Below are 51,972 nucleotides of genomic sequence, written 5' to 3'. Positions count from 1 at the left end.
TCACGGGGTCTCGACAAGCTCGACCAACGAGTTCGGTGCGTTCCTGGGGACGGCTCACGGGGTCTCGACAAGCTCGACCAACGAGTTGGGTGCGTTCCTGGGGACGGCTCACGGGGTCTCGACAAGCTCGACCAACGGGCTGGGTGCGTTCCTGAAACCAGCTCGCGGGGTCTACTCCGACAGGCTCAGCGGGGTCTCGACACGGTCGACCAGCGGGATGGGCGCCCCGGGCCGGCGACCTGCCCCCGCCGGCCGCTCGGCTAGAAGCCGAGGCGACCGAGCTGCTTCGGGTCGCGCTGCCATTCCTTGGCCACCTTCACCCGCAGCGAGAGGAACACCCGCTTGCCGACCAGGGGTTCGATCTGCTTGCGGGCGCGCATGCCCACGTCCTTGAGCCGGCTGCCCGACTTGCCGATGATGATGCCCTTCTGGCTGTCCCGCTCCACGAAGAGGTTGGCGTAGATTTCGACGAGTTCCTGGTCGTCACGCTCGATGATGTCGTCGATCGTCACGGCGATCGAGTGCGGCAGCTCGTCGGTGACACCCTCGAGCGCGGCCTCACGGATGTACTCCGAAATGCGCGATTCCAGGCTCTCGTCGGTGACGGCGTCCGCCGGGTACAGCGGCGAATCGCTGAGCGGCAGCAGGCGCAGCAGCTCGCTGCTGAGCACATCGAGCTGGATGCGGCTGGTCGCCGAGATCGGCACGATCGCCTCCCAGTCGCGCAGCTGCGAGACCGCGAGGAGCTGGTTGGCGACGCTGGTCTTGGAGGACATGTCGATCTTGGTGACGATGGCCACCTTCTTGGCGCGCGGGAAGTTGTCCAGCTGTTCGTTGATGAACTTGTCGCCGGGACCGATCGGTTCGTTGGCCGGGATGCACAGGCCGACGACGTCGACGCCGCTGAGCGTGGACTGCACAAGACTGTTCAACCGCTCGCCGAGCAGCGTGCGGGGCCGGTGGATTCCGGGGGTGTCGACCAGGATCAGCTGGCCGTTCTTCTGGTGCACGATGCCCCGGATGGCGCGACGGGTGGTCTGCGGCTTCGACGAGGTGATCGCGACCTTCTCCCCCACCAGGGCGTTCGTCAGGGTGGACTTGCCCACGTTGGGGCGTCCGACGAAGGAAACAAACCCCGCCCGGTAATCAGGTTCTTGTGTCATTGCCGTGTGCTCCTTCGGTGTCCGGCATTCCCAGGAATGCGGACTGTGCGTCTCTCAACGCCTTGTCTGGTTCAACCAGCACTGTGCTGATTCGTTTGCGTCGACCCTCGGTTCGCTCCGCGGTGAGGATCAACCCGCTGGTTCTGGCTTCGGAGCCGGCGACCGGCAACCTGCCCAGTGCCTTGGCCAACAGTCCGCCAACGGAGTCGACATCGTCATCGTCGAGATCGAGGTCGAAAAGTTCGCCGAGTTCGTCGACGGGCAGGCGGGCGCTCACCCGGAAGCGGCCGTGACCGAGGTCCTCGATCTCGACGACGTCCCGGTCGTACTCGTCGGAGATGTCCCCGACGAGTTCCTCGATCAGGTCCTCGAGGGTGACCAGGCCGGCGATGCCGCCGTACTCGTCGACGACCATGGCCAGGTGGTTGGATTCCAGTTGCATCTGGCGCAGCAGCGCGTCGGCCTTCTTGGACTCCGGTACGAACTGGGCGGTCTTGGCGAGTTCGCCCACCCGCAGCGTCTCGAGGTTGCGGGGGCGTTCGTAGACCAGCCGGGCCACGTCTCGCAGATACAGGATCCCGGTCACGTCGTCGACCTCACCGTCGACCACGGGGACCCGCGAGAAGCCCTTGCTGAGGAACAGGCCCATCGCCGCGCCGACGCTGGCGTCGGCGTCGATGGTGACCATGTCGGTGCGCGGGATCATGACCTCGCGCACGACGGTCTCACTGAATTCGAAGATGGAGTGGATCAGTTCGCGGTCGTCTTCCTCGATCACGTCGAGTTCGGTGGCCTCGTCGACCATGCTCAGCAGCTGGTCCTCGGAGGTGAACGTGGCCAGCCGGCTGCGGCCGGGGGTGACCCGGTTGCCGAGGGCGACGAGTGCGTTGGCGACCGGGCCGAGCAGCACCCTGAGGAAGTGCACGAGGACTGCCGTGAGCCTGAGCAGGCTCTGCGGATGCGCCCGCCCGACGCTGCGGGGGCTCGCCCCGACGAGGACGAAGGACACCGCCGTCATCAGCAGGGCCGACAACAGCAGGGCCAGCCAGATCGCGTCGATGGTCGTGGCGAACACCAGGGTCACCAGCACCGCGGCCGTCGTCTCCGCGATGATGCGCACGAAGTTGATGGCGTTCAGGTGCGCGCCGGTGTCGGCGGCGATCGCGCGCAGGGACCGCTTGGATCGCGCCGTCACAGCGAGCTCGGCGATATCCGCCCTGGATTGCGACATGATCGCCGCATCGACGGCGGCCATCAGCCCGCCGAACGCGACGAGCAGGATGGCGGCGGTCAGGAACCACCCGACGATCATCGGGGCCGGCGTCGTTCCTGCATGGCGAAGCCGATCAGGATGTCGCGCTGGATGCCGAACATTTCCTTCTCTTCGTCAGGCTCGGCGTGGTCGAAGCCGAGCAGGTGCAGCACGCCGTGCGCGGTGAGCAGGAGCAGTTCGTCGAGCGTGCTGTGGCCGGCGGTTTCGGCCTGGCCCTGGGCCACCTGTGGGCACAGCACGATGTCGCCGAGCAGCCCCGGCGGGGTCTGGGCGTCTTCGGTGCCGGGGCGCAGCTCGTCCATCGGGAAACTGAGCACGTCGGTGGGGCCGGGTTCGTCCATCCACTGCACGTGCAGCGCTTCCATGGCGCCCTCGTCCACGAGGACGATGGCCAGTTCGGCGTCGGCATGCACGTGCATGGTGTCCAACGCGAAGGCGGCGAGCCGCTGGATGGTGGCCTCGTCGACCGGGATGGCCGACTCATTGTTGATTTCGATGCTCAACTGGATCTCCGTTTCGGGGTGCGATCGCGCGGGTTCCCCTGATGCGGAGCGCGGGAGGCGAAGTCGCGGGCCTGTTCGCTTTCGTAGCGTTGGGCCTGCTTCTGCGCGTCGTATTCGGTGTAGGCGTCGACGATGCGGCCGACGAGGCTGTGGCGCACAACGTCGGCGCTGGTCAGGCGCACGAAGGCGATGTCGTCGATGCCGTCGAGAACCTTGGTGACCAGGCGGAGGCCGCTGGCTCCGGCGGGCAGGTCCACCTGGGTGATGTCGCCGGTGACCACCATCTGGGAGCCGAAGCCGAGGCGGGTGAGGAACATCTTCATCTGCTCCGGCGTGGTGTTCTGCGCCTCGTCGAGCACGATGAACGCCGAGTTGAGGGTGCGGCCGCGCATGTAGGCCAGCGGGGCCACCTCGATGGTGCCGGCCGCGAGGAGCTTGGGCACCAGCTCGGGGTCCATCATCTCGAACAGGGCGTCATAGAGCGGCCGCAGGTACGGGTCGATCTTGTCGGTCAGGGTGCCGGGCAAAAAGCCGAGCCGTTCGCCCGCTTCGACGGCCGGCCGGGTGAGGATGATCCGGTCGACCTCCTTGCGCTGCAGTGCCTGCACGGCCTTGGCCATGGCGAGGTAAGTCTTGCCGGTTCCGGCCGGTCCGATGCCGAACACGATCGCGTTCTCGTCGATCGCGTTGACGTAGTCGCTCTGTCCGAGGGTCTTGGGCCGCACCGTGAGGCCGCGCGAGGTGAGGATGGCCTGCCCGAGCACCGTGGACGGGCTGGAGCTCGAGTCGGCTCCGAGCATCCTGGCCGACGTGCTCACCTCGGCCTCGCCGAGGTCGGCGCCGGTGCGGAGCAGCAGCTGGAGCTCCTCGATCAGCCGGACCACAGCGTCGACGGAGACGGCAGGACCGGTCAGTGTGACCTCGTTGCCGCGCACGTGCACGACGACGTTGGGGTATTCCTTCTCGATGGTGCTGAGGAACCGGTCCTGCGGACCGAGCAGACGCACCATGGCGACGCCGTCCACCAGGAGCTTGCGCACCACGTCGAGCGTGCCGCCGTCGGGAGCTTCGGCGTCAGAGGGCAGCAAGCGTGCCCTCCTCAAGAGCGCCGCCGAGGACGTGCGCGTGCACGTGGAAGACGGTTTGGCCGGCTGAGGCTCCGGTGTTGAAGACCAGGCGGTACTCGCCGGCGCAGTGCTCGTCGGCCACCCGGCCGGCCACGGCGATCAGCTCGGCCAGGAGCACCGGGTCCCCCGCGGCCAGTTCACCCACGTTGCGGTACTGCTGCGACTTGGTGGTCACCACGACGTGCACGGGCGCCTGCGGGGCGATGTCATTGAACGCGATGATGCCATCGGTTTCCGCGACGATGGTCGCGGGAATTTCGCGCGCGGCAATGCGGCTGAAGATCGTGGGTTCTGCACCGGAGGAAGCCATGGTTCTATCTTAAGCGCTCCTACCAGCGACCGAGGGTTGCGTTCAGGATGGCGACCGCGGCGGGGCCGGCCGTCGAGGTGCGCAGCACGGTATCGCCCAGACGCACCCGGCTGGCGCCGGCCTGCTCCAGGATGTCCAGTTCGCTCGGGGCGATGCCACCCTCAGGCCCCACGACCAGCACGATGTCCCGGTCGTCGGTGGGCACCGCGATCGCGGTCAGCCTGAGCTCGGCGGTCGGCTCGAGCAACAGCATCCGGCTGGTCGCGGCGAGCAGGGCCAGCTGCTTGGTGCTGGTCAACGGAAGCACCTCCGGCAGCCACGGCCGGATGGACTGCTTGCTGGCCTCCCGCACGATGGCGGACCAGCGTGCCTGCCCCTTGGCGATCTTGACGCCCTCCCAGCGGGCCACCGACCGGGCGGCGGCCCACGGGATGACCCCGTCGACACCGAGTTCGGTGGCGGCCTGCACCGCGAGTTCGTCACGGTCACCCTTGGCCAGGGCCTGCACGAGCAGAATGCGCGGCACGGCCGGCGGCGTCCGGGTCACGCTGTCCACCCTGGCCGTGAGTTCGGCCGGCTCGGCCGACAGCACCGTGACGCCGAGCATCAGTCCGGCGCCGTTGCCCAGCAGCAGGGTCTCGCCGGGGCGCACCCGGCTCACGGTGACGGCGTGCTTGGCCTCCGCGCCGGTGACGCTCACCGTGGCCCCGACGACGGGGTCAGCGGCGGGCGTTCCGGCGGCGGAGGTGCCGAGGGTCTCTGACAGGAAGAAATGCGCCATCGAACGGGCTCCTAGCCGAGGAACCTGTCGCGGAGCTTCGCGAAGAGGCCCTGCTGGAACTGGCTGAGGGCGGGCGCCGGGACCTTGTGCCTGGCGGCGAAGGCCTCGATCAGTTCCCGCTCCTTGTGGTCGAGCTTGGTGGGGGTCAGCACCTGCACGCCGACCCGGAGGTCGCCGCGGCCGTTGCCGCGGAGCCTCGTGACACCACGGTCCTTGACCGTGAGGATCTCACCGGCCTGCACACCGGGGCGCAGTTCCACCTCGATGTCACCGTCGAGGGCCTTGACCGTGGCGGTCGCGCCGAGGATCGCGTCGGTCATCGGCACCTCGAGGGTGCAGAGCAGGTCGTCGCCGTCGCGGCTGAAGACGTCGTGGTGGCGCACCTTCATCTCCAGGTACAGGTCGCCGTTCGGGCCGCCGGCCGGGCCGGCCTCGCCGCTGCCGGGCATCTGCAGGCGCAGGCCCGTGTCGACGCCGGCGGGGATGTCGACCGGCACGGTGCGGCGGGCGCGCACGCGGCCCTGGCCCTGGCAGGTGACACACGGGGTGGCGATGATGGTGCCGTAGCCGCGGCAGGAGCCGCAGGGGCTGGAGGTCATCACGTTGCCGAGCAGCGAACGCACGGCACGCTGGATGCTGCCGGTGCCGTGGCAGATGTCGCAGGTGACCGGCGAGGTGCCGGGCTGGCAGCAGGTGCCCGAACAGGTGGCGCAGACGATCGCCGTGTCCACCTCGATGTCGCGGTGGGTGCCGAAAATGACCTCGTCCAGGTCGAGTTCGACGCGGATGAGGGCATCCTGGCCGCGCTCGCGCCGGGATCGGGGCCCACGGCTACCGCCTCCGCCACCGCCGAAGAAGGTCTCGAAGATGTCGCCGAAGTTGCCGGCGTCGAAGCCGCCGCCCTGGCTGGAGCGGCCGTCGCCGCCGCGGTCGTAGTTCTGGCGCTGCTTGGGGTCGCTGAGCACGTCGTACGCGTGGGTGACGGTCTTGAACCGTTCCGACGCCTCGGCCCCGGGGTTCACGTCGGGGTGCAGCTGGCGGGCGAGCTTGCGGTACGCCTTCTTGATTTCGTCGGTGCTGGCGTCGCGGGCGACGCCGAGTGCTTCGTAATGGTCAGCCAAAGCTGGCTCTCCTTGCGGTTGTGCGTGCGGTATTCGGGGTAGGAAATCGTGCTGGAAAGTGGTGGGCCGGCTAGTTCTCGCCGAGCAGGCGCGAGAGGTACCTGGCGACGGCGCGTACGGCCGCCATGTTGTTGGAGTAGTCCATCCGGGTCGGACCCAGGACGCCCAGTCGGGCCGCGTCACCGCGGGAGGTGTAACCGCTGGTGAGCACCGACGTCTCGCCGAGGCCGAACGGCGCGTTCTCACGCCCGATGCTCACCGAGACGCCGTGCTGGTCGGTGGCCATCTCGCCGAACAGGCGCAACAGCACCACCTGCTCCTCGATGGCCTCCAGCACCGGATAGATGCTGCCGCTGAAGTCGTCTTCGGTGCGCACCAGGTTGGCGGCGCCGGCCATGACCAGGCGGTCCTGCCGATTGGCGCCGACCTGGTCGCGCAGGGTGGAGGTGATCTGGTCGATCAGGTCCTGCACCTCCGGTGCGCCCAGACCGGTGGGGCCGGTCAGGGCGGTGGCGGCCGCACTCATGCTCAGACCGCCCACGACGGCGTTGAGCCTGGACCGAAGTTCCGCCAGCGCGGCCTCCTCGAGGGTGCGGGGCAGCTCGACGACGCGCTGTTCGACGCGCCCGGAGTCGGTGATCAGGACCGACAGCACCCGGGTCTCACTCAGCGGCACCAATTCAATGTGGCGCACGGTGGCGCGGGACAGCGAGGGGTATTGCACGAGGGCGACCTGGTGGGTGAGCTGGGACAGCAGTCGCACGCTGCGGGCGAGGACCTCGTCGAGGTCGGCCGACTGGCCGAGGAACGCCTCGATGGCCTGGCGCTGGGCGGCGGTGAGCGGACGGAGGTCGGCGAGGTGATCGACGAACAACCGATAGCCCTTGTCGGTGGGGATGCGGCCCGACGAGGTGTGCGGGGCGACGATGAGTTCTTCTTCTTCGAGAAGCGCCATGTCGTTGCGGATCGTCGCGGCCGAGACACCGAAGGCGTGCCTGTCGACGATGGATTTCGAGCCGACGGGTTCGCGGGACGCGACGTAGTCCTGGACGATCACCCGAAGCACCTCGAGACTGCGATCTGACACCATGATCATTCGCCTCCCTCGTACCCGGTGTGCCTGCTCTGCATTGGCACTCTCATTGTTTGACTGCTAATCATAACGCGGGCAGCGGGGATACCCATTGCTCCCGGACGATTTCGGGCAGTAGCGTTAAGCTCACCGAGCACCGCGCACCGTTCATCGAAGGGCATTCTCATGAGCTATCCCACCGGACAGGGACCATCATCCGGGCCGGCCGCCGGGGCGCCGCTGACCGCGGAACAGGACCGTCAGTGGGCCTCCCTGGCCCACCTGGGCGGAATCCTCTCGTTTCCGCCGGCACTGATCATCTGGCTGGTCTTCAAGGACCGCGGGACGTTCACCAACGAAGAAGGGAAGGAAGCCCTGAACTTCCAGATCACCCTTCTGATCGGCTACGTCGCCATCAACCTGGCCGCCACGATCCTCGGCCTGCTCACCTTCGGCCTCTTGTCGGTGATTTCTTCCCTGGGCTGGGTCCTGTGGCTGATCGGTTCGATCTTCTCGGTGCTCGGCTATCTCAGCGCTAAGGACGGCCGACCGTACCGCTACCCGTTCTCTCTCCGTCTGATCAGCTAGTTTGCACGGGGCCGGGAGACGCGACCGGCGGTACTCTGGTGACAGCAACACCCGTCACCACCCGGCCTGACCGCCGAGTCCACAAAGGAGATTCAATGTCAGAGGCAACGCCTCCCCCCGCCACCCCGTACCAGGCGCCGAGCCAGTTGAGCCCGGCCGACGAGAAGCTGTGGGCCACCCTGATCCACATCGGCGGCATCCTCTTCAGCTTCCTGCCCGCCCTGATCGGCTACATCGTGCTCAAGGACCGCGGTCCGTTCATCCGCGCGCACTCCGCCACCGCACTGAACTTCCAAATCACCCTCGCGATCGCCTACTTCGTCGGAGGCATCCTCACGATCATCGGCATCGGCTTCCTCATCCTGGCCGCAGCCGGGATCCTCAACATCGTCTTCTGCATCATCGCCGCCGTCGCCGCCAACAAGGGCGAGTGGTATTCCTACCCGCTGACGATCAAGTTCCTCAACTAGGCGTCCAGCCGGCCCGGCCGGGCCGGCTGATCAGTCGGTGAGAAGCCGGCGCACCACGGCGTCGGCGAGCAGCCGGCCGGTGAGGGTGAGTTCGATGTTGCCGCCGATGGCCGCCCTGGCGTCGATCAGCTGGTCGGCGATCAGGCCGGCCACCTCGCGGCGGCCGAGCGCTGAGAGAGTGGCGACCGGGATGCCCTCGCGGATCCTGGTCAGCAACAGCACCCGTTCGGTTTCGCGGGTGGCCTCGTCCAGGGTCTCCCGGCCGGCGGCCGGCGAGTGGCCGGCCAGGATCCGGTCGGCGTACGCGGCCGGATGCTTGACGTTCCACCAGCGCACGCCGCCGACGTGGCTGTGCGCGCCGGGGCCGATGCCCCACCAGTCGGCGCTGCGCCAGTACGACAGGTTGTGCCGGGACCGGTGCTCGGTGCCCCGCGACCAGTTGCTGACCTCGTACCAGCTGTAGCCGGCCGCGGCCAGGCGCGCATCCGCGAGCTCGTAGAAGTCGGCCTGCAGGTCTTCGTCGGGTTGCACAAGCTCGCCCCGGCGGATCTGCCTGGCCAGCTTGGTGCCGTCCTCGACGATGAGCGAGTAGGCGCTGATGTGGTCCGGCTGCTGGCCGATGGCCGCATCGAGGCTGGCCCGCCAGTCGTCGATGGTCTCCCCCGGTGTGCCGTAGATCAGGTCGAGGCTCACGTCCAAGCCCGCCTCGCGCGCCCAGGCCACCACGAGCGGCACCCGCTCGGGATCGTGCGTTCGCTCGAGGGTGGCCAACACGCGGGGCACCGCGGACTGCATGCCGAAGGACACCCGGGTGAAGCCGGCCTGCTTGAGCTGACGGAGATAGGCCAGGTCGACGGAGTCCGGGTTGGCCTCCGTGGTGATCTCGGCGCCCGGAACGATGCCGAAGGTGTCCCGCACGGCGTGCAGCATCCGCACCAGATGGTCTGCGGGCAGCAGCGTGGGGGTACCGCCGCCGAAGAAGACGGTGGCGGCAGGCCGGGCCGGAACACCGGACTCGGCCAGGATGCGGGCGGCGGACTCGACCTCGAGAACGGCCTGGCTGGCGTAGTCGCTCTGCTTCACGCCGCGCAGCTCCGTGGCGGTGTAGGTGTTGAAGTCGCAGTAGCCGCAGCGCACCTTGCAGAACGGCACGTGCAGGTAAACGCCGAAGTCGCGTTCTGCGGCGCCGTCCGCGGCCGACGCCGGGATCAGTCCGTCCAGAGGCGCAGGGTCACCCACGGGGTGCGGTCCGGCCATCAGCCCATTCCGACGGGGTGCAGGGCGAGCAGGTACTTGCGGGTGTAACGCTCCTGCTGGAAGCGCAGCACCGGCCAGGCCAACCGGTAGTACCAGGTGCTGGGGCGCGAGAACGAGCGGATGGTGAGCCAGACCGAGTCGTCGGGACGACGGTCGACGATGAAGCACTCCTCGCCGGTCTGCGGGTGGCCGCGCATGGTGCCGTAGGCGAAGCCGATCTTGTCGGCCTCGTCGATGACGTAGACGACGCGCACCGGTGCGGCGACGGTGAACGGGCCGGTGGGGATGGCCAGCTTGGCGGTCATGCCGTTACTGATGAACGCGGTGCCGTCCTCGGCGAAGGTGGCCTCGTTCACGGGGTGCTCCTGGTTGGGAGCCGGGGTGCCGTCCTCGGCGAAGACGATGCCGGTGTACTGCACGCCGGTTCCGGCGTCGAGGTCGGTGACGTCGATGCCGCTGCCACGCTGGACGCCCCAGGTCATCAGCGCCGTCGTGGCCACCCGGAACCGTTCCTCGCCGCTGCCCAGGCGCACCGTGCGCTCCAGCGGCCGGTGGCCCTTGGGCGGGTAGCGCATCAGGTCGGGGGCCAGGGTGCCGCCGATGGCGGCGTAGGTCACGGCGGCGTCGGTGAAGGTCGAGCGGCGCATGATCGTTACTTCTTTTCCTTCTTGGGCGGCTCGTCGCCGGACAGCGCGGCGATGAACGCCTCCTGCGGAACCTCGACCCTGCCGACCATCTTCATGCGTTTCTTGCCTTCCTTCTGCTTCTCCAGCAGCTTGCGCTTGCGGGAGATGTCGCCGCCGTAGCACTTGGCGAGCACGTCCTTGCGGATGGCGCTGATCGACTCGCGGGCGATGATGCGGGCGCCGATGGCGGCCTGGATCGGCACGTCGAACTGCTGGCGCGGGATGAGCTTGCGGAGCCGGCCGGTCATCAGCACGCCGTAGTCGTAGGCCTTGTCGCGGTGCACGATGGCGCTGAACGCGTCGACCTGCTCGCCCTGCAGCAGGATGTCGACCTTGACCAGGTCGGCCTCCTGCGAGCCGATGGGCTCGTAGTCCAGCGACGCGTAGCCGGCGGTCTTGCTCTTGAGCTGGTCGAAGAAGTCGAACACGATCTCGCCCAGCGGCATCGTGTAGCGGATCTCGACCCGGTCTTCACCGAGGTACTCCATGCCGAGCAGGGTGCCGCGGCGACCCTGGCAGAGTTCCATGATCACGCCCACGTAGTCCTTGGGCGCGAGGATCGCGGCCTTGACGATGGGTTCCTCGACGACGGCGATCTTGCCGTTGGGGAACTCGCTCGGGTTGGTGACCGTGACGGTCTTCTTGTCGTCGGTGGTGACCTCGTAGATCACGCTGGGCGCGGTGGTGATCAGGTCCAGGTTGAATTCCCGGTCGATGCGCTCGGTGATGATCTCCAGGTGCAGCAGGCCGAGGAAGCCGCAACGGAAGCCGAAGCCGAGGGCGACGGAGGTTTCCGGTTCGTAGACCAGCGACGCATCCGAGAGCTTGAGTTTGTCGAGCGCTTCGCGGAGCGCCGGGTAGTCGCTGCCGTCGATCGGGTACAGGCCGGAGAAGACCATCGGCTTGGGTTCGGTGTAGCCGGGCAACGCCAGGGTGGCGGGCTTCATGGCGGTGGTGACGGTGTCACCGACCTTGGACTGGCGCACGTCCTTCACGCCGGTGATCAGGTAGCCGACCTCGCCGACGCCCAGGCCCTTGCTGGGGGTGGGTTCCGGGCTGGTGACGCCGATCTCGAGGATGTCGTGGGTGGCGCGGGTCGACATCATCTGGATCTTCTCGCGCGGGCTGAGGTGCCCGTCGATCATGCGCACATAGGTGACGACGCCGCGATAGCTGTCGTAGACGGAGTCGAAGATCATGGCGCGAGCCGGCGCGTTCGCGTCGCCGACGGGGGCGGGGATCAGCGAGGTGGCCCGGTCGAGCAGCTCGGACACGCCGATGCCGGTCTTGCCGGAGACTCGCAGCACGTCGTCGGGGCTGCCGCCGATGAGGCTGGCGAGCTCCTTGGCGTACTTGTCGGGGTCGGCGGCCGGCAGGTCGATCTTATTGAGCACCGGGATGATGGTGAGGTCGTTCTCCAGGGCCAGGTACAGGTTGGCCAGCGTCTGCGCTTCGATGCCCTGGGCGGCGTCGACGAGCAGGATGGCGCCCTCGCAGGCGGCCAGGCTGCGGGAGACCTCGTAGGTGAAGTCGACGTGGCCGGGGGTGTCGATCATGTTCAGCGCGTAGGTCTGACCGTCCATCTCCCACGGCATCCGCACCGCCTGGCTCTTGATGGTGATGCCGCGTTCGCGTTCGATGTCCATCCGGTCCAGGTACTGGGCACGCATGGATCGGTCGTCGACGACGCCGGTGATCTGCAGCATCCGGTCGGCCAGCGTGGACTTGCCGTGGTCGATGTGCGCGATGATGCAGAAGTTACGGATGAACGCGGGGGCAGTGGCGGCCGGTTCCAGCGCCTTGAGAGCTCTCGGTGACATGATGGGCCCAATTCTCCCATGCCCCGCAGTGTCGGTGTGACCTGTCGGGCTGACCTGTCGGTCATCCATTTGACGGATGACGGGCCCAGCGGTCCTGATTAGGCTGGGCGCACCATGTCCAGCCTCGCACTTCGCACTCCCCCGCTCCGCCGGGATCCCATGCCGCCCGCCAGCATCGGCGAGGGTCTTCCGCACTCCGCGCTCACCCCGGTGTTCGCCGGTCTCCGGATCGGCCTGCACGTTCTGATCATCGGGCTGACCGGACTGGTCATCGTGCGGACCCTGCTGGGTGCGGTGCCGAACCCGGTCACCGTGGTGAGCCTGTCGCTGATCTTCCTGGCCAGTTACGTCGGCGGCAGCGAACTCGCCCGCCGCCGGCGGTGGCGTTGGGTCGTGCCTGTCTGGATGGCCGTGCTGCTGGTGGAATGGCTCGCGCTCACCCTCCTGGCGCCGGATGCCGCCTTCATCGTCTTCCCGCTGTTCTTCCTGCAGCTGCACGTGCTTCCCCTGCGGGCGGGTATTCCGCTGGTGCTGTTGAGCGTGCTGCTGACGATCTGGTCGATGAGTTTCCACGTGGGCCTGAGCCTGGGCGCCACCCTCGGCCCGCTGGTGGGCGCGGTCGTCGCGGTGGCGGTGGGCCTGGGCTACCGGGCGCTGCTGCGCGAGGCCGCCGAACGGCAGAACCTGATCGAGGATCTGCTCACCACCCGCACCGAGCTGGCGGCCACCGCACGCGACGCGGGCACCCTCGCCGAACGGGAACGCCTGGCCAGGGAGATCCACGACACCGTGGCTCAGGGGCTGTCGAGCATCCAGATGCTGTTGCACGCCGCCGAGGGCCGGGTGTCCGACCCGGCGGCCCTGGACCACCTGCGCCTGGCCAGGGACACCGCGGCGGCCAATCTGCAGGAGACCCGCCGGTTCATCCGGGAGCTCACTCCGCCGGCCCTGGACAGCCAGACCCTGCCGGGCGCCCTCGCCAGGCTCGCCGCGTCGGCAGAACGTACCGCGCCGGCCGGCGAGAAGGCCACCAGGGTCAGCCTGCACGTGACAGGTGACCCGGTGGCGCTGCCGATGTCGCTGGAGACGACCCTGCTGCGGATCGCGCAGGGCTCGCTCGCCAACGTCGCCCAGCACGCCGGCGCCAATCGTGCCGAGGTGACCCTGAGCTACATGTCCGACGAGGTGGCCCTCGACATCGTCGACGACGGCCGCGGCTTCACCCTCACGGACGCCGCAACTCAGAGCCCGGACTCGTTCGGCCTGGTCGCGATCCGGCAGCGCGTCGAAGCGCTCGGCGGCACCTTCGTCCTGGAGTCCGCGCCGGACCTGGGCACCGCGGTCGCGGTCAGGTTCCCGATCCGCGAGGCGCTGGCATGATCCGGGTGCTGCTCGCCGACGACCACCCCGTGGTGCGGGCGGGCCTCCGGGCGATGCTCGGCGCCGAGCCCGACCTGGAGGTCGAACTGGAGGCCGGCACGGCCGAGGACGCCGTGGCGCTGGCCGCCTCCGGTCGGGTCGATGTCGTGCTGATGGACCTGCAGTTCGGCGGTGCGGTGCCCTCAGCCGATATGCCGGGGACCCCCATGCAGGGCGCCGAGGCCACCCGGCGGGTTCGGTCGGTGCCCGGCGCCCCGCACGTGCTGATCCTCACCAACTACGACACGGATGCCGACATCCTCGGTGCCATCGAGGCCGGCGCCAGCGGGTACCTGCTCAAGGACGCCCCGCCCGCCGAACTCGTCGCCGCCGTGCGGGCCGCCGCGGCGGGACAGAGCGCACTCGCTCCGGCTATCGTGACCCGGCTGGCCGACCGGTCGCGCATCCCGGAGGGCCGGCTTTCCCCGCGCGAGGTCGAGGTGCTCGCCCTCGTGGCGGCCGGTCGCTCCAACCGGCAGATCGGCCAGGACCTGTTCCTCAGCGAGGCGACGGTGAAGTCGCATCTCGTGCATATCTTCGGCAAGCTCGGCGTCGGCTCGCGGACCTCCGCCGTCGCCAGCGCCCGCGCGTCCGGCACCCTTCGGGGCGCCTGATGCCCGCCGCCGCGTCTCCTGTTCCCGTCGTGCTCGTGCACGGGATCCGCACCTCGGCCAGCATGTGGCGGCATCAGTTGGAGTGGCTGGCGGCGGCGGGGCATCCGGTTCTCGCCGTGGACCTGCCGGGCCACGGTTCGCGCCTGCATGAGCCGTTCACCCTCGAGGGTGCGCTGGGCGCCATCGATGCCGGGGTCGACGCCGTCGAGGGGCCGGTGCTGCTCGTCGGTCTGTCGCTCGGCGGCTACTACGCCATCGCCTATGCGGCCAGGAACCCGGGGCGGGTGCTCGGCCTGGTCGCCGCCGGGTCGTCGTTCGAACCGGGCGGTCCCGGACTGACCGCCTACCGCCGGCTCGCGCGGATCATCCACCGGTTCCCCGACCGGGGCCTCTGGTTGCACACCTTCCTGGTTCGACGGATGCTCCCGCCGGCCGGGGTGCGGGATGTGCTCGCCGGCGGTGTGGCGCTGGACGTCATGGACGCGGGGCTCGCGGCGACGGGGCGGTTGTCGCCGCTGGCCGACCTCAGGGCGTTTCCCGGCCCGGTGTGGCTGGTCAACGGCGCGTACGATCACTTCCGCCTGCACCAGCGACGGTTCCTCGCGGCGGCGCGGCGGGGCACCCTCGTAACGATTCCTGGCGCCGGCCATCTGGTGAGCCTGCATCGCCCGCACCGGTTTGATACTGTGCTCAGGCGCATCATTGACGAGATCGAGGCCGATCTCGACCAGAACTCCCCCGATTCGGTCAGCCAGCCGGGCCGATAACTGGTATCGTTGCCTGTTGGCTTGCGTGTTGGGTCCCACCCCACACGATTTTCGCCGCACGGTGCCCTCTATCACCGGGCGGCCCATCCGAACAAGAACCTAACGAAAGCGTATAAACGTGGCAAACATCAAGTCGCAGATCAAGCGGATCCTCACGAACAAGAAGTCGCAGGAGCGCAACAAGGCGGTCAAGAGCGAGTTCAAGACCGCCATCCGGGCCACGCGCCTCGCCGTCACCGCTGGTGACAAGGACAAGGCTGTCGCCAGCCTCGCCGTTGCTTCCAAGAAGCTCGACAAGGCCGTCAGCAAGGGCGTTATCCACCAGAACCAGGCAGCGAACAAGAAGTCCGCTATCGCCAAGGCTGTCAACGCGCTCTAACCAGCCGCTGTAAGTAGCACCGCTGTAAGTAGCACAGACACACCCCCGCCCTCCTGGGCGGGGGTTTTCTGCGTCGGCGCCGGATCCGGCCGGCCCTTTCCGAGGTGCCCGGCCGACGCTATGGTGTCGTCGTGATGAGCGACCAGACCGGACCGGCGCAGCCAGGCCCCAACCAGCCGGGTGCCAACCAGCCGGGAGCCAACCAGCCGGGCTCCCAGCAGGCGGGCCCGCAGCTGCCGGGCCCCGCGTTGGCCGGCCCGTCGCAGGCCGGCCCGGGGAAACCGTCTGCCTGGCGCCATCAGGCCCGGTTCCTCGGCGGCGCGTTCGCCGTGGCAGCCGCCGTGATCGCGGTCGGACTCAGATTCGCCCCAGCGGTGACCGCCTACTCCGGACTGAGCCCCTGGGTGTTCGCGGGGCTGCTCGGCTTCATTCTCGTGCTGACCGGGGCCTGCGTGCTGTTCGCGGCATCGCTGCCCACCGCGACACACTCCACCGCCCGCTCCCAAGCAACCACCCCGACGCAGCCGACGGCACACCCAGCAGAGCATTCGGCGGCGCATCCGCCCCGGCGGGGCCTGACCATCCTCGGGTCGGTGTTCGGCGTCGTCGGACTGGCGCTGGCCGCTCTCGCGGTGGTGCTCACGGTGCTGCTGCCGACGCCCACCCAGCGGATCATGGTGCAGTTCACCGACCTGTATGGCAGGGTCCAGCTGGAGTACTGCCCGAGCCTGCCGGCGTCGTTCGCAGCGACGGCGTCGCGGGCCGACCTGGTCGGCTCCTCGACCATCCTGCCGGTGAAGGTGACCGGGGAGGTCTGTGGCGACCCCGAGTTCACCGGTGGGGTGTGGATCTATCTGAACCGCGCCTCGGTCACAGTGTCCGGCCAGCCCTGAGCCGGCCGCAGCCGCCCGGTCCCTGACGGGCCGCCCTCACTCGCCGCGTTTGGCGATGACCGTGACGAGCTTCTCGAGAGCGAAGATCGGGTCTCGACCGGCGCCCTTCACGGCCGCGTCGGTCTCTGCGAGCATCACGATGCACCGGGCCAGGCCGTCATCAGTCCAGCCGCGCAGATCGCGTTGGGCGCGCTCCACCTGCCACGGTGCGAGGCTGTAGGTGGCTGCCAACTGGGCGGAGCCGCCGCGCACGCCGAACAGCTTCGCCATGGTGCGGATCTTGCTGGCGAACGCGGCGACGATCGGAACCGGGTCGGCCCCTGACGACAACGCGTGCCGCAGGGTGACGAGCGCCTCGCCCAGACGGCCGGCGATGGCGGAATCGGCGACCTTGAACGCGTTCGTCTCGACGCGGCCGCCGTAGTAGCGGTCCACCGTGGTTTCGGTGACCTCGGCTCCGGTGTCGGCGATGAGCTGCTGGCAGGCGGCAGAGAGCTCGGCCAAGTCGTCGGAGAACGCGGCCACCAGCGACCGCAGAGCGCTCGGGGTGACCCTCTTGCCTGCCGAGCGGAATTCCGCGGTGGCGAAGTCGTGCTTGTCCGCATCCTTCTTGAGCTCGGCGCAGACCACCTCGACGGCACCGCCCACGCCGCTGCGAATGGTGTCCAGCAGCTTCTTGCCGCGCACGCCGCCGCCGTGCCGCAGCACCACATAGGTGTCGTCGGCGGGGTTCTGCAGGTAGTCGATGGCCTCGGTGAGGAAGGTGTCGCTGCACTTCTCCACGTTGCTCACGCGGATCAGCCGCGGCTCGCCGAACAGCGAGGGGCTGGCCAGGGTGAGCAACTCACCGGGCGCGTAGCTGTCGGCCTGGATGTCGCTGACCTCGAGGCTGGGATCCTCCAGCTTGAGGAAGTCCCGCAGCGACCGGATGGCGCGTTCGGCGAGGAAGGTCTCGGTGCCCGAGACGAGCACGACGGGCGCCGGGCGCACCTGATGCCAGGCGAGCTGCGGGATCTTCGCCGCGCCGGCCTTGGCGGCCGGTTTGCCGGTTCGTGCCTGTGCGGTTGTTCGTGCGGCCACGCGGCTCCCTTCGCTACTCACCCAGCCTAACCGGCGCCTGTGACCTTCTCGGTCCAGACCAGGAGTGCCCGCCGGGCCGCCGGGGCGCCGGTACCGGGCGCGACCACCACCATTCCGTCTTCATCGGTGCGCACCACCGTGGTTCCCGCCGCGCCGAGGATGTCGAGCACCGATTTGGTGGGGTGTCCGTAGCCGTTGTCCGCACCGACCGACACGACCCCGACGCTCGCCTCGAGCTCCGCATAGAGGGCGGCGCTCTGGTCGCGAGAACCGTGATGGGCGACCTTGACCACGTCAACGGCCCCGATGCGACCGGCGGCCATCAGCCCCTCCTGGGCTTGCTCGTCGAGGTCGCCGAGGAAGAGCGACCGGATGCCGCCGCCGTCGAAGAGCACGCTGACGCTGCCGGGATTGCCGGTCTGCATGAGGGGCGAGCCACGGATCGGCCACAGGATCTCCCAGGTCAGCGCGCCGAGGGTGCCGGTGTCTCCGCGGGCGGTCTCGCGCACGTCGGCCCCTTCGGCGGCCAGTCGGTCGTGCAACGCCGCATCCTGGCTGTTCTCCGGCCGGCCTACCAGTGCGGTGTCCACCCGGCCGATCACCGCGGCCAGCCCGCCGATGTGGTCCAGGTCGTAGTGGGTGAGGATCAGCAGGTCCAGACGATCGATGCCCAGGGTGTTCAGGCACACCTGCAGAGGCGCCGGGTCCGGGCCCACATCCACGAGCGCGACCTGGTCGCCGTCGCGCACGAGTACGGCGTCGCCCTGCCCGATGTCGCAGGCGGCGATCTGCCAGTCCGTCGGGAAGACCGCGGCCCGCCCCAGTCCGCCGCCGACCACGCCTCCGATCGCCCAGCCGGCGACGACGCAGACCAAGGCTCCGCTGGCCATCCGCACCAGAATCGTCACCCGGCCCGGCCCGCGGGCAGCGAGCAGGGCCAGCACGGCGAGGGTACAGGCCACGATGAGGACCATTCCGAGCGGTCCACCCGGCCAGGGCAGGCTGCTGGCGGGCAGCCCAGCGCTCGTGGTCGCGACCGCGGCGATCCAGGTGGCGGGCAGCCAGGCCAGCCACACCAACGGGGTCGCGAGAACGGGTGCCCAGGGCAGGACCAGACAGGCGACCAGGCCGGCGACCGTGGCCACCGGCGCAGCGGGCGCCGCGAGAAGGTTCGCCGGCACCCCGTAGACCGGGAGCGTCGGGCTGAGCATGACCAGCACCGGCTGACAGGCGAGCTGAGCCGCGATCGGGATCGAGAGCACCGTGGCGACGGGAGCGGGCAGCCAGCGTGTGAGCCGTCGACTGAGCGGCCCCGCCAGCGCCAGCAGACCGAGGGTGGCCAGCACCGAGAGCGCGAAGCCGTAGTTGCGGGCCAGCCAGGGATCGATGATCAGCAGACACAGGGAGGCCATGGCCAGGGCGGGGAGTCCCCGGCCCGGCCGGCCGAGCGAACCGGAGAGCAGAACGATGGTCGCCATTGTCGCGGCCCGCACCACACTCGGTTCCGGGGTGACGAGCACCACGAAGCCGGCCAGCACGACCAGCCCGCAGACCAGCCGCCATACCCGGCCGAGGCCCAGCGCGGCCGCCGCCACGAGGACGATGGCGAGCACAACGGCGCAATTGGCTCCGGATACCGCGGTCAGGTGGCTGAGCGAGCTCGTCTTCATGGCCTGGTCGAGGCCGTCATCCACCGCCGTGGTGTCGCCGATCGCCAGGCCCGGCAGCAGGCCGGCTCCGTCGCCAGGCAGTTCGGCGGACGCGGTGGCGAACCCCTGGCGAACGGCGTTGGCCCAGGCCAGCCACCAGGGCGCGGCGTGAACCGGTTCGGGTGGGGCTCGCCCGAAGACCAGGGCTGAGGCGGCGTCGCCCGGCTCCGTTGCAGTGAGAGTGCCCGTCATCCGGATCTCATCGCCGATGGCGGGGTTGGCAGCGGATGCCGGGGCGAACACGACGACGGGCACCGACAGGCCGGCCCTGGCCGGGACGGCCTCCCCCGTGCTCGCCTGACCGGGTGGGTCGCCGATGGCGGTGAGCGTTGCCCGGAACCGCAGCTGCACCCCACCCCCGATGGCCGACCGGCTACTCTGCGCCGGCGCCGACCACACCGTGAGCACCACCGAGGCCTCGCCGTGTTCGGCTGCGACAGCGCGAATGGACTCGGGCAACCGCACCGGCGCCTGCACCGCAACGGACAGCCCGGCCAAGGCGGCCGCAGCGCAGCACACGGCCACGCTGCCCAGTACCGGGCGGACACGCTCGCCCAGGACGCCCGCGCTTCGTGCTCGCCTTCCGGTCACGAATGCCCAGACGGTCAGCAGGACGGCGGCGGCACCGACCAGGCCGGCCACGCGGGCAGCCTCCGCCGGCATCGCCACCAACAGTCCGGCCGCCAACCAGCATGCCGTGGCCGGCAGCACCAGCCGCAGGTCCACACTGTCCCGGCCGCGATTCATGCCCTCCGGATACGTACCGGCCCGACTCATACAGTGATCAGGTCCTTGAGCGCGGCAAAGGTCTTGTCGCCGATCCCGGTCACATTGCGCAGGTCGTCGATGCTGGCGAACCTGCCCTCCGCCGCGCGGTAGTCGAGGATGCGCTGGGCCATGGCCGGGCCGATCCGCGGCAGCGTGTCGAGGTCCGCCGCCGTGGCTGTGTTCAGGTTGACCTTCGCCGCGGCACCCCCACTTACGACGCCCACTGCGCCGCCCGGCGCCCCTGAGCCTCCGGCCTGCGCCCCGGCAGGCGGACCGGGCACGACCTCGCCGTGCGCCGGAACGTAGAGCTGCTCGCCGTCGGCGACGAGTCTGGCCAGATTCAGGCCGGCCTCGTCTGCGGTGGGGAGCAGACCGCCCGCGGCGGCGACCACATCAACGACCCTGGCGCCCTCGTGCACCTCGAACAGACCGGGATGCGCGACGGCACCCAGAACGTGCACAAACACGCCGGGCGCTTCCGCCTCGCCGGTCGGCACGGCGGTGCCGCGCGGGCCGGCCGCCGCTCCTGCGGTCGAGCCGGTGGACGACGGATCCGCTGTCGTGCTCCCAGGCGCGTCGTCCACCAGCGGGCCCGCGCCCGGATTCGCCGGCACCGCAACACTGTGGCCGACCTGCCCGATGGCGGTCACGGTCACGCTTATGCCCAGCGCCGCCAGCAACAGGACGATCGCCGCGCCCACGCCGATGCGCATCCGGGTGCGGCCGGGGTCGGCCGACCGGGCCCCAGGCGCCGCTGAGCGCGCGCGGGACGACGGCGTCAAGCTGGCGAACGGGTCAACATCCATGCGGACAGGCTAGGCAGCGCCGCCCCGCGCGCCGGCTCCCTGCGGGAACCTGTGTCGGGGCGACGTCCGGCCTACCTGTGGAGGGACCGGGTAGGACACAATTCCGTGGCGCTGCGCGGAATCGTGCAGCCCAAGGCTCCTAAACTCAGCCCTGATCGCGCTCGGTCAGAGCGACGAGGGCGAGATGTCTGTCGGCGGCCCAAAAGATCAGGCGTCCCTTGTGGTCCTTGTTGCGGGTCAGGATTCCCGCCTCGCCGAGCTGCACCAGCGCGCGATGCGCGGCTGCTGCGGATACTTTGTGCTGCGTCGCCACAGCTTCCGTGCTCAGCACCGGATCGGTAGCCAGGGAGTCAAGGATGCGCAGCACCACAGCATCGCTTCGCGGATTGGTCGGCGAGAGGTCGTGCTGCTTCCGGTATTTGATCAGTTCCCCGCGTACCGCCCGGTCAAGGTCGGCGATGTCGTCAGAGAGCCGCACTGCGTTGGTGGCGGCCAGCTCCGCCGCGTGGGCGAAGCCGATCACCCAGTCGTCCAGGCGGGAGGGCGCTGCCCGATAGGCCGTCAGCCCCTCGATGTACGCGTCTTTGTCGCCCGCGAACACCGTGCTGATGGGGATCAGCGTATTACGGAGCGCGTCAGCCCTGCGCAGCACGGTGTGAATCAACGCCCGGCCGGTCCGGCCGTTGCCGTCGATGAAGGGGTGAATCGTCTCGAACTGAGCATGAGCGATCGCCGCCCGGACGACGGGGTTGCCCTCTGTTGCCGTGATGAACCGGGCCAGGTCGTCGACCAGGCGCGGCACCTCTGTCTCGGGCGGTGGCACGAAGTCTGCGCGGATGGGGCTCCAGCCGGGCCCGCCCACCCAGTTCTGCTCGGTGCGAAGGCCGAGTTCGAGCCTGGGCTCGATGATGTGCTGCAAGCGCTCGATGTCTGCAGTGGTGACCGGTCGACCCCGGTCGGCGAGATCGGCGATCGCCTCATCTGTGGCGCGGACGTTCGCAACGACGTCCAGGGCGACCCGCTGTCCCTGCTGAAGCAGCTCAGCGATGGCCAGCTTCTTCGGGGTGATGCGGTTGCCCTCGATCCAGGAGGACGAGATGCTCTCGGACCGGATCAGCAAGTGGTTGAGGTATCCCCCGCGCTGGCCAATTCGTTCGTCGGCGCGGGCAAGCACGGACAGCGCGTCCTCCGCTGCCTGCTGTGCTGCCCGGCCGAGCTGTGGCACGTGCTCGCCCAGCTCGCCGGGCACGTAGGCCCGATAGCGGCCGGGCGTCCGGTCCTTTCGGACCAGGTGCGCCGTGTCTTCGGGGTTCCATAGCCGGTCGACGTAGTGAGCCATGTCGCTCTCCTAACGTCGATGACTGAGCGGCTATATGTACTTTATCAGTCATAAAGGTGATGCGTCGTGGTTAGATTTCTCGTTAAAGCGCTCCGCCCCGCCTCCTAGGGAGGCGGGGCGGGCGGCTTACGCCGCGGGCTTGGTGACGATGCTCACCATCCGGGGCGCCCGCACGATCACCTTGACGATCTCGCGGTCGCCGATCGAACGGATCGCGGCGGCCGACGCACGGGCGAGGGCCTCCAGGTCGTCGCTGCTGATCTTCGGGGAGACCTCGAGGCGGTCACGCACCTTGCCGTCGACCTGCACCACCGCGGTCACCGACTCGGCGACCAGGAGGCTGCGGTCGGGTTTGCGCCAGAGGGCGAGCGCGACGCACGGCTCGTAGCCGAGCCGCGACCACATGTCTTCCGCCGTGTACGGGGAGAACAGGTTCAGCGCCATCGCGGTGACCTCGGCGGCTTCGCGCACGGCGGCGTCGGCCGGACCGGCGCCGGTGTCGATCACCTTGCGGGTCGCGTTGACGAGCTCCATCATGCGCGCCACGACGACGTTGAACTTGAACGCCTCGATCAGCGACGGGGCGTCGGCGAGGAATCGGTGGGTGACGCGGCGCAGCGCCACGTCCCCGGTCTTCCATTCCACATCCGGGGAGCTGGTCACGTCGCGGGCGACGCGCCAGGCGCGCGCTAGGAACTTCGCCGAACCGACCGGGGACACATCGGCCCAGTCGATGTCGTCTTCGGGCGGGCCGGCGAACGCCATGGTCAGGCGCACGGCGTCGACGCCGTACTTGTCGACCTCCTCGGTGAAGTAGACCAGGTTGCCCTTGCTCTTGGACATCTTGGCGCCGTCGAGGATGACCATGCCCTGGTTCAGCAGGGCCGTGAACGGTTCGGTGAAGGTGACGTAGCCCAGGTCGAAGAGCACCTTGGTGATGAAGCGGGCGTAGAGCAGGTGCAGGATGGCGTGCTCGACGCCTCCGACGTACTGATCGACGGGGGCCCACTTGTCGGCTTCCTTCGGGTCGAAGGCCTTGGTGTCGTCGGTGGGGTTGAGGAAGCGCAGGAAGTACCAGGAGCTGTCCACGAAGGTGTCCATGGTGTCGGCGTCGCGCTTGGCCGGGGTGCCGTCGATGGGGTTGACGACGTTTACCCAGTCGGTGGCGCCGCCGAGCGGCGAGGTGCCCTTGGGCTTGAGGTCGAGGCCGTCGGTGGGCGGCAGCAGCACCGGCAGCTGGTCCTCCGGTACCGGGATCTCGGTGCCGTCGGCGCCGTGGATGATCGGAATGGGGGTGCCCCAGTAGCGCTGGCGGGAGATCAGCCAGTCGCGCAGCCGGTAGTTCTTGGCCGCGCGCCCGGTGCCGTCAGCGGCGAGCGTGTCGATCATCCGTTTGATGGCGTTGGCCTTGGTGAGGCCGTTGAGGGCGCCGGAGTTGACCAGGCGGCCTTCGCCGGTGAGCGCGACGCCGGTCTGGGCGGGGTCGAGGGCGTCGGAGTCCAGGGACGGCAGCTCCTCTGAGCCGTCCAGCATCCCCGGCGTGATCACCGGGATGACGCCGGTGACCAATGCAGTGGTGTCCACGACGACGCGCACCGGCAGGTCGAAGCGCAGGGCGAAGTCGAGGTCGCGCTGGTCGTGCGCCGGAACCGACATCACGGCCCCGTGGCCGTAGTCGGCCAGCACGTAGTCCGCGGCCCAGATGGGCAGGCGCTCGCCGTTGGCCGGGTTGATCGCGTACCGTTCGAGGAAAACGCCGGTCTTCTCCCGGTCGGTGGCCTGGCGTTCGATCTCGGTGCTGTTCTGCACCTGGACCAGGTACGCGGCGAAGCGCTCGCGCACCTCGGGCGAGGCGTCGGCGACGAGGTCGGCGGCCAGGTCGGCGTCGGGGGCGACGACCATGAAGGTGGCGCCGAAGAGAGTGTCCGGGCGGGTCGTGAAGACGCTGACCGGCTCCGCGCGGCCTTCGATGACAAAGTCCACGTCGGCGCCGATGGAGCGGCCGATCCAGTTGCGCTGCATGTTCAGCACCTTGGCCGGCCAGGTGCCCTCGAGCTGGTTGAGGTCGTCGAGCAAGCGGTCGGCGTAGTCGGTGATCTTGAAGTACCACTGGGTGAGCTTCTTCTTCACCACCACGGCGCCGCTGCGTTCGCTGGTGCCGTCGGCCAGCACCTGCTCATTGGCGAGAACGGTCTGGTCGATCGGGTCCCAGTTGACCCAGCTGTCCTTGCGGTAGGCCAGGCCCTTCTTGTACAGCTGCAGGAACAGCCACTGGTTCCACTTGTAATATTCGGGGTCGCTGGTGTGCAGCTCGCGGGACCAGTCGAAGGATGCCGCGTAGAGCTTCATGCTCTTCTTCTGCTGCGCGATGTTGTCGTAGGTCCAGCCGCGCGGGTCGATGCCCCGCTTGATGGCGGCGTTCTCGGCGGGCAGGCCGAAGGAGTCCCAGCCGATCGGGTGCAGCACGTTGAAGCCTTGCTGGCGCCAGTAGCGTGCCACGATGTCGCCGAGCGCGTATACCTCGGCGTGGCCCATGTGCAGGTCGCCGGACGGGTACGGGAACATGTCCAGCACGTACTTGCGCGGCCGGGTGTCGTCGGGGTCGCTGGTGCGGAACGGCTCCAGCTCGTCCCAGATCGGCGCCCACTTCGCCTGGATGGCGGCGAAGTCGTAACCGTCTTCGTCCTCGGGGCCGTTGGACATGGTGTCGTGCTCGTGTGCCACGTGACTCTCATTCATTGTGGTGAGGTGGCGTTCTGCGCAGCGAGAATGTACCCCGTTGGCGACGCCCAAGCTCCTAGGTTACTAAACCCTGACCATCTGCCGGGTCCGGCGCCGCGGCGGACTCCAGGATCGCGCTGATCAGGGCCCTGGCCTTGATCCGGGTCTCCTCGATTTCCTCGTCGGCCACCGAGAGCGCGGTGATCCCGCCGCCGGTCCCGATCGAGGCGCCCGCCGGTCCCAGCACGATGCTGCGGATGACCATGGCCAGGTCGACGGCGCCGTCACGGCCGAGGTAGCCGAACGCTCCGGCGTAGACGCCGCGGTCGCCGCCCTCGAGCCCGCGGAGGATGTGCATGGCGCTGGCCTTGGGCGCCCCGGTCATCGACCCGGCCGGGAAAGCCGCCTCGATGGCGTCGACACTGGTCAGGCCCGGCGCGAGACGCGCCTCGACGGTGCTGACCAGCTGGTGCACATGCGGGTAGCTCTCGACCTGCAGCAACGACGTCACCGCGACCGAGCCCAGGGCGGCGACCCGACCCAGGTCGTTGCGCATCAGGTCGACGATCATCAGGTTCTCGGCGCGCTCCTTGTCGCTGGCGAGCAGTTCCGCAGCGAGCATCCGGTCGGTTGCCGGGTCGGCTGACCTGGGCCTGGTGCCCTTGATGGGACGCGTGCGCAACCGCCCGCTCGGAGTCACGGAGAGGAATTCCTCCGGCGAGGCGCTCAGCAGCGCATGCGCGCCGAACCTGAGCAGGCCGCCGTGGTGGCTCGGGCTGCCCGCGCGCAGCCGCCGGTACACGGTGAGGGGGTCGAAGCGGCCGGCCACGGTGACCTCGTTGGTGAGGCAGAGCTGGTAGGCGTCGCCGGCCGCAATGCGCTCCTGGCAGGCGTCGATCAGCCGGGCGTACTGCGTCGCGTTGTGCCGCCAGCGCACCTCGAGCGGCCCGGCGGATGTCTGCGGAAGGGCGGGCCGGGCGGCTGCGGCCGGCCCGCCGCGCCGCCGGGCACCGAGCCGTCTGGCGGTGTCACCCAGCCAGTCCTCGACGTCGTGCCCCGACTCCCCCGCCGCCGCGCTGGCCAGCAGGGTGACGGTGCGGGCGGCATGGTCGAAGGCGATGACGCGGTCGACGAAGAGCAGGGCCGCATCCGGCGCCGAGCTGTCCGGCGCGGTGTCGGCCTCGTCCGCCGGACGTACCAGTCCGTATCCGAACCAGCCCACCCAGCCGAGACGGAAGCCGGCCTCGGCCCGGGCGTCGGTTCCGGGAACGGACCCGGACTCCCCCGCGGTCCCGGCTTCCGAGCGCAGGAAGTCGAAGATGCTGCCGGCCGAGGTGACGGGTGCCGTGGCGGGGTCCAGCGGTCGTGAGCAGGTCACGGTGCCGGCGCGGGCCGATGCGGTGACGAACCGCGAGCCGTGGTGCGCGGCGGCGAGGTAGCTCACCCCGGTGCTCGCGCCGGCACCGGCATCCAGCCACACAGCGTACGGTGCCTGAGCGTGCAGCAGGTCGAAGGCGTCGGCGGGGTCGAGCCAGTGCGGCAGCGGAACCGAGCGCAGCACCTCTGAGCGCACGGGGAGGCCGCGGTCGGGGTGGCTGGGGGTGGTCGGCACCGCTCCAGCCTAGGGCGCAGCCGGCCCCGGCTTGCGGGATGCGCGGGTCAGCCGATCTGCCACGGGAAGATGCCGTGGGTGACAACGGCCACGAGGAGTCCCCACAGGGCGCCGATCGGGACGGCGAGAACGATCCGCACGGTGCGGGGCTTCAGCCAGGGGATGAGCGCGAAGGGAATGGCCATCACCACGGCGGCGAAGATGCAGGCCCGGATCGCAAGTCCGGCATCGCTCGTGTCGAGCCCGTAGCCGCCACCGCTGCAGCCGCTGATCCCGCACCACGATAGTCCGGCCACTGCCGATGCCGGCAGGCAGATGAGAATGGCCACGGGGACGGCCCACAGCAGGTGCAATGCCTGGCGCGGTTGAAGCCCGTTGGTCACGTACCGGGACCCGCCGGAATTCGCGAATTTGGCCACTGTTCAGTGTCCTGCCGCACGGCCGGTCGCCACCAGGGCCCAGAACGCGGGCCAGCAGCGCCGACGCGGCGCACAACACGAGGTCGCGGACACGCTTTAGGCTGGCCAGGTGAACGACGTACTCAACTGGATCCTGGACGCCGTGAGCGCCGTCGACCCCGTCGTGCGCACCCTGCTCGCGGGGGTGGGGATGCTCCTGGAGACGTCGGTGCTGATCGGGCTGGTGGTCCCTGGCGACACGATCGTGATCGTGGCCAGCACCGCGGTGGAGGGCACCGTCGAGTACATCGCCCTGGTGCTGGCGGTCATCCTGGGTGCGTTGGCCGGCGAGAGCATAGGTTTTTACCTGGGCCGCCGGTTCGGACCCTGGATCCGGCGCAGCTGGCTGGGCCGGCGGATCGGTGAGAAGAACTGGGCCTCCGCGGAGCGTTATCTCGCCCGGCGGGGCGGGATCGCCGTGTTCCTGTCGCGATTCCTGCCGATATTGCACTCGGTGATCCCGCTCACCGTGGGCATGAGCACCATGCGGTATCGCACCTTCCTCACCTGGACGGTGCCCGCCTGCGTGCTCTGGACTCTGGCCTACGTGAGCGTCGGCGCCGCCGCGGCCGAGGGCTATCGCAGTGTTTCAGACCAGCTGCACTTCGCGGGCTATCTCTTCGTCGGGGCGATTGCGGCGTTCGGCGTGGCCGTGGTCATCGTCAAGCGCTGGCTGAAGCGTCGCGAGGCCCGGTTCATGGAGCGAGAGCTTCCCCCGGAGTAGGGTCCCGCCTCAGTCCGGACCCGGCCGAGAGTGTGTAGGTGCTGGTGATCAGCCCGGCCGGAACCGGGGTGTGCGAGATGAGCAGCACGGCACGGCCGGCGTCCGCCGATGCCGACAGGATGTCGCGCACGAGCGCGTCGCCGAGTCCGGTGTCCACGTTGGCCGTCGGCTCATCGACGATGAGGACCGGGAAGTCGGCGAGCAGCGCCCTGGCCAGGGCTATCCGCTGGGCCTGGCCGCCGGAGACGAGTGCTCCGCGTTCGCCCACCCGGGCATCCAACCCGCCGCGCTGGTGGACCCAGTCGGCCAGGCCGACGCGGGCGAGCACGTCGAGCAGGTCATCGTCCGTGGCGGTGTCCCGCGCGAAGAGCAGGTTCTGCCGTACCGTGTCGTCGAAGAGCCAGGGCCGTTGCTCGCACAGGCCCACGACCCGCCGAACGTCGGACGGGGCCAGTTCCTTGGCTTCGACCCCGTTCACCCGGTACGACCCGGTGTAGTCCAGGAAGCGCACCAGAGTCTGCGCGAGGGTGGTCTTGCCGGCGCCGCTGGCCCCCGCCAGGTGCACGCGGTCACCGGCGTCCAGTCGCAGGGTGACCCCGGCCAGCGCGGGACGGTCTGCTCCCGGCCAGCTGGCGCCCAAGCCCGTGAGTTCGATGCGCGCCGTGCCTGCCTGCGGCACGGCATGGGGAACGGCCTGCGGCACGGCGGCGGTCGCCGCGGGGTTCTCCCGCAGCACGGCATCCGCCGGGATCTCGGCCGGAACCTGCTCAGGCACGGCCGTCGCGACCCGTTCGGCGCTGGAACGGACCTGGCGCCAGGCGCTGATGGCCGGCGGGATCATGGCGAAGACCTCGAACACGGCCATCGGTATCAGCACGACCACGGCGAGGGCGGGACCGGAGAAGCCGCCGGAGCCCAGGGCCGGGATCGCCGAGATGAGCGCGAGCACGGTCGCGGCGCCGGCGCACAGGGAGATCACGGCGGCCTGCACTCCGGCTCCCGTGGAGCTGCGGAGCGAAGCCCTGCGCAGTCTGCCCTCCACGACCGCGAGCTCGTTCAGTCGGGTTTGGAGCGCACCGAAGGCCGTGAGCACGTCGAGGTTCTCCACGACCTCGAGGACCTCGTCGGCGAGGGCGCCTCGAAGCGGTGCCAGGGCGCGCTCGGAGCGGGCCGACAGCGCCGCCGTCGCGAGGGTGCCGACGACGCCGGCCACGACCAGGCAGAGCGCCAGGGTGAGCCCGGCCGACGGCAGCAGCCACCAGACCCCGATCACACTGAACAGGGCTACCAGGCCGGAGGTCGCCAGGGGCTGAACGACGCGCAGCGGCAGGTCCTGCAGGTCGTCCACATCCCGCACCAGGCGGGTGAGCAGGTCGCCCCTGCGGGTACCGGAGAGCCCGGCGGGGGCCAGGGGCAGCAGCCGGGCGAAGATGCCCAGCCGGAGGGCCCCGAGTTGGCGGAACGCCGCATCGTGGCTGAGGAGTCGCTCCAGGTAGCGGAACGCCGCGCGCGACAGGGCGAAGGCGCGCACACCGACGACGGCCAGGCCGAGGAACAGGATCGGCGGCATTTCGGCGGCGCGGGTGATCAGCCATGCCGAGCACGCGAGGAGCGCCACGGCGCTGGCGGCGCTGGCCACACCGGCCGCGAGGCCGGGCAGGCTGCGGCGCGCCGGTGGTTGGGCGAGCCGGAGCACCGACCGGGTGGCCGTCGACACACCGAGGGTGAAGGGCGAACGACGATCAGACATGGGCGACCTCGTTCAGGTGGACGACGTAGTCAGCGGCGGCAACGAAGGCCGGTCGATGACTGACGACGATGACGACGCGGCCCTGGCCGGCCAGAGTATGAAGGCCCTCGATGAGGGACTCCTCCGCCTGGACGTCGAGGGCGGAACTCGGCTCGTCGAGCACCAGGACCGGACAGTCCAGGGCCACGCAGCGGTACATTGCCCGCGCAGCGGCGACCCGCTGGGATTGTCCGCCGGACAGTCCGGCCCCGTTGACGCCCAGGCGAAGCGCGGGGTCCAGGTCGCCGGCACCGGCCCAGCGGAGTGCCGTGGCGACCAGGGCTTCGTCGGTCACGCTGGCGCCGAGGGCGATGTTGCTCGAGATGCTGCCGGAAAACAGGCCGGGGCGTTGCCCGGACCAGGCGAGCCAGTCCCGACGGTCGTCGGGGTTCACGGTCGCGGTACCGAGACGGATCTGGCCGTCGTAGACGACGAAGCCCTGGAGGGCCCCGATCAGGGTGGACTTTCCCACTCCGCTGGGACCGCGCAGCACGCTAAGCTGCCCGGCCGTGAAATCGGCACTGAGGCGGTCGATGATGGCGGTGTCGCCGCGGCGGACGGTGACGTCGGTGAACCTGAGCGTGTTGCCGGTGCGGGGCCGGATGGCGGCGGCCGCGGTGTCCTCCCCCGCTCGACCGGCCGGCAGCTCCGGGTGTTCAGCATCGTCGTCGAGGATGGCGAACACCTCCTCGGCCGCGGCGAGACCGTCGGCCGCAGCGTGGAACTGGGCACCGACCTGACGCACCGGCAGGAACGCCTCCGGGGCCAGCAGGAGCACGAACAGGCCGACACCTAGCAGCAGCGACCCGTCCACGAGCCGAAGCCCGATCGACACGGCGATCAGGGCCACAGAGAGGCTCCCGGCGAGTTCCAGCGCGAACCCGCTGAGGAACGACACCCGCAGCACCTTCATGGTGCGACCCCGGTACTCGTCGGTGAGGCTGGTCAGTCGCGCCGTTTGGCGGCGGTCCCGACCGAAGATCTTCAGGGTGGCCAGGCCGCCGACCACGTCGAGGAAACCGGCCGAGAGCCGTTGCAGGGCATCCCACTGCTGCCGTTGCACAACCTGGGTGGCCTGGCCGATCAGGATCATGAACACGGGGATCAGCGGCAGCACGATGATCACCGTGATTCCGCTGGCCGGGTCCTGCCAGAGCATCACCAGCACCAGGATCGGTGTGGCGATGGCCGTCAGCAGCAGCTGGGGCAGGTACCTCGCGAAGTAGTTGTCGAGGGCGTCCAGTCCGCTCGTGACCGTTGTTGCCACCCGGGCGGACTGCTGGCCGGCCAGCCAGTCCGGTCCCCGCTCGGCCAGCCGGCCCAGAACCGCCGTGCGCAGCTGGCTCTTCACCGCCGCGGCCCCGCGGTTCGCGGCGACCTCGAGCAGCCAGACCAGTGCGGCCCGAACGATGACCACCGCGGCCAGCGCGGCCACGGTGCCGCTGAGCGACTCCAGCGAGGCGCCGTCGACGGCCAGGGTGATGCTCTGGCTCAGGAACCAGGCGAAGGCGACGACGGTGAGGGTCTGGGCCAGGCCCAGAACCGCGCCGACGAGGAGGAACCACCGCGCGGCGGAGGCGTGGGTGAGAAGCCGTGGATCGAGAGGACGCATTCGTTTTAGTGTACGGCGGCTTAGTGGACGGCGGCCTCGATGTGGGACCGGCCGATTCGCTTGCGGAACACCCAGTAGGTCCAGCCCTGGTAGCCCAGGATCACGGGGGCGGCGATCAGCGCTGTCCAGCTCATCACCTGCAGGGTGTACGGGGTGGATGAGGCGTTCTCGATGGTGAGGCTGTTGGCCACGTCATTGCTGGCCGGCATCACGTCGGGGAACAGCGATGCGAACAGGGTCAGCACGGCGAAACCGATGGTCACGGCCATCAGGCCGAACGCGGTGCGCTCGTTGCCGCGCAGGTTGGCCAGGTAGGCGGTGATCAGGGCAACGGCCGCGACGGCGGCGAGGATGCCGGAGGCGAGGGTGCCGTAGGCGAGCGTGGTCCAGACCAGGAAGGAGGCGGCGACGACGATGGTGACCAGCCCCGACTTGATCGCCAGGGAGCGGGCCCGCACCCGGATGTCGCCCTCGGTCTTGGTGGAGACGAAGATCACACCGTGCGTGAAGAAGAGCAGCAGCGTGGTGAGCCCGGCCAGTAGCGCGTAAGGGTTCAGCAGGTCGAAGAAGGAGCCGATGTAGTTGAAGTCGGCATCCAGCGGCACGCCGCGCACGACGTTGCCGAAGGCCACGCCCCAGAGCAGGGCCGGCACCGCGGAGCCCACCACGATCATGGTGTCGAAGGACTTCTTCCATTTCAGCTCCGGCCGCTGGTGCCGGTACTCGAACGACACACCGCGGGCGATCAACGCCAGCAGGATCAGAAGCAGCGCCAGATAGAACCCGCTGAACATCGTGGCGTACCACTCGGGGAACGCGGCGAACAAGGAGGCGCCGGCCACGATGACCCAGGTCTCGTTGAGGTCCCAGACCGGGCCGATGGTGTTGATCAGGACACGGCGGTCGGTGTCGTCTTTGCCGAGGAAGGGCAGGGACATGCCGACGCCGAAGTCGAATCCGTCCAGGACGAAGTAGCCGATGAACATCGCGGCGATGATCCAGAACCACAGGATATTGAGTTCCATCGTGAGCTCCTAGTAGACCGTGGTCGTGTGCTTGATTTCGCCGGACACCGGGTCGGGCACCGGAGCGTCGTCCGGTCCCTTCTGGACGGCCTTGAGGATGAGGCGGAATTCCACGACCGCGAGGGCGCCGTACAGCAGGGTGAAGGCGATGAGGGAGATGAGGATCTCGAGCCCGCTGACGTTCGGCGAGACGCCGTCGGCGGTCTTGAGCAGCCCGAAAACCAGCCAGGGTTGCCGGCCCATCTCGGTGAAGACCCAGCCGACGCTCATCGCCAGCAGCGACATCGGGAACGACCAGATCGCGATCTTCCACATCCAGGTCTGGGGGCTCTTGCCCTTGCGGGTGAACCAGAGGCCGGCGACGGCGACCAGGATGTGCGCGATGCCGAGTCCGATCATCCAGCGGAACGACCAGTAGGTGACCCAGATGATCGGCGCGTAGTCGCCGGGCCCGTACAGCTGCACATACTGCTCCTGGAGGTTGTTGATGCCCTCCACGGTGCCGTCGAAGGTGTGCGTGGACAGGAACGACAGCAGGTACGGGATGCGAATCGAGAACAGTTCGCTGACGCCGTCCGGGGTGCCGAGGGTGAAGATCGAGAACGACGCGTTGGCGCCGGTGGCCGTGTGGTACATCGCCTCGGCGGCGGCCATCTTCATCGGCTGAGCCTGCACCATGGCCAGGCTCAGCTGGTCGCCCATCAGGGTGGTGAGCGCTCCGGCGATGACCATCATCCACAGGCCGAACTTCAGCGCGGGCCGCATGGTCTCCAGGTGCTGGTTGCGCGAGAGGTGCCAGGCGGCCACCGAGATGATCAGCCCGGCGGACACCATGAAGCAGGCGAAGATCGTGTGCGGGAACGCCGCGATGGCGATCGGGTTGGTGAGCAACTCGCCGATGCTGGTCAGCTCGGCCCGGCCCTTCACCTCGTTGATCTGGTAGGCGACGGGGTTCTGCATGAACGCGTTGGCGGCGATGATGAAGTACGCCGACGCGATGCTGCCCACCGTGGTCAACCAGATGGTGGCCAGGTGCAGGCCCTTGGGGAGCTTGTCCCAACCGAAGATCCACAGGCCGATGAAGGTCGCCTCGAGGAAGAACGCGGTGATGCCCTCGAAGGCCAGCGGCGCGCCGAAGACGTCGCCGACGAACCGGGAGTAGTCAGACCAGTTCATGCCGAACTGGAACTCCTGCACGATGCCGGTCACGACGCCCATGGCGAAGTTGATCAGGAAGATCTTGCCGAAGAAATGGGTGAGTTGGAGATACTTGGCCTTATCGGTGCGGTACCAGGCGGTCTGGAAGATGGCCACCGTTGTGACCAGGCCGATGGTCAGGGGCACGAACAGGAAGTGGTAGACCGTCGTCAGGCCGAACTGCCAGCGAGACAGGAGTAACGGATCGAGCCACTCGTTCATATGCCCTCCAGGACCGGTTTTTCTACGTGTCGTAGAAGACTACTATTCTACGTTCGGTAGAAAGCCAATTCGGCCGGGATAAACTCTTCTCCATGGGAAGTTTGGGCGTGCTGGAGAGACTGTTGATGGATATCCTCTGGTCAGCCAACCGTCCGCTGACCGCGAACGAGTTGCGTGACGCCCTGCTCGATCCCGCCGGCACCGGGGCGAAGCCCCTCGCCACGACGACGGTGCTCACTGTGCTGTCGCGCCTGGAGGGTAAGGGGTTCGTCACTCGCGACCGCGACAGCCGGCCGCACGGGTACACCGCCGTGAGCTCCCGGGCGCAGCACACCGCCGAGCTCATGCACGAGGTTCTCGGCACGACGACTGACCGCACGGCGACGCTGGCCCGGTTCATCGGCAACGTCAGCCCCCAGGAGGCGCAGACCCTGCGCGCCCTGCTCGAGAGCATCGGCCCGTCCCCGGAATGATGACGGCGCATCCCCGCGGCCCGAGCACAGTTCGCCGAGAACAGTAGCGCCCTGTGCTCACTACCGCGTTGGCCTTGATGGTGTTGGCCGTACTCCTGGCCTGGCCCGTTCCGATCCTGCTCGCCGGGGCGAAGTGGCCGCCCCGCGCGCCCGGCCTGGCTCTGGCCCTGTGGCAGTCGATCGCCTTGGCCGGCGGAGTCTCGATGATCGGCTCGTTGCTGGTCTTCGGCCTGATCCCGTTCGGGGCCACCCCGGTGTCCGCCCTCGGCGCCCTCGCCGGTCACGTCGTGGCGGGCACCCTGCCCGCCGGCGCCACCTTGGCGGGTGTGATGGCGCTCTGCCTGGCGCTGATCCTGGCGACCCATCTTCTGTTGAACCTCAGTGCCACCTTCATCCGGGCCGAGCGTCAGCGCCGCCGCCACCACACCCTGATCGGCCTGCTCAGCGACCCGTTGCCCTTCGATACCGAGGGCACCAGGGTCATCGACCATGCCGCGCCGATCGCGTACTGCCTGCCGGGAGGCACCCGGTCGGCCACGGTGTTGTCCAGGGGTCTGCTGCACCTGCTGGATGCCGACCAGCTGCGTGGCGTCGTGGCACACGAGCGCGCCCACCTGCGCCAGCAGCACCACGTGGTGTTGCTGGCGTTCAAGTCCTGGCACAGCGCCCTGCCCTGGTTCCCCATCGCCAACCGCGCCGAGAACGCGGTGGCCCTCCTGGTGGAGATGATGGCCGACGACCAGGCCAGGCTGGCCGTCGACGACAGAACGCTGGCCCGGGCGATCGCGCTGGTGGGCACCGCCCACCTGGCGGAGGTATCCGGCACCCAGTCGCCGCTCGCGGCTGCGGGCGGCTTTGATGACGCTTCCTCGTCGGACCTGGTTGGGCCACGGGTGAGCCGTCTGCTGGGCGACGTCCCCGGGTTGAGCCCGGCAGCGCGCACCCTGGTGCTCTCCGCCACCGTCGTCCTTGTCGTGCTGCCCCTGGCACTGCTGCTCACGACCTGACGCTCCGGGGTTCGTGCCCCGGAACGCCCGTGAGGCTATGCCGCCGGAACCGGTTCAGGCCTGGCGGCCTCGAGCGGGCCCACCGCCGTGCGGGATTCGCGGAATGCCGTGCGGTAGGTGAGCACCGCGGCCACGGTCACGGCGGCGGCGAGCACGGCCGTGAGCAGCAGCCATCCCACCGGTGGTTGCCAGCCCGGTGACAGGAACATGGCCTCGATGCCGCCGTTGACCGTGACCATGTACCGCCGCAGTGTGGAGACGAACGAGAACACCTGCCCGATCGACAGAAGGACAAGCAGGGTGATCACGAAGCGTTTGACACCCGCAGTGGGCCGTGGCCCCAGATCGGAATCGTCGATCGCCAGGCCGCAGGCGACGAGCAGGCACATCATCATCGCCAGCATGTAGCGACCCTGCCAGATGCTGCCGATCGAACTGATCAGAATGGCCTGCGTAATCGCCGGTACCAGCACCATGACCAGGGCCAGGCCGAGAACGGCGAACTTCCCCCGCCGCGATCCCCAGGCCACAGCGGCGACCAGAACGGTCACGATGCCGAAGCTGAACGCGATGATGCTGAAGCTGGGTGACGGTGTGTCGGTCCAGCCGAAGAACCCGATGAGACCATCGCTGAAGTCGAGCGTACGCAGCACCATCGTGAAGAATTCGATGGTCGGGCTACTGCCGGTATTGGCCGTGGGGTGCTCGGCGAAGGTGGCCAGGCCGAGGTACCACGCGACCGTCAGGCCGCTGACGATGGCGCATGCTCCGATGGCCACCCAGGCCGCCGGTTGGCGGAGCAGACCCGCCACGACACGCGAGTTGGCGAAAGCAAGTGCCGCTCCGACGATGATGAGCACCCAGAGCAGAGAGATGCTTCGCGTGCTCAGAAGCGCCCCGGCCGAGATGACCACGAGTGCGGCGCGTTCCCACAGGAGGCGCCTGGAGGCCGGTGTTTGCAGGGTGAGGACCAGGGTGGCGAACAGGGCCCCCGCTGACGCGACTTCGACGCCGTTGGGGTTGATCGACCCGCCGAGGTACAGCACCATCGGCGTCACGGCGACCGCGGCAGCGACGATGACCCAGCGGGACCGGGGCAACTGCATCAGCTGCATGAACATCACGGCCAAGGCGGCGGCGGACAGTGCCGCGCTGAGCGCTCGCATCGCGTACAGCGCAGGCGTCCCGTCCATCACCAGCGTCGGGAGCCCGACGATCGCGTAGTACGCGGGGCTGTTCAGCCCCGCCGACGTTCCGGTGACCACGATGTCGGTCGGATTGCCTTCGACGGGGCGAACGCAACCTGCTGAGATATCCGGGCGGAACTTGTAGCAGCTGAGTTCGTGGGCGTGGGCCACGTACCGCGGAACCTCCGCACGAGCCAGGGACGGGTCCTGGTCCCAGGGCACACTTGCGACCTGCCCGTGGGCGACGGCGGTGGCGCGAATGGCATGCGACGCCTCATCGGGTGCGGACATCATCGGCGAGGCCAAGGCCCACAGCAGCATAGGGGCCAGGATGACCACAAAACTGGTGAGGAAGACCCGCCATCGGCGGCCTGTCCGATCGAAGGGTGCCGAGGGCATATCGCTGGTTGCTGCTGTCTTCATGCCGCTGCTGTGTCCGAATCTATTGAACCGTTCGGCGGGGTGCCGACCATACCGTGCCATCCATACCGTGCCGACCATACCGTGCCGACGAAACAGCGTCGGTAGTCGCTCTCCACGCCGTCCCGGGAAGTTTAGTGCTCGAGTCAGAGCTCCTGGGTATCAGCCAATCGGTCTCCGCGACTGGTCACGGTACCGTGCAGGTCTTCGGCATCCACGCGACTTTCCAACTCGCGCAGGCGGAGATCCTGCAACGCCGACATCTCCACGAGAGTTCGGGTCTTGCTTTCCAGATCGGTCAATTCGGCGCTGTGCTGAATACACACGAGGAACAAGACGGCGATGCTCACGAAGAAGACGAGGTTGGTCGGCACATCCACTCCGAGGCGCGCGGCCGCCCAAGTCAGCGTGTCAGGGAAGACGCTGATGACAAGAGCGAGGACTCCGGCGATGACCCACCACAGCGCGTGGCGCTCGCGAAGGCGGCGTCTGCGCAGCATCTCGATGACAACGCCCAGCGTCGCGAGGGCGGCGAGGATGCTGATGATGTAGCTGGAAATGCTCATGGGCGGTCAGGCCTTAGGTCGAAGTGGCAGCGACGGACGGATGAGTGCGAAACAGAGAGCGACGAACGCGCGGCCGAGGTAGGCGGCGGCTCGAAGCGGGTTGTGCGATGGCTGACCCCCCGCACGCACCCGCATGACGACAGGCACCTGTTCGATACGGCAGCCAGCGCGAGAAGCGATGACGAGGGCCTCGATGGTGTCGCCCAGGTATTCCGCCGGGTAGTGCGAAGCGAACAGTGCTACCGCACGAGGCCCTGAGGCCTTGAACCCGGAGGTGGTATCGGTCAGCGGGGTGCGCGCAGTCCGGCTGAGGATGACGGACAGCACCCGCATCGCCCACCGACGAGGTCCGCGGGCCTCGTAATCGCCGACCCCGGCGAAGCGGGCCCCGATCACCAGGTCAGCGTCATCGAGTCGCTCGAGCAAGGCCAGCACGTTCGACGGGTCATGCTGGCCGTCTGAATCGATCTGCACGACATTGTCGAAACCGTGGGCGATGGCGTACTTGAAGCCCAATCGCATGGCACCGCCGACTCCGAGGTTGACGGGGAGTTCAGCGACGACGGCACCGGCGCGTCGCGCGAAGGCCGTCGTTTGGTCAGCCGACCCGTCATTGACCACCAGGCAGTGCACCCCAGGCAGAGCGGAGAAGACTTCACGCACGACGTCACCGACCGACTCTTCCTCGTTGAAGGCGGGCATGACGATCAGGGTCCGCGCCAGGACCGACGACATGTCTTGGGCGAGCCTCACCGGACTGGCTCCGGCCGGAGGGAACGGGACGCTCCCGATGAGGCTGTCCCTGGGCGTGATCGCCAGGGCGTGGCCGACGAGTGCCCGGGTGCCCTGACGGTCCCTGGCCGTGATGGACGCCGGGATCCGGGTCACGGCATTGAGCCGCGACGAGTAGTGGCGCGAGGCGACCCGCGCCGCACGCTTCCAGCCCAGTGCGGTCATCCGCTCCGCACACTCCGCGAAGTAGCGCTGTTCTTCGACGAAGCGTGACCCGTCGTCGGCCTTCCATGAGGAGACGCTGCCGGAGTGCCGGCGATACCGGAAACTCGGCTGGTCGTCGAGAACCAAGGTGCCGCCCGCCACCACGATGTCGATGAGCAGGGCGAGGTCGAGGGCGACATCGAGGTCGTCCCGGAAGCCATGCTGGTGCAGGCGTGAGGTGCGCCACGCGATGGATGGGAAGTAGGTCCAGGCGCCCGCGAGGAGACTCGAGGCCAGTTCTTCACCGGAGATCTGCGTTGCCCCGGACACGCGAGGCCGATACCAGCCCTTGACCCTGTCGGCGAGGGGAAGGACGTCCTGGCCGGTCGCGTCCATGACCTGGACTCCCGGCTGGACGAAGTCGGCCTCGGGGAATTCCTCAACCAGCTGCCGGATCCGGGCCACATAGTTGGGCAGGAGGATATCGTCGCACCCGACGATGGTCGTGAAATCCGCGGTGGCCAGGTCGGCGCACTTTTTGAAGTTGCCGCTCACGCCCAGGTTGACCTCATTGCGGAGGTAGACGATGCGTGGATCGTCCAGGGCGGATACCCACTGTCCGGGAGCGGCGTCAGGGTACTGGTCATCTATGACAACGAGTCGCCAGTCGGGGTCCGACTGCGCCCGGACACTGTCCACGGCAAGCGTGAACAAGGCCGGATCGCCGTAGAACGGCATCATGAGGTCGACAGAAACGCCCTGGCTCTGCCGGGCACTCGGCGCCGTCATGAGCGGTGAACGTCTGCGCGTAGTCCGGACTCGGCACGAGCGACGTCGTCAACGCTTCGAGCGGTGTGAACCAGCGGAGATGTGCATAGCATTCTGATTGGACTCTCTGATGACTTTCGATCGGTTCTCCGGCGGTCCCAGGTCATGCCGCCGCGAAGTTCACGCACCAGTCTAACGACGCGAAATCCAGCGACGCGCGGCTGCAACCTCATGTCTACCGCCAGCGCCCCACGAGCTGGGGTCTCATCGGCGGAGTGTCGTCGATGGGGTGCGGTCGATGCAGTGTAATAGAGTACGTAAAAGTACTGAACGGTATCACGCGTTCAGCTGCTGGGGGGAGCACGCGATTGCCTGTGGGCGGCCACCCGAACCTGTCTCTGATTGCGCTGGCCAACGTAGGGAAACGCACATGATCCGTCCGCCGAATGTCTTACGGGTGAGCGCTCGGCGCCGGATGGGTCTCCTCGCGGCGATCATCGCCGCCGTGCTGATTGCGCCGCTTCTGGTGGTCGCCCAGGCGCCGTCCCGCGCGGAGGCTGCCTCGGCCGCCGACTTCAACCCCGGCAACATCATCTCTGACGCCCAGTTCTACAATTCGAACACCATGAGCGTCGCACAGGTGCAGGCGTTCCTCAATTCCAAGGTGCCCAATTGCCGCTCCGGCTACGTCTGCCTCAAGGACTATCGCGCCGACTCGTCCTACCAGCCGCAACGGGCGGCCGGCTGTGCCGCCTACCCGGGCCCGGCCAATCAGAGCGCGGCGGAGATCATCTGGCAGGTTTCCTCTCTCTGCGGCATCAACCCGCAGGTCATGCTGGTCTTGCTCGAGAAGGAGCAGGGGCTGGTCAGCTCGACCTCGCCCACGTCGGGCATCTACCGCAAGGCCACGGGGTTCGGATGCCCGGACACCGCCGACTGCGACTCCGTCTACTACGGGTTCTTCAACCAGGTGTACAACGCCGCGTACCAGTACAAGAAGTACCAGGCCACACCGAGCGGACGTAATTTTCAGGCCGGACGGACGAACACCATCCAGTGGCACCCCAATGGCGAGTGCGGATCCTCACAGGTGTACATCGAGAACCAGGCGACCGCCGGCCTGTACAACTACACCCCGTACCGGCCGAACGGTGCGGCATTGGCCAACATGTACGGCACCGGCGATGGTTGCTCCACCTATGGCAACCGCAACTTCTTCCGTATTTTCACGGACTGGTTCGGCAACACCCAGGGCGGTGGCGACTTCGCTCGCACCGAATCGAACAGCACGATCTACCTGCTCTCCGGAACGACGAAATACGCCGTTCCGTCGATGGACGTGCTGAACGGCCTCGGCGCGCTCGGCCCGTTCCGGATCGTTTCCCAGAGCTACCTCGACAGCTTCTCGACCTCGTCCCTTCTCGCGACCACTCTGGTGCGTGATGCGGGATCCGGCGATATCTCCCTCGTCCAGGCCGGCGTGCGGCATCGCTTCACCTCGTGTGAGCTCGTGACCTCGTACGGATTCGCCTGTGGTGCGGCCATCAACCTCTCTCCGGCCCAGCTGGGCAAGCTGCCGGTGGGTGGCGAGATGACCAAGTTCTTCGTGGTCAACGATGGAACCGTCTACATGCTGTCACCGGGCGGTCGTCTCGCGATCACCGCTTGGGAGACCGTCATCAGCCTCAACGGAGGCACGGTCCCCTACATCGCCACCATGAGCGCCCAGGCGGCGGCGGCGCTTCCGGTCGTCCAGGCCGTGCTGGCCCCGATGAGCCTGGCCAGGTCGTCCAGTTCGGCAACCGTCTTCTTCATCGACGGGCTCAACCGCAAGCTCCCGATCTCCTCGTTCGGTCTGGCGGGCGAGTTCGGTGCGAACGGTTTCAAGACCGTTCCGCAGTCCCAGCTCGATTCGTATTCCACGGGCCCGGCGTTGACCCAGACCGTACGGTGCGACGGCAAGGCCTACTACGCGGCTGCCGGCTCATTGCGCGAGTTGGCGCAGGGAGCGGATGCCTCAGGCCTGCCGGTCACCGATTTGTCGGCCGACTCCTGTGCCCGGCTGCCGCGTGGTGAAACAATTGCCGGTGCGTTGTTCGTGATCTCGCCCGAGAGCACGACCGTCTACGGGGTCAAGGCCGGCACGGCTCGTGGCGTACCGACCTGGACGACGCTGCTCGCCTTGAACAACGGTTCCGCTCCGCAGATCGTGTGGATTTCGCAGGATGCGCGATCCGCGATCCCGCTCGCGTCGCCGTATCTGCCTGGCGCATCGCTCGTGCGCAGTCCGGGGGACGCCACGATCTACTTCGTCGATGGCGCCACTCGCAAGATTCCGGTGGCCTCGTTCACGACGACGTCGGCGTTCGGGATCGATTCGTGGGCCTACGCGACCGATGCGTCACTGGCCACCTACACCGCGGCGTCCGGGAGCCTGACTCGCGTCGTGCGCTGCGGTTCCACCGAGTATTTTGCCGCGGGCGATCGGATCTACCCGCTGGCCGGCGGGGTCACTCATGGAATGCCGGTGACCGAGCTGACCGGTGGTACCTGTGCGGTGCTTCCCCAGGGCGGCGGGGCACCCATCGAGCATGTTTTCGTGAAGACCTCTGACAACGGCACGGTGTACGTGATCGAGGCGGGGACACGACGTCCGATCGGTTCGTGGGACCAGATCGTGGCGATCAACGGTGGCAAGCAGCCCGTCATCCTCGTGGACGGCCCGGGAACGCTCAACGACATCCCGGGCGGTCCGGCCGTCTAGGTCTGCTGGGCGAACAGCCGGATACACAAGAACGGCCCCGTGAAGATCACGGGGCCGTTCTTGTGTGCGAAGGCGGCTAGATCAGGCCTTCCTGGGTCAGCCACTCCGTCGCGATGGTGTCGGCGGCGGCCTGGTCGTTCACGCTCTGGGCGTTCAGGGCCATGAGGGTGTCGGTGTCCAGGGCTGCGCTGACGGCGTTGAGGATCTCGGCGGCCTTGTCGTCGACCTTGTCGGAGACGACCGGCACGACGTTGTCGGGCAGGAACAGGTTGTCGGGGTCGTCGAGGGCGATGAGGTCGTTCGAGGTGATGTTGGGATCCGCCGTGTAGATGTTCGCGAGCTGGATCTTGTTGTCGACGAGAGCCTTGACCGTCAACGGTCCGCCGCTGTCCTCAACGGGGGTGAAGCCGGCGATCTCGATGCCGTACTTCTCCTTGAGGGCGGTCGGTCCGTACGGGCGGGTTTCCAGCTCTGAGTTGCCGCCGACGGTGATCGGTTCGGTGACCTTGGTCAGCGAGGCGATGTCGGTCAGGCCGTAGGTGTCCGCGAACGCCTGGGTGACGGTCCAGGAGTTCTGGTCGCTGGCCTCGGCCCGGTCGAGCACGGTCAAGCCCTCCGGCAGGGCCCCTTCCAGAGCCGTGTAGACCTCGTCGGCGGTGCCGGTTGCGGCATCGGCGTCGAGGGCCTGCAGCAGGCTGCCGCTGTACTCGGGGAACACGTCGATCGAGCCCGACTCGATCTCGGGGAGGTAGGCCTCGCGCTGCCCGATGCGGAACTGACGATCGACCGTGAAGCCGCCGTCCTCCAGCGCCTGCGCGTAGATCTCCGCGATGATCTCGTTGGAGTAGTAGTCCTGCGAACCGACGACCAGCGTGTCGGATCCGGCCGAACTCTCTCCCTCGTCCAGGGGATCCCCGGACGCACACCCTGCAAGGGCTACGACAGCCCCAACCGCGACCGCGCTGACAAGCGCGAGCCGGCCTCGTGTGTTTGTGAACATGCTGTTGTCCTTCCTCAGGTACCGATGATTCGGTAGATGTGTCACCGTGCGGCTGCGCTGCTGCCAGTGCGAAGCTTGGGGGCTGTGCCGGGGCGCCCTGAGACACCCCGCGGTACAACAAACCGTTGGATCAGCGCAAAGATTCCCTCCAACGCCAACGCGAGCAGGATCACCAGGATCGACCCGCCCAGCATCTCGGCATAGTCCCGGGTTTTCAACCCCGAGAACAGATATCGGCCCAGACCGAGATCGGCCACGTAGGCGGCCAGGGTGGCGGTGGCGATCACCTGCAGGGTGGCCGAGCGCAGCCCGCCGATCAGCAGGGGCAGGCCCAGGGGCAACTCCACCTTCCGCACGATCTGCAGTTCGCTCATGCCCACGGCGCGAGCGGCGTCGATGGTGCGCCGGTCGATCGCCTCGAACCCGGTGTACGCACCGGCCAGGATGGGCGGAATCGCGAGCACCGTGAGGGCCACGTAGGGGGCGACGACGCCGATGCCGACCCAGAGCGCGACCAGGGTGAGCAGGCCCAGGGTGGGGATGGCCCGGAGTCCTCCCGACGTCGTCACCGCGAGGCCGCGGCCCCTGCCGGTGTGTCCGATGAGGTAGCCCAGCGGGATCGCGATGGCCGACGCGAACACCAGCGTGACGAGGGAGAAGACCAGGTGCTGTCCGATACGCAACGGAATCGCGTTGAGCCCGACGTAGTTGGCCGGGTCGAGGATCCAGGCGATGGCGCTGGCGAAGAGGTTCATGCTGCGCTCACCTCGAGGGGAACACTCGGTTTCGGCGGCGCGACCCGTCGGGTCCAGGGCATCAACACCCGACCGGCGAGCACCAGCGCCCCGTCGAAGAGGAGCGCCAGGGCCACCGTTGCGACGAGGCCGGCGATGATCTCGGCTTGGATTCCTCGCTGGAAGCCGTCGGTGAAGAGGCTGCCCAGGCTCTGCACCCCGATCACCGCACCGACGGTGACCAGGCTGACGGTGCTGACCGCCACGACGCGCATACCGGCCAGCAGGACCGGGCCGGACAGCGGGAGCTCCACCTGCCAGAACCGCGACCAGGTGGAATAGCCCATCGCGGAGGCGGACTGGCGGACGTCGGCATCCACCGAATCGAGACCGTCGGCGACGACCCGCACCATGAGGGCGATGCCGTACAGGGTCAGGGCGATGATCACGTTCACCGGGGAGAGCAGGCTGGTGCCGATCACGGCGGGCAGCACGAAGATCAACGGCAACGAGGGCACCGCATAGAGCAGGCCGGCGCCGGTCAGGATGATGCCGCGGCTCACCCGGTAGCGCCGGGCAAACCAGCCCAGCGGAACCGCGATCACGAAGCAGATCACTATCGGCGGCAGGCTCAGCACCACGTGGTCGAGGGTGCGCGCCCAGATCAGGCCGAGATTGGCCAGCACCCAGGTCATCGGTCGCCTTCGGCGCCCGGTGTCGAGCCCGCTGAGGAACCCGCCGAGGTGCCCGCGACCGGCTCCCCGTTCAGCACCCCGGCCAGGCGTCCGTCGCTGTCGACGACAACGTTCCCGTCGCCGTGGCGTTCCACGTGCAGCACCCGTCGGCCACGATCAGCGCCGACGAAGCTGGCGACGAAGTCGTCGGCCGGCCGCGCCAGCAGATCGGCCGGCGACCCGACCTGGGCGATGCGGCCGCCCTCCCGGAGGATGACGATCTGGTCGCCGAGCAGGAACGCCTCCTCGATGTCGTGGGTGACGAAGACGACGGTCTTGTCCAGTTCCTTCTGCAGCCGCACCAACTCCTGCTGGAGCTCAGCGCGAACGATGGGGTCAACGGCCCCGAACGGTTCGTCCATCAGCAGGATGTTCGGGTTGACGGCCAGTCCCCGAGCCACGCCGACGCGTTGCTGCTGGCCACCGGAGAGCTGGCTCGGGTACCGGTCGGCCAGAGCACGGTCCAGTCCGACGGTGTCCAGCATCGCCAGGGCATCCGCCCTGGCCTGACGCTTGGGCGTGCCGCGCAGCAGTGGCACCGTGGCGACGTTGTCGAGAACTGTGCGGTGCGGCAGCAGCCCGGAGTTCTGCATGACGTAGCCGATTCCGCGGCGCAGCTTCACCGGGGGCAGGCTGGCGATGTCCTCGCCGTCGATCTCGACCGACCCGCTGGTCGGGTCGACCATGCGGTTGATCATGCGCAGCAGGGTGGTCTTGCCCGATCCGGAGGACCCGACGAGCACTGTCGTCTTGTGGGAGGGCAGAACCAGGCTGAAATCCTGGACTGCGAGGGTGCCGTCGGGGAAGCGCTTGCTGACTGAACGGAACTCGATCATGGCTGGGCTCAATCCTCGATGCGGGCTCGACGTCCCTCGCTCCCGCGGATGCGGGGCGACAGAAGCGGGCAAGTGCGGATGACTAGCCAACCATTCTTCGGAGCCGAATCCAAAGTGGATTGCCGGTGTTCGTCGTCAGGGCCAGAGGCGACGGTTCAGGTCAGGCGTCCGGACCGTAGTAGCCGACGAGATAATCGTGCATGATGCGTCGGCATTCGGCGATGAAGCGTTCATCACCCTGGGTGTTCCAGGTGAAGGCTCGCGACAACAGGGAGTCGGCCATTTCAACGGCCACTTCGAGCCGGAAGATCAGGTCGGGGCCGGCGGACAGGCCGAATTCCTCCGACAGGACGCCGGCGATCTGGTTGGCGAAGAACCCCGAGCTCAGTTCGTCAGGCACGCTGGAATCGGCGCGCTCACGATCGGCGAAATGCAGGATGCGGAATCCCGGCTCGGCGCGATACAGCTCGACGAAAGCCGTGATCCCGCAGTCGACGGCTTCCCACCAGGTGCCCGGCTGGGTCTCCTTCAGGGTGTCGGCGACACGCTGACGAAAGCGCTGCACCGCGCGTTCGCGCAGTCCCTCGAGAACGGCGACCCGGTCGGGGTAGTAGCGGTACACCGTGCCGATCGAGGCTCCGGCACGCTCAGCGACCATGGCCGTCGTGATGCGGTCGAAACCGACCTCGTCGACGACCTCCGCGGCGGCGTCCAGAAGTGCGGTCAACCTGGCGGCACTGCGCTGTTGTATCGGTTCGGTGCGGATTTGCCGTCCCTGTGCGACAGAGTCTCCCCCGAATATGTCAATCAGCGCCACGTGTCCTCCTTGAATATACGTCACAATCTTAGGGCCCCCGGCTGACACCCAGACACAGAAATGCACCCCCCAAATGGAGCGTGAGCGTGGGCCCCGGGCGGGTCGCGTCGGTGATGGTCCGGCCCGGCACTGTGCCGGGCGGCACCGCGGCGCATGAGAGACTGAGGTGTGTCAAAGTCCCCCGCCACGCCCTCCACTCCCCTGGACCCCGCGCGCTTAATGCACCGAGCAGCGCGGATCGAGGATTGGCTTCACGACAAGCGGGAGAAGTTCGCCCGTCGTCGCGGACACCTGCCGATCGTCATCCCGTACACCGGTTACGGCACCACGGAGCGCGTGCGGATTCTCTGCCGTGTCCTGCTGTCAAAACCGGTGAAGTCAACCGGCGCCACCCGCAAACGGCGTCGAAACGACAAGCGTGACGCCAGCATCCGGGGCTGGCGGAGCTTCACGAGCGTGCCGGTCAACGACGTCACGGTCACCATCGACATCGGCGGCAAGGCGCACCGGGTTCAGGCCGACCGCGGCGGAGTCGTCGACACCGTCATGCAGGTCAACCTGGAGCCGGGCTGGCACAACGCCAAGCTGCACACGCACGCCTCCGAAAGCGTCGACGCGCCGGTCTTCGTGGTCGCCCCCGATGTGCGCACCGGCGTGATCTCCGACGTCGACGACACCGTCATGGTCACCACCCTGCCCCGTCCACTCCTGGCCGCGTGGAACACCTTCGTCCTCGACGAGCACGCTCGCGTGCCGACGCCGGGCATGGCCGTGCTGCTGGACCGCCTCGCCGATGCGACACCGGGCGCTCCCGTCATCTACCTGTCCACCGGCGCCTGGAATGTCGCGCCGACGCTCAGCAGGTTCCTCTCCCGCAACCTCTACCCGGCCGGGGCGCTGCTGCTCACCGACTGGGGACCCACGCACGACCGGCTGTTCCGCAGCGGCCGTGAGCACAAGCGCGACAACCTGCGCAGGCTGGCGCACGAGTTCCCCGACATGAAGTGGGTCCTGATCGGCGACGACGGGCAGCACGACGAAGCGATCTACAGCGAATTCCAGCAGGACTTCCCGCAGTGCGTCGCCGCGGTCGCCATCCGCCGGCTGTCACCGAGCGAGGCCGTGCTGGCCGGCCGCAGGGCCAAGGACGCCGCGGAGGCCAAGCCGGATCCGCTCTGGGTCTACGGTCCTGATGGTGCGAGCCTGGCGGCCCAGCTCGCCGACCTGGGCTTCATCGAAGATCCCGGAGCGCCCGGCCCCATCGACTGACCGGGTCACGTCGGGCAGACGCCCCGCGTGCCCCGGCGTGCTGCCTAGGAGAGGACCGGGGCGGTGCCGCGACCGGCGAGCAGCCTGTCGAGCCCTCGGTTGATCTGGCGAGCCCAGAGCGGCCCCCGGTAGAGGAAGCCCGTGTAACCCTGCACCAGGGTGGCGCCGGCGTCGAGACGCTCGGCGACCTGCTGCGCGGTCTCGACTCCGCCGACGGAGATGACGCACAGCTCAGCAGGAACGCTGGCCCGAATGAGGCGCAGGACGGCGAGCGACCGGTCGTTCAAGGGCGCGCCGGAGAGCCCGCCGGCGCCGGCCGCGGCCACGACGGCGGGGTCGGTCAGCAGGTTTTCCCGGCTGATGGTGGTGTTGGTGGCGATGATGCCGTCCAGGCCGAGTTCCACGGTGAGGCCGGCGATGCGGGTCACCTCGTCGTCGGTGAGGTCGGGTGCGATCTTGACCAGCAGCGGGGTATCGCCGGCCTGCTCCTGCACCGCCCGCAGCAGCGGGGCGAGCTGGTCGAGCTCCTGCAGGCCGCGCAGGCCCGGGGTGTTGGGTGAGCTCACGTTCACCACCAGGTAGTCCGCGAGGGGGGCCAGGGCGACCGTGCTGACCAGGTAATCGGCCGTGGCGTCTTCAACCGCGGTGACCCGGCTCTTGCCGATGTTGATACCCAGGACCGGACGGTTGGGGGTGCTGCGTACCTGGCGCAGGCGCGCGACGGCCGCTTCGGCGCCGCCGTTGTTGAAGCCCATCCGGTTGACGACGGCGCGGTCGGCTATGAGACGGAACAGGCGCGGTTTGGGGTTGCCGGGCTGCGCGATGGCCGTGAGCGTGCCGACCTCGACGTGCCCGAAACCGAGGCGGCCCAGCCCGATGACGGCGTGGCCATCCTTGTCGAACCCGGCGGCGACGCCGAAAGGTGAGTCGAAGTGCAGGCCGAGGGTGTCCACCCCGATGTCGGTACGCGGTCGGGTGAACCTGTGCACGAGAGGGCCGAGGCCGAGGCGCGGCAGCCACCTGATGACCTCGAAGGCCAGGTGATGCGCCTGTTCGGGGTCGATCCGGGTGAGCACCAGCTTGAAGAGGGTGGGGTACACGGCTACCGTTCGGGTTCGGGGTCGGATTCCGTCGCGGCGGCCGCGTGTTCGGTGCGCAGCTGGGCGATCGCGCTCTCGAAGTCGTCCAACGAGTCGAACGCCTGGTAGACGCTGGCGAAGCGGAGGTAGGCCACTTCGTCGAGGTCACGCAGCGGGGCGAGGATGGCCAGGCCGATGTCGTTGGCCTCGATCTGGGACGCACCGGTCTGGCGGATGGTCTCCTCGACCTTCTGCGCGAGCATGGCCAGGTCCGAGTCGGTGACCGGGCGGCCCTGGCAGGCCTTGCGCACGCCGGAGACGATCTTCTCGCGGCTGAACGGTTCGACCACGCCGCTGCGCTTGATGATGTTCAAGCTGGCGGTTTCGGTGGTGCTGAACCGGCGACCGCACTCCGGGCACTGCCGGCGTCGGCGGATCGAGAGCCCGTCGTCGCTGGTGCGGGAATCGATGACGCGGGAATCTGGGTGGCGACAAAACGGGCAATACATTGTGCTTACGAGCCTACCGTTCCGCGGGTGTGGTGAATCGGGCGCTGACGGCGTCACCGTGGGCGGGCAGCGCCTCCGCGGCGGACAGGGCGAGAATGTGGTCGGCCACGCCGGCGAGGCCCTCCCGGGTGTAGCGCACGACCTGCTGGGGGCGCAGGAAGGTGTATGCGCCGAGGGCCGCGGAGAACCGCGCCTGTCCCCCGGTGGGCAGCACGTGGTTGGAACCGGCGGCGTAGTCGCCGAGGCTGACCGGGGCGTACGGGCCGAGGAAAATGGCGCCGGCATTGTCGATCTGGCCGAGGACGGCGTCGGGGTCTTCGGTCTGGATCTCGAGGTGCTCGGGGCCGAAGGCGTTACTGAACGCTGCGGCCTGTTCGAGGTCGTCCACCAGCACGATCGCCGACTGGCTGCCGCCCAGCGAGGCGGTGACCCGTTCGGCGTGCGTGGTGGTGGTGGCCAGGTCGTTCAGGAGCGCTTCGACGGCACCGGCGAGCTCGGCGGAGTCCGTGACGAGCACGGCGGCGGCGAGCTCGTCGTGCTCGGCCTGGCTGACCAGGTCGGCGGCGACGAAGGCGGGGTCGGCCTCGGCGTCGGCGATCACGAGGATGTCGGTCGGTCCGGCTTCGGAGTCGATCCCGGTGACACCGCGCACGAGACGCTTCGCGGCGGCGACGTAGACATTGCCGGGGCCGGTGACGAGCTGCACGGGGTCCAGGCCGAGGCCGGGAACGCCGTAGGCGAAAGCGCCCACGGCGCCGGCGCCGCCCATGGCGTAGATCTCGTCGACGCCGAGGAGGCCGGCGACCGCGAGGATGGTGGGGTGGACCCGTCCATCGAAGTGGCTCTGCGGCGGGGATGCGAGGGCGATGGAGGTGACACCGGCCACCTGCGCGGGCACCACGTTCATCACAACGCTTGACGGGTAGACGGCCTTGCCGCCGGGCACGTAGAGGCCGACGCGCTGCACGGGGCGCCAGCGCTGCACGATCTCGGCGCCGTCGGCGATGGTGGTGGTCACCAGGGGCGGCACCTGTGCGGCACTGGCCAGGCGCACCCGGCGGATGGTCTCCTCGATCGCGACGCGGACATCCGGGTCGAGGGCCGCGAGGGCCTCGGTGACGTGGGAGGCGGGAACACGAACGTGCTCGGGGCGCACCCTGTCGAGGCGTTCGGCCTGGTCGAGCAGGGCCTGTTCGCCTCGGGCGCGCACATCATCGATCAGTTCGGCGGCGACGTCGCTGGCGACCGTGACGCTGGTGAGCGCCCGGGGCACCGAGGCCAAAAGTTCGGCCGGAGCAGGCCGCGTTCCTCGAAGGTCAATCGTCTGAATCATGTCCTCCCAGCTTATCCAAGAACGGCGCTCGCACGGGAATAGGCTGATTGGTGAAACGATTGGCACCATTATGAGCGAACGCACCACCGCACCGGCGGGTCTCCCCGATTCCCCGCCCCTCGATACCGACCCGAACGCCCCTGGCGACCTGGCCGCGTTCAAGAACGCGTTTCGTCGCCATGCGGCCGGCGTCTCGGTGGTGACCGCGCTGGACGCGCAGGGGAAGCCCGTCGGATTCACCGCGACGTCCCTGGCGTCGATGTCGGCGGTGCCGCCCCTGGCGACCTTCAACATGGCGAAGTCGGCCAGCTCCTGGCCGGCCATCAACGAAACAGAGCGCGTGGTCATCCACCTGCTCGGGCTGCGCAACCGCACCCTGGCCGAGCGGCTCGCCGGACCAAACACCGAGCGCTTCGTCGGCGATCACTGGCGGGTGGGGCCGTTCGGGCTGCCCGTGCTCAACAACGTGACGTCGTGGATGGTCGGACGCATCGTGGAGCGCGTGACCGTGCACAATTCGGCTGTCGTCGTCGTGCAGATCGAGGGCGGCGGGCTCGGCGAGGACGACGAGGCACTGATCTACCACGAACGCCGGTACCGGGCATTGGGCGAAACGCTCTAGCCGGTCAGGCCCCTGGGAGGCCGGGAACGCTCAGCAGGCAGGGCGGTCTGCTGCCCGGTTTGAGGTTCGGTTCAGGCCGTCGGCGTCGCGGCCGCCCGGGCAGCCGCCTTGCGTCGCTGTCGTTCCGCCTCCGTCGCGGCGGCCTCCGCCGGGGTGGGCGCGGTTCCGCCCAGATGGGCGGGCTGCCACCAGCGCCCGGCTCCGGGCTCCGGGTAGCGCGCCTGCAGGCCGTCAACGAGCTCCTGCAGCACGCCGTGCAGCCGATGGGTGACCTGCTGCGGGTCGTCCTCCGCGCCCACGTGCACCGGAGTGCCGACCGCGAACGCGACCGGAGTGCGATAGGCCTCTCGCAGTGACGGCTTGTGGTTCTTGGTGAGCAGCCGGTGGCCGCCCCAGACGGCGATGGGCACGATGGGCACCCTGGCCTCCTGGGCCATCCGCGCGGCGCCGGTCTTGAGGTCGCGCACGGTGAAGGACGCGTTCACGCCGCCCTCGGGGAACACCCCGACGAGTTCGCCGGAGTTGAGCGCCCGCACCGCGTCGGCGTAGGCCTGGGCCCCGGCCGTCATGTCGACGTTGATGTGCCGCATCCCGCGCAACAGCCAGCCGACGACGGGCTTGTCGAACGCGCCCTTCTTGGCCATGAAGCGGATGTGCCGGCGGTTCTTTCGCCACGTCATCCACTCCACGAGGGCGAAGTCCGCGTAGCCGAAGTGGGTGATGGCGAGCACCGCTCCCCCGGCATCCGGCAGGTTGCTGAGGCCGGTCACCGCCGGCCGCAGCCTGAAGACCCCGAAAACTGTGCGACCCGCCGTAATCGCCGTGCTGTAGATCGGTTCCCCGCTGCGCCTTCTCATGCACCCAGCGTAGGACCAATGGCTGTCAACCTGCTGGTCACACGGAGGGCCGTTTGTCCCGCGCCGTGCCCGGTCCGCGGGCGCCGCCGGGCTGATGACAATCTGGGCGGTCGCGCTATCGTGTGGGCATCCGAGCGAAGGCGGCCATGGACGAGAGCGTGACGGCAGGCTGGAGTGACTTCGCCGTGGCCATGGCGGGTGCCGCCGCGGCGCTGGCGGGCCTCGTCATGGTGGCGATCTCGGTGAACATCCGGGAGATCCTCGCACTCCCCGGTCTGCCGGCGCGGGCCGCGGCCGCCGTCGGCTCCCTCGTGCTGGTGGTGGTGACCGGCGGCCTGCTTCTGGTGCCCGGCCAGCCCGGGCCTCTCCTGGGCGTCGAGGTGCTCGTCGCCGTCGTACCGGCGGCCTGGCTGCACGCTGTCTCCCTGAGCCACCGGACCCGGAACAGTGCGACCCCGCGATACTCGCTCGCCGTCTATCTGCCGCTCGCCGCCATCCAGCTGCTCCCCTTCGTTCTGGGCGCCCTGCTGCTCATCGTGACCGGCGCCTCCGGCGGCGTCTACCTGGTCGCGGCCGGGGTGATTCTCACCATCATCGGCTCCATGCTCGACGCCTGGGTGCTGATGGTAGAAATCCGCCGCTAGCAGCCTCGCGAACCGTGAGTTAAGCCCCAGAATTTGGCGAGTTTTGGGGCTTTTCTCACGGTTCGCGGATGTGTGGGGCCGGGTGTGTCCGCGGGCGGGTGCAGTGTCAGTG

General features: G+C 68.6%; 48 protein-coding genes and 1 pseudogene. 14 read left to right on the top strand and 35 right to left on the bottom strand.

Going from position 1 to position 51,972, the window contains the following annotated elements:
* Window positions 1-260: 260 nt before the first annotated feature.
* From era to hrcA, 8 genes are all read right to left on the bottom strand, one after another.
* Window positions 261-1,163: a GTPase Era gene (era, locus tag CXY76_RS01105; RefSeq protein WP_104162431.1), complete on the bottom strand. Its 903-nt coding sequence runs from the start codon at window positions 1,161-1,163 to the stop codon at window positions 261-263.
* On the bottom strand, window positions 1,147-2,475 hold the full coding sequence (locus CXY76_RS01100) for a hemolysin family protein (protein ID WP_104162430.1): 1,329 nt from the start codon (window positions 2,473-2,475) through the stop codon (window positions 1,147-1,149). The genes era and CXY76_RS01100 overlap by 17 nt, the downstream gene beginning before the upstream one ends.
* Entirely contained in the window at window positions 2,472-2,939 is a 468-nt protein-coding gene (gene ybeY, locus CXY76_RS01095; RefSeq protein ID WP_088456108.1) for an rRNA maturation RNase YbeY, read from the bottom strand. Before ybeY ends, CXY76_RS01100 begins: the two co-directional genes overlap by 4 nt.
* A complete protein-coding gene (locus CXY76_RS01090) occupies window positions 2,936-3,949 on the bottom strand; it encodes a PhoH family protein (protein ID WP_104162436.1) in 1,014 nt (337 codons plus the stop codon). Before CXY76_RS01090 ends, ybeY begins: the two co-directional genes overlap by 4 nt.
* A 64-nt stretch (window positions 3,950-4,013) precedes the next feature.
* Complete coding sequence (locus tag CXY76_RS01085) at window positions 4,014-4,376, bottom strand: HIT domain-containing protein (RefSeq protein WP_104162429.1); 363 nt, start codon at window positions 4,374-4,376, stop codon at window positions 4,014-4,016.
* Between the two features lie 19 nt (window positions 4,377-4,395).
* The gene (locus CXY76_RS01080; RefSeq protein ID WP_104162428.1) at window positions 4,396-5,157 is read right to left on the bottom strand and encodes a 16S rRNA (uracil(1498)-N(3))-methyltransferase; all 762 of its coding nucleotides are present in this window, start codon (window positions 5,155-5,157) and stop codon (window positions 4,396-4,398) included.
* Between the two features lie 11 nt (window positions 5,158-5,168).
* On the bottom strand, window positions 5,169-6,278 hold the full coding sequence (gene dnaJ / locus CXY76_RS01075) for a molecular chaperone DnaJ (protein ID WP_104162427.1): 1,110 nt from the start codon (window positions 6,276-6,278) through the stop codon (window positions 5,169-5,171).
* A 70-nt stretch (window positions 6,279-6,348) separates the two neighbouring features.
* A complete protein-coding gene (gene hrcA / locus CXY76_RS01070; RefSeq protein WP_104162435.1) occupies window positions 6,349-7,368 on the bottom strand; it encodes a heat-inducible transcriptional repressor HrcA in 1,020 nt (339 codons plus the stop codon).
* 168 nt (window positions 7,369-7,536) lie between these two features.
* On the opposite strand from hrcA, the gene CXY76_RS01065 reads away from it, so the two are divergent.
* Window positions 7,537-7,938, top strand: coding sequence for a DUF4870 domain-containing protein (locus CXY76_RS01065; protein WP_104162426.1), 402 nt, complete (start codon window positions 7,537-7,539; stop codon window positions 7,936-7,938).
* Between the two features lie 95 nt (window positions 7,939-8,033).
* Window positions 8,034-8,408 carry a DUF4870 domain-containing protein gene (locus CXY76_RS01060; RefSeq protein WP_104162425.1) on the top strand — a complete coding sequence of 125 codons (375 nt, stop codon included), beginning with the start codon at window positions 8,034-8,036 and terminating at the stop codon, window positions 8,406-8,408.
* A gap of 30 nt (window positions 8,409-8,438) precedes the next feature.
* On the opposite strand, the gene hemW is transcribed toward CXY76_RS01060, so the two are convergent.
* From hemW to lepA, 3 genes are read right to left on the bottom strand one after another with little or no spacing between them, the layout of a single operon-like run.
* Window positions 8,439-9,665, bottom strand: coding sequence for a radical SAM family heme chaperone HemW (gene hemW, locus CXY76_RS01055; protein ID WP_104162424.1), 1,227 nt, complete (start codon window positions 9,663-9,665; stop codon window positions 8,439-8,441).
* Window positions 9,665-10,312 (bottom strand): DUF1990 family protein, encoded by a 648-nt coding sequence (locus CXY76_RS01050; protein ID WP_104162423.1) that lies wholly within the window; start codon window positions 10,310-10,312, stop codon window positions 9,665-9,667. The genes hemW and CXY76_RS01050 overlap by 1 nt, the downstream gene beginning before the upstream one ends.
* 5 nt (window positions 10,313-10,317) lie before the next feature.
* Entirely contained in the window at window positions 10,318-12,171 is a 1,854-nt protein-coding gene (gene lepA / locus CXY76_RS01045; protein WP_104162422.1) for a translation elongation factor 4, read from the bottom strand.
* 114 nt (window positions 12,172-12,285) lie between these two features.
* On the opposite strand from lepA, the gene CXY76_RS01040 reads away from it, so the two are divergent.
* From CXY76_RS01040 to CXY76_RS01020, 5 genes are all read left to right on the top strand, one after another.
* Window positions 12,286-13,551: a sensor histidine kinase gene (locus CXY76_RS01040; protein ID WP_104162421.1), complete on the top strand. Its 1,266-nt coding sequence runs from the start codon at window positions 12,286-12,288 to the stop codon at window positions 13,549-13,551.
* Complete coding sequence (locus CXY76_RS01035; protein ID WP_104162420.1) at window positions 13,548-14,204, top strand: response regulator transcription factor; 657 nt, start codon at window positions 13,548-13,550, stop codon at window positions 14,202-14,204. Before CXY76_RS01040 ends, CXY76_RS01035 begins: the two co-directional genes overlap by 4 nt.
* The gene (locus CXY76_RS01030; protein ID WP_104162419.1) at window positions 14,204-14,971 is read left to right on the top strand and encodes an alpha/beta fold hydrolase; all 768 of its coding nucleotides are present in this window, start codon (window positions 14,204-14,206) and stop codon (window positions 14,969-14,971) included. The genes CXY76_RS01035 and CXY76_RS01030 overlap by 1 nt, the downstream gene beginning before the upstream one ends.
* A 118-nt stretch (window positions 14,972-15,089) precedes the next feature.
* Window positions 15,090-15,350: a 30S ribosomal protein S20 gene (gene rpsT, locus CXY76_RS01025; RefSeq protein WP_088456096.1), complete on the top strand. Its 261-nt coding sequence runs from the start codon at window positions 15,090-15,092 to the stop codon at window positions 15,348-15,350.
* A 134-nt stretch (window positions 15,351-15,484) separates the two neighbouring features.
* Window positions 15,485-16,243 carry a hypothetical protein gene (locus CXY76_RS01020; RefSeq protein ID WP_104162418.1) on the top strand — a complete coding sequence of 253 codons (759 nt, stop codon included), beginning with the start codon at window positions 15,485-15,487 and terminating at the stop codon, window positions 16,241-16,243.
* A gap of 36 nt (window positions 16,244-16,279) precedes the next feature.
* Here CXY76_RS01020 and holA read toward each other — a convergent pair whose 3' ends face one another.
* From holA to CXY76_RS00985, 7 genes are all read right to left on the bottom strand, one after another.
* Window positions 16,280-17,323, bottom strand: coding sequence for a DNA polymerase III subunit delta (holA, locus tag CXY76_RS01015; RefSeq protein ID WP_104162417.1), 1,044 nt, complete (start codon window positions 17,321-17,323; stop codon window positions 16,280-16,282).
* A 26-nt stretch (window positions 17,324-17,349) separates the two neighbouring features.
* The gene (locus CXY76_RS01010) at window positions 17,350-19,809 is read right to left on the bottom strand and encodes a ComEC/Rec2 family competence protein (RefSeq protein ID WP_104162416.1); all 2,460 of its coding nucleotides are present in this window, start codon (window positions 19,807-19,809) and stop codon (window positions 17,350-17,352) included.
* Window positions 19,806-20,606, bottom strand: a complete 801-nt coding sequence (locus CXY76_RS01005; protein WP_233199499.1) for a ComEA family DNA-binding protein — start codon at window positions 20,604-20,606, stop codon at window positions 19,806-19,808. The genes CXY76_RS01010 and CXY76_RS01005 overlap by 4 nt, the downstream gene beginning before the upstream one ends.
* Before the next feature lie 145 nt (window positions 20,607-20,751).
* Window positions 20,752-21,945 carry a Fic family protein gene (locus CXY76_RS01000; protein ID WP_104162414.1) on the bottom strand — a complete coding sequence of 398 codons (1,194 nt, stop codon included), beginning with the start codon at window positions 21,943-21,945 and terminating at the stop codon, window positions 20,752-20,754.
* A 126-nt stretch (window positions 21,946-22,071) separates the two neighbouring features.
* On the bottom strand, window positions 22,072-24,648 hold the full coding sequence (gene leuS, locus CXY76_RS00995; RefSeq protein ID WP_104162434.1) for a leucine--tRNA ligase: 2,577 nt from the start codon (window positions 24,646-24,648) through the stop codon (window positions 22,072-22,074).
* 94 nt (window positions 24,649-24,742) lie between these two features.
* Window positions 24,743-26,278 carry an anthranilate synthase component I family protein gene (locus CXY76_RS00990; protein WP_233199498.1) on the bottom strand — a complete coding sequence of 512 codons (1,536 nt, stop codon included), beginning with the start codon at window positions 26,276-26,278 and terminating at the stop codon, window positions 24,743-24,745.
* A 47-nt stretch (window positions 26,279-26,325) separates the two neighbouring features.
* The gene (locus tag CXY76_RS00985) at window positions 26,326-26,697 is read right to left on the bottom strand and encodes a hypothetical protein (protein WP_104162413.1); all 372 of its coding nucleotides are present in this window, start codon (window positions 26,695-26,697) and stop codon (window positions 26,326-26,328) included.
* Window positions 26,698-26,806: 109 nt separating this feature from the next.
* On the opposite strand from CXY76_RS00985, the gene CXY76_RS00980 reads away from it, so the two are divergent.
* Complete coding sequence (locus CXY76_RS00980) at window positions 26,807-27,460, top strand: DedA family protein (protein WP_104162412.1); 654 nt, start codon at window positions 26,807-26,809, stop codon at window positions 27,458-27,460.
* On the opposite strand, the gene cydC is transcribed toward CXY76_RS00980, so the two are convergent.
* Genes cydC through CXY76_RS00960 form a run of 4 tightly spaced genes read right to left on the bottom strand, consistent with a single transcriptional unit; the run spans window position 27,432 to window position 33,305 of the window.
* Window positions 27,432-29,210: a thiol reductant ABC exporter subunit CydC gene (cydC, locus tag CXY76_RS00975; protein WP_104162411.1), complete on the bottom strand. Its 1,779-nt coding sequence runs from the start codon at window positions 29,208-29,210 to the stop codon at window positions 27,432-27,434. The genes CXY76_RS00980 and cydC overlap by 29 nt on opposite strands.
* Complete coding sequence (gene cydD / locus CXY76_RS00970) at window positions 29,203-30,861, bottom strand: thiol reductant ABC exporter subunit CydD (protein WP_104162410.1); 1,659 nt, start codon at window positions 30,859-30,861, stop codon at window positions 29,203-29,205. Before cydD ends, cydC begins: the two co-directional genes overlap by 8 nt.
* A 20-nt stretch (window positions 30,862-30,881) precedes the next feature.
* On the bottom strand, window positions 30,882-31,886 hold the full coding sequence (gene cydB, locus CXY76_RS00965; RefSeq protein ID WP_104162409.1) for a cytochrome d ubiquinol oxidase subunit II: 1,005 nt from the start codon (window positions 31,884-31,886) through the stop codon (window positions 30,882-30,884).
* Between the two features lie 9 nt (window positions 31,887-31,895).
* Window positions 31,896-33,305, bottom strand: a complete 1,410-nt coding sequence (locus CXY76_RS00960) for a cytochrome ubiquinol oxidase subunit I (protein ID WP_104162408.1) — start codon at window positions 33,303-33,305, stop codon at window positions 31,896-31,898.
* 92 nt (window positions 33,306-33,397) lie between these two features.
* Here CXY76_RS00960 and CXY76_RS00955 point away from each other — a divergent pair, with 92 nt between their 5' ends.
* Both CXY76_RS00955 and CXY76_RS00950 read left to right on the top strand, forming a co-directional pair.
* The gene (locus tag CXY76_RS00955; protein ID WP_104162407.1) at window positions 33,398-33,778 is read left to right on the top strand and encodes a BlaI/MecI/CopY family transcriptional regulator; all 381 of its coding nucleotides are present in this window, start codon (window positions 33,398-33,400) and stop codon (window positions 33,776-33,778) included.
* Window positions 33,779-33,831: 53 nt separating this feature from the next.
* Window positions 33,832-34,785, top strand: a complete 954-nt coding sequence (locus CXY76_RS00950; RefSeq protein WP_233199497.1) for a M56 family metallopeptidase — start codon at window positions 33,832-33,834, stop codon at window positions 34,783-34,785.
* Between the two features lie 35 nt (window positions 34,786-34,820).
* Here CXY76_RS00950 and CXY76_RS00945 read toward each other — a convergent pair whose 3' ends face one another.
* From CXY76_RS00945 to CXY76_RS19570, 4 genes and pseudogenes are all read right to left on the bottom strand, one after another.
* A complete protein-coding gene (locus CXY76_RS00945) occupies window positions 34,821-36,395 on the bottom strand; it encodes a DUF2142 domain-containing protein (protein WP_158253815.1) in 1,575 nt (524 codons plus the stop codon).
* 143 nt (window positions 36,396-36,538) lie between these two features.
* Window positions 36,539-36,958, bottom strand: a complete 420-nt coding sequence (locus CXY76_RS00940; RefSeq protein ID WP_104162404.1) for a DUF2304 domain-containing protein — start codon at window positions 36,956-36,958, stop codon at window positions 36,539-36,541.
* Between the two features lie 6 nt (window positions 36,959-36,964).
* A complete protein-coding gene (locus tag CXY76_RS00935; RefSeq protein WP_104162432.1) occupies window positions 36,965-37,693 on the bottom strand; it encodes a glycosyltransferase family 2 protein in 729 nt (242 codons plus the stop codon).
* 588 nt (window positions 37,694-38,281) lie between these two features.
* Window positions 38,282-38,632, bottom strand: a pseudogene (locus CXY76_RS19570) (glycosyltransferase family 2 protein); the annotation flags it as partial.
* Between the two features lie 460 nt (window positions 38,633-39,092).
* Here CXY76_RS19570 and CXY76_RS00925 point away from each other — a divergent pair.
* Window positions 39,093-41,426, top strand: a complete 2,334-nt coding sequence (locus tag CXY76_RS00925) for a hypothetical protein (protein ID WP_146073327.1) — start codon at window positions 39,093-39,095, stop codon at window positions 41,424-41,426.
* A gap of 76 nt (window positions 41,427-41,502) precedes the next feature.
* On the opposite strand, the gene CXY76_RS00920 is transcribed toward CXY76_RS00925, so the two are convergent.
* The 5 genes from CXY76_RS00920 to CXY76_RS00900 form a co-directional block, all read right to left on the bottom strand.
* Complete coding sequence (locus CXY76_RS00920; RefSeq protein ID WP_104162402.1) at window positions 41,503-42,426, bottom strand: ABC transporter substrate-binding protein; 924 nt, start codon at window positions 42,424-42,426, stop codon at window positions 41,503-41,505.
* 41 nt (window positions 42,427-42,467) lie between these two features.
* Window positions 42,468-43,181: an ABC transporter permease gene (locus CXY76_RS00915; RefSeq protein ID WP_104162401.1), complete on the bottom strand. Its 714-nt coding sequence runs from the start codon at window positions 43,179-43,181 to the stop codon at window positions 42,468-42,470.
* On the bottom strand, window positions 43,178-43,855 hold the full coding sequence (locus tag CXY76_RS00910) for an ABC transporter permease (RefSeq protein WP_104162400.1): 678 nt from the start codon (window positions 43,853-43,855) through the stop codon (window positions 43,178-43,180). The genes CXY76_RS00915 and CXY76_RS00910 overlap by 4 nt, the downstream gene beginning before the upstream one ends.
* Window positions 43,852-44,730 carry an ABC transporter ATP-binding protein gene (locus CXY76_RS00905; protein WP_104162399.1) on the bottom strand — a complete coding sequence of 293 codons (879 nt, stop codon included), beginning with the start codon at window positions 44,728-44,730 and terminating at the stop codon, window positions 43,852-43,854. Before CXY76_RS00905 ends, CXY76_RS00910 begins: the two co-directional genes overlap by 4 nt.
* Window positions 44,731-44,890: 160 nt before the next feature.
* Window positions 44,891-45,457 carry a TetR/AcrR family transcriptional regulator gene (locus CXY76_RS00900; protein WP_233199496.1) on the bottom strand — a complete coding sequence of 189 codons (567 nt, stop codon included), beginning with the start codon at window positions 45,455-45,457 and terminating at the stop codon, window positions 44,891-44,893.
* A 309-nt stretch (window positions 45,458-45,766) separates the two neighbouring features.
* Between CXY76_RS00900 and CXY76_RS00895 the strand changes: the two genes are divergently transcribed.
* Window positions 45,767-46,816, top strand: coding sequence for an App1 family protein (locus CXY76_RS00895; RefSeq protein WP_104162397.1), 1,050 nt, complete (start codon window positions 45,767-45,769; stop codon window positions 46,814-46,816).
* A gap of 44 nt (window positions 46,817-46,860) precedes the next feature.
* Here CXY76_RS00895 and CXY76_RS00890 read toward each other — a convergent pair whose 3' ends face one another.
* Genes CXY76_RS00890 through hisD form a run of 3 tightly spaced genes read right to left on the bottom strand, consistent with a single transcriptional unit; the run spans window position 46,861 to window position 49,737 of the window.
* The gene (locus CXY76_RS00890; RefSeq protein ID WP_104162396.1) at window positions 46,861-47,916 is read right to left on the bottom strand and encodes a quinone-dependent dihydroorotate dehydrogenase; all 1,056 of its coding nucleotides are present in this window, start codon (window positions 47,914-47,916) and stop codon (window positions 46,861-46,863) included.
* 2 nt (window positions 47,917-47,918) lie between these two features.
* Window positions 47,919-48,404, bottom strand: a complete 486-nt coding sequence (gene nrdR / locus CXY76_RS00885; protein WP_104162395.1) for a transcriptional regulator NrdR — start codon at window positions 48,402-48,404, stop codon at window positions 47,919-47,921.
* Window positions 48,405-48,417: 13 nt separating this feature from the next.
* Complete coding sequence (gene hisD / locus CXY76_RS00880; RefSeq protein WP_104162394.1) at window positions 48,418-49,737, bottom strand: histidinol dehydrogenase; 1,320 nt, start codon at window positions 49,735-49,737, stop codon at window positions 48,418-48,420.
* 70 nt (window positions 49,738-49,807) lie between these two features.
* On the opposite strand from hisD, the gene CXY76_RS00875 reads away from it, so the two are divergent.
* Window positions 49,808-50,359 (top strand): flavin reductase family protein, encoded by a 552-nt coding sequence (locus CXY76_RS00875; protein WP_104162393.1) that lies wholly within the window; start codon window positions 49,808-49,810, stop codon window positions 50,357-50,359.
* A 71-nt stretch (window positions 50,360-50,430) separates the two neighbouring features.
* On the opposite strand, the gene CXY76_RS00870 is transcribed toward CXY76_RS00875, so the two are convergent.
* Window positions 50,431-51,216 (bottom strand): 1-acyl-sn-glycerol-3-phosphate acyltransferase, encoded by a 786-nt coding sequence (locus tag CXY76_RS00870; protein ID WP_104162392.1) that lies wholly within the window; start codon window positions 51,214-51,216, stop codon window positions 50,431-50,433.
* A 146-nt stretch (window positions 51,217-51,362) separates the two neighbouring features.
* Between CXY76_RS00870 and CXY76_RS00865 the strand changes: the two genes are divergently transcribed.
* Window positions 51,363-51,860 carry a hypothetical protein gene (locus tag CXY76_RS00865; protein ID WP_104162391.1) on the top strand — a complete coding sequence of 166 codons (498 nt, stop codon included), beginning with the start codon at window positions 51,363-51,365 and terminating at the stop codon, window positions 51,858-51,860.
* The last annotated feature ends 112 nt before the right edge of the window (window positions 51,861-51,972 follow it).

The sequence above is a fragment of the Cryobacterium sp. N22 genome (assembly GCF_002929555.1).
In the GTDB taxonomy this organism is placed as follows: domain Bacteria; phylum Actinomycetota; class Actinomycetes; order Actinomycetales; family Microbacteriaceae; genus Cryobacterium.
Note: the sequence above shows the minus strand (reverse complement) of the source record. Positions and strands in the feature narration are given on the sequence as shown.

Coding starts and splice junctions, on each gene's coding strand:
- era (WP_104162431.1), bottom strand. CDS start 1,163: ATGACACAAGAACCTGATTACCGGGCGGGGTTTGTTTCCTTCGTCGGA.
- CXY76_RS01100 (WP_104162430.1), bottom strand. CDS start 2,475: ATGATCGTCGGGTGGTTCCTGACCGCCGCCATCCTGCTCGTCGCGTTC.
- CXY76_RS01090 (WP_104162436.1), bottom strand. CDS start 3,949: ATGGTGCGTCTGCTCGGTCCGCAGGACCGGTTCCTCAGCACCATCGAG.
- CXY76_RS01085 (WP_104162429.1), bottom strand. CDS start 4,376: ATGGCTTCCTCCGGTGCAGAACCCACGATCTTCAGCCGCATTGCCGCG.
- CXY76_RS01080 (WP_104162428.1), bottom strand. CDS start 5,157: ATGGCGCATTTCTTCCTGTCAGAGACCCTCGGCACCTCCGCCGCCGGA.
- hrcA (WP_104162435.1), bottom strand. CDS start 7,368: ATGGTGTCAGATCGCAGTCTCGAGGTGCTTCGGGTGATCGTCCAGGAC.
- CXY76_RS01065 (WP_104162426.1), top strand. CDS start 7,537: ATGAGCTATCCCACCGGACAGGGACCATCATCCGGGCCGGCCGCCGGG.
- CXY76_RS01060 (WP_104162425.1), top strand. CDS start 8,034: ATGTCAGAGGCAACGCCTCCCCCCGCCACCCCGTACCAGGCGCCGAGC.
- hemW (WP_104162424.1), bottom strand. CDS start 9,665: ATGGCCGGACCGCACCCCGTGGGTGACCCTGCGCCTCTGGACGGACTG.
- CXY76_RS01050 (WP_104162423.1), bottom strand. CDS start 10,312: ATGCGCCGCTCGACCTTCACCGACGCCGCCGTGACCTACGCCGCCATC.
- lepA (WP_104162422.1), bottom strand. CDS start 12,171: ATGTCACCGAGAGCTCTCAAGGCGCTGGAACCGGCCGCCACTGCCCCC.
- CXY76_RS01040 (WP_104162421.1), top strand. CDS start 12,286: ATGTCCAGCCTCGCACTTCGCACTCCCCCGCTCCGCCGGGATCCCATG.
- CXY76_RS01035 (WP_104162420.1), top strand. CDS start 13,548: ATGATCCGGGTGCTGCTCGCCGACGACCACCCCGTGGTGCGGGCGGGC.
- CXY76_RS01030 (WP_104162419.1), top strand. CDS start 14,204: ATGCCCGCCGCCGCGTCTCCTGTTCCCGTCGTGCTCGTGCACGGGATC.
- CXY76_RS01020 (WP_104162418.1), top strand. CDS start 15,485: ATGAGCGACCAGACCGGACCGGCGCAGCCAGGCCCCAACCAGCCGGGT.
- CXY76_RS01010 (WP_104162416.1), bottom strand. CDS start 19,809: ATGAGTCGGGCCGGTACGTATCCGGAGGGCATGAATCGCGGCCGGGAC.
- CXY76_RS01005 (WP_233199499.1), bottom strand. CDS start 20,606: ATGGATGTTGACCCGTTCGCCAGCTTGACGCCGTCGTCCCGCGCGCGC.
- CXY76_RS01000 (WP_104162414.1), bottom strand. CDS start 21,945: ATGGCTCACTACGTCGACCGGCTATGGAACCCCGAAGACACGGCGCAC.
- leuS (WP_104162434.1), bottom strand. CDS start 24,648: ATGTCCAACGGCCCCGAGGACGAAGACGGTTACGACTTCGCCGCCATC.
- cydC (WP_104162411.1), bottom strand. CDS start 29,210: ATGTCTGATCGTCGTTCGCCCTTCACCCTCGGTGTGTCGACGGCCACC.
- cydD (WP_104162410.1), bottom strand. CDS start 30,861: ATGCGTCCTCTCGATCCACGGCTTCTCACCCACGCCTCCGCCGCGCGG.
- cydB (WP_104162409.1), bottom strand. CDS start 31,886: ATGGAACTCAATATCCTGTGGTTCTGGATCATCGCCGCGATGTTCATC.
- CXY76_RS00960 (WP_104162408.1), bottom strand. CDS start 33,305: ATGAACGAGTGGCTCGATCCGTTACTCCTGTCTCGCTGGCAGTTCGGC.
- CXY76_RS00955 (WP_104162407.1), top strand. CDS start 33,398: ATGGGAAGTTTGGGCGTGCTGGAGAGACTGTTGATGGATATCCTCTGG.
- CXY76_RS00945 (WP_158253815.1), bottom strand. CDS start 36,395: ATGAAGACAGCAGCAACCAGCGATATGCCCTCGGCACCCTTCGATCGG.
- CXY76_RS00940 (WP_104162404.1), bottom strand. CDS start 36,958: ATGAGCATTTCCAGCTACATCATCAGCATCCTCGCCGCCCTCGCGACG.
- CXY76_RS00935 (WP_104162432.1), bottom strand. CDS start 37,693: ATGTCGTCGGTCCTGGCGCGGACCCTGATCGTCATGCCCGCCTTCAAC.
- CXY76_RS00925 (WP_146073327.1), top strand. CDS start 39,093: ATGATCCGTCCGCCGAATGTCTTACGGGTGAGCGCTCGGCGCCGGATG.
- CXY76_RS00920 (WP_104162402.1), bottom strand. CDS start 42,426: ATGTTCACAAACACACGAGGCCGGCTCGCGCTTGTCAGCGCGGTCGCG.
- CXY76_RS00915 (WP_104162401.1), bottom strand. CDS start 43,181: ATGAACCTCTTCGCCAGCGCCATCGCCTGGATCCTCGACCCGGCCAAC.
- CXY76_RS00910 (WP_104162400.1), bottom strand. CDS start 43,855: ATGACCTGGGTGCTGGCCAATCTCGGCCTGATCTGGGCGCGCACCCTC.
- CXY76_RS00905 (WP_104162399.1), bottom strand. CDS start 44,730: ATGATCGAGTTCCGTTCAGTCAGCAAGCGCTTCCCCGACGGCACCCTC.
- CXY76_RS00895 (WP_104162397.1), top strand. CDS start 45,767: ATGCACCGAGCAGCGCGGATCGAGGATTGGCTTCACGACAAGCGGGAG.
- nrdR (WP_104162395.1), bottom strand. CDS start 48,404: ATGTATTGCCCGTTTTGTCGCCACCCAGATTCCCGCGTCATCGATTCC.
- hisD (WP_104162394.1), bottom strand. CDS start 49,737: ATGATTCAGACGATTGACCTTCGAGGAACGCGGCCTGCTCCGGCCGAA.
- CXY76_RS00875 (WP_104162393.1), top strand. CDS start 49,808: ATGAGCGAACGCACCACCGCACCGGCGGGTCTCCCCGATTCCCCGCCC.
- CXY76_RS00870 (WP_104162392.1), bottom strand. CDS start 51,216: ATGAGAAGGCGCAGCGGGGAACCGATCTACAGCACGGCGATTACGGCG.
- CXY76_RS00865 (WP_104162391.1), top strand. CDS start 51,363: ATGGACGAGAGCGTGACGGCAGGCTGGAGTGACTTCGCCGTGGCCATG.